Annotated in this window: 18 protein-coding genes and 1 pseudogene (1 of these 19 cut by a window edge); 11 read left to right on the top strand and 8 right to left on the bottom strand. The window is 71.5% G+C overall.

What is annotated here, in order from left to right:
• Nucleotides 1-827, bottom strand: partial view of an MFS transporter gene (locus B0293_RS23050; protein WP_005165568.1) — the 5' portion only. The gene continues 556 nt to the left of window position 1, outside the view; the window shows 827 of its 1,383 coding nt (coding positions 1-827); the start codon lies at nucleotides 825-827; the stop codon falls past the left edge of the window.
• A gap of 158 nt (nucleotides 828-985) precedes the next feature.
• Complete coding sequence (locus tag B0293_RS23055) at nucleotides 986-1,600, bottom strand: TetR/AcrR family transcriptional regulator (protein WP_005165569.1); 615 nt, start codon at nucleotides 1,598-1,600, stop codon at nucleotides 986-988.
• A gap of 89 nt (nucleotides 1,601-1,689) precedes the next feature.
• Between B0293_RS23055 and B0293_RS23060 the strand changes: the two genes are divergently transcribed.
• Both B0293_RS23060 and B0293_RS23065 read left to right on the top strand, forming a co-directional pair.
• Nucleotides 1,690-2,481 carry an SDR family oxidoreductase gene (locus B0293_RS23060; RefSeq protein WP_052014585.1) on the top strand — a complete coding sequence of 264 codons (792 nt, stop codon included), beginning with the start codon at nucleotides 1,690-1,692 and terminating at the stop codon, nucleotides 2,479-2,481.
• Entirely contained in the window at nucleotides 2,478-3,263 is a 786-nt protein-coding gene (locus B0293_RS23065; protein ID WP_005165571.1) for an SDR family oxidoreductase, read from the top strand. Before B0293_RS23060 ends, B0293_RS23065 begins: the two co-directional genes overlap by 4 nt.
• Here the strand turns inward: B0293_RS23065 and B0293_RS23070 are convergent.
• Entirely contained in the window at nucleotides 3,250-3,744 is a 495-nt protein-coding gene (locus B0293_RS23070) for a beta-class carbonic anhydrase (protein ID WP_005165572.1), read from the bottom strand. The two genes, B0293_RS23065 and B0293_RS23070, sit on opposite strands and share 14 nt — an antisense overlap.
• Before the next feature lie 653 nt (nucleotides 3,745-4,397).
• Between B0293_RS23070 and B0293_RS23075 the strand changes: the two genes are divergently transcribed.
• From B0293_RS23075 to B0293_RS23095, 5 genes are all read left to right on the top strand, one after another.
• The gene (locus tag B0293_RS23075) at nucleotides 4,398-4,733 is read left to right on the top strand and encodes a hypothetical protein (protein ID WP_005165573.1); all 336 of its coding nucleotides are present in this window, start codon (nucleotides 4,398-4,400) and stop codon (nucleotides 4,731-4,733) included.
• 520 nt (nucleotides 4,734-5,253) lie between these two features.
• Nucleotides 5,254-5,913, top strand: coding sequence for a LuxR C-terminal-related transcriptional regulator (locus B0293_RS23080; RefSeq protein WP_039919436.1), 660 nt, complete (start codon nucleotides 5,254-5,256; stop codon nucleotides 5,911-5,913).
• A gap of 484 nt (nucleotides 5,914-6,397) precedes the next feature.
• The gene (locus tag B0293_RS23085) at nucleotides 6,398-9,118 is read left to right on the top strand and encodes a helix-turn-helix transcriptional regulator (protein ID WP_005165578.1); all 2,721 of its coding nucleotides are present in this window, start codon (nucleotides 6,398-6,400) and stop codon (nucleotides 9,116-9,118) included.
• A complete protein-coding gene (locus B0293_RS23090) occupies nucleotides 9,115-11,868 on the top strand; it encodes an AAA family ATPase (RefSeq protein ID WP_005165580.1) in 2,754 nt (917 codons plus the stop codon). Before B0293_RS23085 ends, B0293_RS23090 begins: the two co-directional genes overlap by 4 nt.
• 9 nt (nucleotides 11,869-11,877) lie before the next feature.
• Nucleotides 11,878-14,604, top strand: coding sequence for an ATP-binding protein (locus tag B0293_RS23095; RefSeq protein WP_005165582.1), 2,727 nt, complete (start codon nucleotides 11,878-11,880; stop codon nucleotides 14,602-14,604).
• A 6-nt stretch (nucleotides 14,605-14,610) separates the two neighbouring features.
• On the opposite strand, the gene B0293_RS23100 is transcribed toward B0293_RS23095, so the two are convergent.
• The 5 genes from B0293_RS23100 to B0293_RS23120 form a co-directional block, all read right to left on the bottom strand.
• Nucleotides 14,611-17,394: a helix-turn-helix transcriptional regulator gene (locus tag B0293_RS23100; protein ID WP_005165584.1), complete on the bottom strand. Its 2,784-nt coding sequence runs from the start codon at nucleotides 17,392-17,394 to the stop codon at nucleotides 14,611-14,613.
• Nucleotides 17,395-17,843: 449 nt separating this feature from the next.
• Entirely contained in the window at nucleotides 17,844-19,397 is a 1,554-nt protein-coding gene (locus B0293_RS23105; RefSeq protein WP_005165586.1) for an MFS transporter, read from the bottom strand.
• Nucleotides 19,394-20,332 carry an ACP S-malonyltransferase gene (locus B0293_RS23110; RefSeq protein ID WP_245192086.1) on the bottom strand — a complete coding sequence of 313 codons (939 nt, stop codon included), beginning with the start codon at nucleotides 20,330-20,332 and terminating at the stop codon, nucleotides 19,394-19,396. Before B0293_RS23110 ends, B0293_RS23105 begins: the two co-directional genes overlap by 4 nt.
• A 27-nt stretch (nucleotides 20,333-20,359) precedes the next feature.
• Nucleotides 20,360-21,772 carry a class I adenylate-forming enzyme family protein gene (locus B0293_RS23115; protein WP_005165589.1) on the bottom strand — a complete coding sequence of 471 codons (1,413 nt, stop codon included), beginning with the start codon at nucleotides 21,770-21,772 and terminating at the stop codon, nucleotides 20,360-20,362.
• Between the two features lie 19 nt (nucleotides 21,773-21,791).
• Nucleotides 21,792-23,483 (bottom strand): flavin monoamine oxidase family protein, encoded by a 1,692-nt coding sequence (locus B0293_RS23120; protein ID WP_005165592.1) that lies wholly within the window; start codon nucleotides 23,481-23,483, stop codon nucleotides 21,792-21,794.
• A 313-nt stretch (nucleotides 23,484-23,796) separates the two neighbouring features.
• Here B0293_RS23120 and B0293_RS23125 point away from each other — a divergent pair, with 313 nt between their 5' ends.
• The 4 genes and pseudogenes from B0293_RS23125 to B0293_RS23140 all read left to right on the top strand — a co-directional run.
• The gene (locus tag B0293_RS23125) at nucleotides 23,797-30,186 is read left to right on the top strand and encodes a type I polyketide synthase (RefSeq protein ID WP_005165594.1); all 6,390 of its coding nucleotides are present in this window, start codon (nucleotides 23,797-23,799) and stop codon (nucleotides 30,184-30,186) included.
• On the top strand, nucleotides 30,186-30,407 hold the full coding sequence (locus B0293_RS23130) for a hypothetical protein (RefSeq protein WP_005165596.1): 222 nt from the start codon (nucleotides 30,186-30,188) through the stop codon (nucleotides 30,405-30,407). Before B0293_RS23125 ends, B0293_RS23130 begins: the two co-directional genes overlap by 1 nt.
• Nucleotides 30,408-30,421: 14 nt before the next feature.
• Nucleotides 30,422-40,237, top strand: coding sequence for a type I polyketide synthase (locus B0293_RS23135; RefSeq protein ID WP_039919437.1), 9,816 nt, complete (start codon nucleotides 30,422-30,424; stop codon nucleotides 40,235-40,237).
• Nucleotides 40,238-40,692: 455 nt separating this feature from the next.
• A pseudogene (locus tag B0293_RS23140) lies at nucleotides 40,693-41,005 on the top strand (HNH endonuclease); the annotation flags it as partial.

Genomic DNA, 41,005 nt, shown 5'->3' on the forward strand with positions numbered 1-41,005 from the left:
CCGTTGAGCAGGATGTAGAACGTGGCGGTGTTGACCATGAACGAGCCGCCTGCCAGCAGCACGGTGCCTTTGTGGTTGCGCAGGACGTCGCGCAGCGGCGACTTGGCTTGGCCGCGTTCCTCGGCGGCGAGTTTCGCCGCCGCCCGGCGGTATTCCGGCGTCTCGTCGATCTTGACGTGCATGTACCAGGCCAGCCCGAGCACGAGGATGCCGACCAGGAAAGGGATCCGCCAGGCCCAGGTGAGGAAGTCGGACGGCGGGGCGACCTGCGCCGCGACCAGGAACACGGTGTTCGCCAGCACCACGCCGATCGGCACGCCGAGCTGGACGAGGCTGCCGTAGAGCCCGCGTTTGCCGGGCGGCGCGTACTCGGTGGCGAGCAGCATCGCGCCGCCCCATTGGGCGCCGACCGCGACACCCTGCACGAGCCTCAGCAGGACCAGCAGGATCGGCGCGCCGATGCCGATCGTGTCGTAGGTGGGGAGCACGCCGATCAGCGTGGTCGCCGCGCCCATCAGCGCGATCGCCAGTACCAGCACGGGTTTCCGGCCGCGTTTGTCGCCGAGGCTGCCAGCGATGATCCCGCCGAGCGGCCGGGCGAGGAAGCCGACCGCGAAGGTCGCGAAAGAGGCGAGGACGCCGGCCGCCGCGTTGGTGGTGGGGAAGAAGGTCTTCCCGAACACCAGGGCGGCCGCGATCCCGAAGACGAAGTAGTCGTACCACTCGACCGAGGACGCGAGTGCCGCGGCGGTGGCGGCCCTCCGGCGCTGGGTCGGGGTGATCGTCGGCTCGGTGGCTTCGGGGACGTTCGGTGCGCTGTCGGCCATCGGTGTGCCCTTCGCTCGGCGCTGCCGCGGCGGTGCGGTCCGGGCAAGTTAACAACCGCTTAGTATGTGGTCAACGTCTCAACGGGTAATTCTCGATACCGACCGGTTGGTATGTCACTCTGGTGGCGGTATCGCCGACGGAGGTCGATCAGTACTGGTCAGGAGAGTTTCGTGCCGAGCATGCGCAGCACCAGCTCGCTGTACTCCTGGCCCAGCTTCTTGGGTGTCTGGCGGGCGCGGTCGCTGTACCAGCGGGAGACGTCGACGCCGAGCGAGAGCACGGCGCGGGCGGCGGTGTGCGGGTCGCCGACGGTGAAGACGCCCGTCCGCGAGCCTTCGGTGATGACCTCGCGCACGACCTGCTCGATGCGGCGGCGCAGTTTCGCGACGATCTCGAACTCCTCGTCCGGCAACGCCTGCAGTTCGTACTGCACCACGCGGGCCACGGTGTGCCGCCGCGCGTGCCAGGCCACGAAGTCCTCGACCAGCAGCCGGATCCGCTCGACCGGGTCGGTCTCGCGTGCCACGACGCTCTCGACGAGGGACAGTGTCTGCTCGTGGCCGTACTTCGAGATCGCGAACAGCAGCGCGGCCTTGGACGGGAAGTGCACGTACAGGGCCGCGGGGCTCATGCCCGCCGCCGAGGCGATGTCCCTGGTCGTGGTCGCGTGATAACCGCGTCGTGCGAAGGATTCGACCCCGGCCAGCATCAGTCGACGCGCCGTCTCCGGCTGGACGTCGGGCCACAGTTCGGCCGACAGCGACATGGTCATCCGCAGATCCTCCCAGACGCTCGTACCCCGTTGGTGGGCTTGACACCACCTTCGGACCTTCCCATTGTAAGTGAGCGCTCGCTTAGTGAATGCGCTCGCTAGTGAACACAGAGGAGATCGACAGAGTGAACCACTCCTTCAAGGATCGCGTCGCGATCGTCACCGGCGCCAGCCGGGGTATCGGCCTCGGGATCGCCAAGGACCTGGTCGAGCGCGGGGCGAAGGTGTGCATCACCGCGCGCAAGCCGGAGCCGCTGGCCGAGGCGGTGGCCGAACTGGGCGGCGAGGCGGTCGCGATCGCCGTCCCCGGCAAGGCCGACGACGCCGAGCACCAGGACGAGGCCGTCGCCAAGACGATCGAGACCTTCGGGCGGCTCGACATGCTGGTCAACAACACCGGCATCAACCCGGTGTTCGGGCCGACCCTGGACATCGACCCCGCCGCCGCCGCGAAGATCTTCGCCGTCAACGTGCTCGCGCCGCTGTCGTGGACCCGGCGGGCGCGCGACGCGTGGATGGGGGAGCACGGCGGCGCGGTGGTGAACGTCGCGTCCATCGCCGGGCTCGGCGCGTCGCCCGGGATCGGCATGTACGGCGTCAGCAAGGCCGCGCTGATCCGGCTCACCAAGGAACTCGGCTTCGAGCTCGGCCCGAAGATCCGGGTGAACGCCGTCGCGCCGGCAGTGGTCAAGACCAAGTTCGCGACCGCGCTGTACGAAGGGCGCGAAGAAGAGGTCTCGGAGTCGTACCCGATGAAGCGGCTCGGCGTCCCGGCGGACATCGCGGGCGCGGTGTCGTTCCTGCTTTCCGAAGAGGCGGGTTGGATCACCGGGCAGACGGTCGTCCTCGACGGCGGCGTGACGCTGGCGGGTGGCCTGTGACCGCGTCGTTTTCCGGAGCTGGTGTCGTCGTCACCGGCGGTGGAGGCGGCATCGGCGCCGTCCTCGCCCGCCGGTTCGCCGCCGAGGGCGCCAGGGTGGTCGTCGGCGACCTGAACGGGGACGCCGCGGCCGAAGTCGCGAAGGAGATCGGCGGGACCGCCGTCGCCGGAGACGCCGCGAGCGAAGCCGGTGTCGCGTCGATGATCGCGGCCGCGCGCGAGACCCTGGGCGAGATCGACGTCTTCTGCGCCAACGCCGGGATCGCGCCGATGGGCGGGGTGGACGCGCCCGAGGAGGACTGGGCGCGGATCTGGGACGTCAACGTGATGGCGCACGTCCGAGCGTCGCGGCTGCTGCTGCCGGCGTGGCTCGAACGCGGCCGCGGGCACTTCATCTCGACGGTGTCGGCGGCGGGCTTGCTGACCAGCCTCGGTTCGGCGTCGTACTCGGTGACCAAACACGGCGCGCTCGCCTTCGCCGAATGGCTGTCGGCGACCTACCGGCATCGCGGGATCACCGTGCAGGCGATCTGCCCGCAAGGCGTGCGGACGGCGATGCTGGAGAACACCGGCCCGGCGGGCGAACTGCTGATGGGCGCGTCGGCGATCCAGCCGGAGCAGGTCGCCGACGCGTTGTTCGAGGCCATCGCCGCCGAACGCTTCCTGGTGCTGCCGCATCCCGAGGTCGCGGAGTACTACGCGGCGAGGGCCACGCAGACCGACCGCTGGCTCGGCGGGATGAACAAACTCCAGCGCAAGGTGGAGCAGGTCATCGGGGAGTGACCTCGTTCAGCTTCCCGGTCGCCACGTCGAAGACGAAACCGCGGACGGAATCCTTCTCGGGGATGAACGGGCTGTTCCTGATGCGCTCGATCGACTGACGGACGTCCTCGTCGAGGTCGCCGAACGCTTCGGCGGCCCAGGACGGCTTGACGCCGACGTCCTCCTGGATGGATTTCTTGAAGCCGTCGTCGGTGAAGGTCAGCATTCCGCAGTCGGTGTGGTGGATGAGGATGATTTCGCGCGTTCCGAGCAGGCGCTGGCTGATCGCGAGAGAACGGATCTCGTCCTCGGTGACGACGCCGCCCGCATTGCGGATGACGTGCGCTTCACCTTCCTGGAGTCCGAGGACGCCGTAAACGTTGATACGGGCGTCCATACAGGCGAGCACGGCGACGTGTTTGGCGGGTGGCAAGGGGAGTGGTCCGGAAAAGCGCGCGGCGTAGTCGGCGTTGTTGGCCAGGAGTTCGTCGGTGACCGACATGGGTTTCCCTTCCGGTTGGCGTAACGATGAGTGGACCGTTGGGATGCAGGCATGCGCAACCGTGCCCATGAGCTGAGACCGGTGGCCTGGCTGGCTTCTTCAGGTGCCTGGTGGGTTCTGGCCGCGGTCGGTCGCAGGTCTGGTCCGTGAAGGCCTCCTTGAGGGACCCAGAGTCCCTCAAGGAGGCCTTCACGGAATCGGAGCTCGCCACGTTCGCCCCGCATGCACCAGCAGCCACGGCGGCTGCGCGTGAAGGACCCCTTTCCGCGGCTGAGCCGAGGAAACTCGGCCCTCACGCCTAGCCCGGCCATGCGCAGCCGTTGCTACCGCTGGGTTCAATCGCCAAGTCCGTGAAGGCCTCCTTGCCTACCCTGAAGGTAGTAAAGGAGGCCTTCACGGACTTGCCCCTCTCGGCCCAAGCGCACTGAGAGGAACCTGGCGCAAGTGCGGTGTGATCGGACCTTTCACGCCGGACTGTGTGGATTTCGGGTCGTCCAACGCCCCGAAATCCACACAGTGAGGCGTGAAAGGTCCGGTGACGCACGTAGTTCCTCGCCGACGGCCGCACTGCCCCAGGCGAACATCCAGGTTGATCTTCATCGGCAAGTCGGCCAAAGTAGTCGTGGGGTCTTGCTCGCGGTAAGGAAAAGTCAATGGACAAGCGCTTCGTGCTCCGTGGTGCCGTTCTCGCGGCGACTCTGGCGGGGTCCGTGCTCACCACCGGTTCGGCGATGGCGAGCACCGCGGAACCGTGCGCGGCCGGCGCGTCGGGTGACGTCGCGGCGGCTTCCTGCACGCCGTATCGCAAGGTGAGTGAAGGCTGGAGCAGCAAAACCTCCTGCAACCGCGCCGGCAACGAAGGCGCGCAGGCGGGGCGCTGGACCGGCTGGAACTGCAGCCAGGCGCTGGCGGGCTGGGAGCTGTGGGTGCGCACCTGCACCGCGCTGGCCGCCGAAAAGGACGCGGTGACCACGCGCGAAACCATCTGATTCCGAGCGGGGCCGCCTCGAGTGTGAAACACCCGGGGCGGCCCTGTCACTTCTCGGCGTCTACAATGGACGGTACGATTCCGGTCAAGCGATCGCTATGACCGTCGCGCACGATTCGGTCGATCGACAGGTCGTGACAGGTGTGTACCGATGACCGGTCACACGGTTCGCGTCGCGCGGCGAGATCTACCTTAAATCAATGTTAAGCATCGGCGGATTCGGTGCTATCTTGACTGAGCGAAAACGCGAGAAGTTCTTCACGCGGAATTCGCCTTTCGGCCCTCGTGGTGTGGGCTCGCGGTGGGGGTTCGGTCACCGAACCGGCCGCTGAGCTGAGGATTCTCCAGGCTGGAGCCCGATACCGAACCTTCGGTACGGCCTGTCCGCACGGTGGGTTCGGTGGCCACGAACTGCTCCGGAATTCGTTGACCCCGTCGTCGGCCGGTTCGTAGTGTTTGCCGAGTCTTGGGCAGGGACGGCTTTGGTGGACACATTTGGCTCAGGCAGAAGGGGGCTTTCCATGGCCGGCATCCGAACGATTTCCCCGACCGGCAAGCGTGCTTTCGACGCAGGTCGTACCGCGCGACCCGGAATCATCAGTGAATTCGTGGAAGTGGCCGACATGCCGCTCGCGGCGCTCAGCGCCGGATTGCGGCTCGGTGGTGGCAACGCCGCCTTCTACCGTCTTCTCGGTCGCCGTCCCGCCGACGTGCTCGGCGAATCGTTCCCCGAACTCGTCACCACCGGTGCCGATCACCTGCGCGACCGGCTGAACCGGGTCGCCGAAGGGTGGGAGCAGCGGTTCCGCGGCAGCGTCAACGGGCTCGCCTCCGGCGGTGCCGACCGGCTGACCATCGTCGCGGGCCGGATGCGGGCGCCGGGGACGGCGATCCTGCTGACCATGCTCCCCGAGACGGGCCCCGCGCGCGCCGAGCAGCTGAGCTCGGTCAGCGACATCGAGGCGAAGATCCTCCAGGGGATCGCCAGCGGCCTGTCCAGCCTGGAGATGGCCGACAAGTTCTACCTCAGCCGTCAGGGGATCGACTATCACGTCGCCCGGCTTCAGCGGAAGTTCAAGGCCCGCAACCGGGTCGAGCTGGTTTCCCGGGCCTTCGCCACCGGCCTGCTGGACTCGACGGCCTGGCCGCCGCGGGTGCCGGAGTCCCGGCGCGCGAGCTGACCGCCCGGACTTGACCTGTGGGTGACCGCGGCGTGACGTACTCGTGCGGTTACGGTGCGGTCCCAGTGAACGGCCACCTCGATTGCACGTATTTCGGCAGAATTCGTAATGTCCTTCGAGGCAGTTTCGCTCGTTTGAGCGCACCTGCCGAGTGTTGACGGCTCCGTTCGGCCGCCGGGGAGCAACCCTGCGGGCATCTCCGATTCACGCCCTGTTTCCTTTTGGCGCTACTTCTGCCATTCTTCGACTCGCCGGGGTCCGCGCGCGGTGGCGCGCCGGCCCGCGCCGCTCCATGCTTCGAAAACCCCCGCCGACGAGCGTTGCGCTCATCTGAGCGCCTGGTATCCCTGTAGTGAGGGATAACCCTTATCCAGGTTGCACGCTCTATTCGGTAAGACGATCACACGATGAGATGGAAGCACGTAAGCGATTGTTCGCTCTGTGTGACGGCAGTGACTCCGATGGGACGACAGGGAGGCGGGAGATGATGGACGCCAACAGACCCGGACGCGCGCTCGCCGGACGCGACGACGAGCTGCGCCGGCTCGCCGCTCGGCTGAGCGCCGGCGCGCCCGGTGAAGGCTCCGTCATCGAAGGCTCGGTCATCGTCGTGCGGGGGCAAGCGGGCATCGGCAAGTCCAGCCTGCTGGACGCCGCGCTGGCCGCGCTCACGGACACCGTGGTCTGCCGGGGCGCCGGAGTGCCCGGCGAGGCGGCGGCGGCCTCCCGTGAACTGCTCGCGGACCTGCGCCGGGCGGGTGCCCGGGTCCCGGACCCGGACGACTTCGCCGCCTGGTACGAGGATTTCGCGGACTGGGCGGGCGGGAAGTCCGCGATCGTGTTCGCCGTCGACGACGTGCAGTGGTGTGATGAACCGACGGTGCGGTGGCTGAGTCTCCTCGCCCGGCATTCGACCCGGCTGCCGGTGCGGATCATCCTGGTCCGGTCGGCCGCCGACGGCCCGGACGGCGCGGCGGAACGGTTGGCGGACCTCGAATCCTGGTACGGCACCGAGGTGCTCGACCTCGGCCCGCTGCCCGCGGAGGCGGTCGCCTCGCTCGCGCGTGAGGCGGTCGGATCCGATCCGGGGGAGGCCTTCGTCCGGCACTGCGTCGAACAGTCCGGCGGTAATCCTTTGCTGCTGCGGGAGATGCTCGACGAACTGGGCAAGGTCGCCTCCGGGATCGCGCCGGTGGCCGGATCCGCGGCGGGTGCCGCGCTGATCCACTCCTTGTTCGCCGGCGTCCCGGACTACGCCCGGTCGGTCGCCACCGCCATCGCGGTGCTCGGCGGACAGGACCTGTCCCTGGTCGCGCGGCTGGCCAAGGTGCCCGCGCGCACCGCCGGTACCGCCGTCGAACTGCTGCGGAGTCAGCACATCCTCGCCGCGGAAGGGTTTTCCTTCCGGCACGACCCGGTGCGCGACGGCCTCCTCGACGCGCTCGACCCCGCCGAGCTGGGCCGGTGGCGCCGGACCGCCGCGATCCTGCTGAGCGACGCGGCCGGGTCGCCGGAAGAGGTGGCGGAACACCTGCTCGAACTCGCCGAGCTGGACTCGTGGATGGTCGACCTGCTGCGGGACGCCGCGAGCGGCGCCTGCGACCGGGGCGCGCCGTGGGACGCGTTGCGCTATCTCCGTCCCGCCGCGGCGGCCAGGCCGTCGGACGCGGGCCTGGCGGTCCAGCTCGCCGAAACGGTCGCGCTGCTGGAACCGGACAGCGGATTCGACCTCCTGCGCCGCGCGCTCGAACTCCAGCAGGACCCCGTCGACCGGGCGAGGGCCGCGGTGAAACTGGGCCGTGCGGCACTCGTCGCCCGCCGGTGCGGGACCGCGGTCACCGTGCTGGACAGGGTGCTCACCGTGCTCGGCGGCGAGATGGACCAGCAGCTCCGCGGTCATCTCGAAGGCTTGCTGTGCCTGGTGGGCATCGAAGATCGCGACAGCCTGGCGAAGCTCGACACCCGGATCCAGCCCCGGAACTCCGACGGCACGGAGGCCGTCGTCGACGCCCGGCATCTGGCCGTCTGCGCAGTGGTCGCCGCGCTCGACGGGACCCGGCCGCGCGAAGCCGCCGAATGGGCGATGCGCGCGATCCGCGGGTACACCCCGACCACCGACGATTCGGCCGTCAGCTCCGCCGTGCTGGCCCTGTTGCTGACCGACGAGGTCGACGTCGCCAGGGACGAACTGACCAGGGCCATCGAGCTCGTCCCGGCCCAGCGCAGCGAGTATCTCGCCTTCCGCGGCCTGCTCGGGCATTGGTGCGGGGACCTCGCCACCGCGGCCGCCGACGCCGGACAGGCCTACGCGCTCAGCCGCCGGGCGGAGGGACGCACCGGCGGGGTCGTCCCGCGGATCGCGCTCGCGACCGTCGCGGCCCAGCAGGGCGAAACCTCGAAGGCGATGAAGTTGTTGCGGGAGGCGGATTCCCCGCAGTTGTGGGAGCACACGGTGATGCGCCCGTGGTTCCAGCTCGTCGACGCGCGGGTGCACTGGGCGGCGGGTGATCGCGAGGCGGCGCTGAAGCTCTTCCATCTCTGCGGGGAAAGCCTCGCCGACGTCGGCATCGCCAACCCGCTGCTGGCGCCGTGGTGGTTCGAAGCCGCCTGCCTGCTGGCGGACGAAGGACGTTTCGAGGCCGCCGCCGAACTCGCGGCCGAGGGGGCCGAACCGGCCCTGCGCTGGGGCACCCCGCGGGCGATCGGGATGGCCAGGCTCGCGACGGCGGTCTCCACCCGGGGGCCCGAGCGGATCGGGCTGATCGAAGAGGCGGCGGCCGTCCTGGCCGGATCGCCCGCCCGGCTGGAGGAGGCGCTGGCGGAGTTCCACCTCGGCCGCGCGCTCGTCGACACCGGGGAAACCGCCGCGGCGCGCACCCATCTGCGGCGCTGTGTCGAGCTGAGCCTGCGGACGGGAGACCGTTTCCTGCTGCGCCGCGCCCAGCGGACCGCCGCCGAGGCCGGCATCCCGAGCGAGGTGACCCCGCTGGCGTCGCTGAGCCCGGCCGAACGGCACATCGCCCGGCTCGCCGGACGCGGGGTCAGCAACCGGGTGATCGCGGAACGCCTCTTCGTCACCGTCCGGACCATCGAGACGCATCTGACGAGCGTGTACCGGAAGCTGCGGATCTCCGGACGCGCCGAACTGGCGGTGGTGCTGGGCCACACCGACGACCGTCCGGCCGTCCTCGAAGGCGTCCGGTGAGCGCGGTCCGGCGGCTCGAAGCCGAAGGCGCGGACGAACTCGTCGAGCGCGAGACCGAACTGCGCCTGCTCACTCGGCTCATCGGGGATCTCGAACACGGCCACGGGGGCTCCGCGCTCGTGCTCGGCCCGGCGGGCAGCGGCCGCACGGCGCTGCTGGACCAGGTCGCGTCCCTGGCCGCCGAGCGGGGCCTGCAGGTGTTCACCGCGCGGGGATCGGCCACCGAATCGGAGCTGCCGTACGGGCTCCTTTCCCAGTTGCTGGCGTCGATCCCGGAGCTCGCGGACGTCCCGTGGCTGCACGCCGCGCTTTCGGACGGCACGGACGTGCAGGTCCTGCACGAACTGCTCTGCCAGCGGCTGCTGGAGTCGGCCCGGCGCTGCCCGGTCCTGCTGGTCGTCGACGACCTGATCCTGGCCGACGAGCAGTCCGAGGCCTGGCTGGCCGCGCTCCAGCGACGCCGGGGCAACGATCCCGTGCTGCTCGTCGCCGCGCATTCCGGTTCACAGGACGCGGACGGCGACGACGCGCCCTTGTACCTCGGCGGTCTTCCCTGGGAGAACCGGCACGTCGTCCGGCTGCGGCCGCTGAGCGAGGCGGCGGTCCGGCGGCTGGTGCACGCGGTCCCGGCGCCGCGGCTGCCCGTGGCCGAGGTCTACGCGGCCACGGAGGGGAACCCGGCCCTGCTCGCGGAGGTGCTCGCCCGGTCGTCCGCCGGTCCCGGCCCCGGCGCCGAGATCACTGCCATCACCGCGGACGTCCGCCGTGACACCGTGCTCGACCTGCTCGCCCGGCTGCCGTCCGATCTCGCCTCGCTGGTGCGGACGATCGCCGCGATCGGCACCCTCGACGAGGCCTACCTGCGGCCGCTCGCCGCCCCGCTCGGCATGCCGCTGAGCCGGGCGCTGCGGGTGCTGGCGGATTCCGGCCTGATCGGGACCGATCCCGCCCAGCCGATGAACCCCCAGGTGGCCACGTGGGTGCTGGCCGCGACGGGCGCCGCCGAGCGGGCGGGAACACGCCGCCGGGCCGCGGAACTCGGGCATCGCCGCGCCGCGCCGGAGGAGGACGTCGCCGGGCTGCTGCTCGGTTCCCAGCCGGTCGGCGAGCCGTGGGCCCTGGAAACCCTGCACGCGGCCGCGCTGCGGCGTCGCGAAGCCGGGGATCACACCGAAGCGGCCCGGTACTACCGGCGGGCGCTCGCCGAACCGGCGCCGCCCGGCACCTCGGCGCGGCTGCGCCTGGAGCTGGAGACGGTCGAGGCGTCGTCGTGCCCGTTCACCGGGGGCCTGCGCTTGGCAAGGGCCACCAGGATTTCCGGCGACGACACCGTCCGAACGCGACTGTCCGCTGTGGACCTGATGATGCAGCGGGGGGCCAGGGACGACGCGTTGCGCGAGCTGGCCGTCTTGAGTGAGGCCGTGGTCGAAGACCGGGATCGCGCGGATCTGGTGGCCTTGCACTGGCTGGCCGAAGGGTCCGGCGCCGGTGCCGCTCTCCACGGCGTCCCCGCCCTGGCGGACGTCGATCCCGCCGCGCTGACCCCGGCACAGGCGGCCGCCGCGTCCTGGCTCGCGACGACGTCCTGCAGCGACGGGCGTCTGGCCCGCCGTCTGGCCCGTCGTGCCGCCGATCCGTCGCACGAACCCATGACCCTGTACTCGCCGAGGTTGGCGCTGGCCATCACTTTCACCCAGACCGACGACGTACTGGAAGCGCTTTCAGTCTACGAAGAGGTCATCGCGGACGCGAGCGCCGCGGGGGCGGGGGTGCCGGTCGCGCTCGGCCTCACCGGTCAGGCCTGGATCCACCTGCAACGCGGCCGGGTGCAGGCCGCCGAGGACGCGCTCGCCAAGGCCGCCGCGTCCGGTCCACCGGACGGCTGGCCGCTGACGGTTTCCGACGCGCTGAGCACGATCGCGATCGCGGCGGCGCTCACCAGGGGGGATCTCGACGCCGCCCAGCGCGCCGTCGACGTGGCTGTCGACGGCGGGCCGTTGTACTCCGCGCCGTATCTGCTGTTCATGCGCGGATTGCTGGAACTGGACCTGAAACGCCATCGGCGGGCACTGGGCCTGTTCCAGGAGTGCGGCAGGCGGATGAACGCGGCGGGCTGGCTGAACCCCGGTCTGGTGCCGTGGCGTTCGCACGTGGCCATCGCGGCGCAGGCGCTCGGGGACGAGCACACCGCGTCCGCGATGATCGGCGAGGAATGGCGGCTGGCTCAGAACTGGGGCACGCGCACCGCGATCGGGCGGACCCATCTGGGCGCGGGTGTCGCGGTGCGGTCCGAGGACGCGGTGTTCCGGCTGACCCAGGCGGTCAACGCGCTCCAGCAATCCCCGGCGAGGGTCCTCTACGTCGAGGCGGTGCTGTTGCTGGCGGGAGCCCAGCTCAACCGCGGCCAGACCAGTGGCGTGCCGCGTCTGCTGCGTGAGGCCGAACGGCTGGCCACCGCGTACCAGCTCGCCTGGGCGACGTCCCGGATCGCGGACCTCGGGAAGCGGCTGTCCGACCGGCCGCGGCGGTCCTATCGCACGGCGTCCCGGCGCTGGCGAGCGCTCTCGCCCGCCGCGACCGATCTCGTCCGCCGCGTGCTCTCGAACGCCTCCAACGCCGAACTGGCGGAGGAACTGGGCGTGAGCAAACGCGCCGTCGAACTCCGGCTCACCGCGATCTACCGGCAGCTCGAAGTGACCGGGCGGGCCGAACTGCGGGAGCTGTTCGACGCGCTGGACAAGGAGCTCTGAGCCGCCGTCATGATGATCGAGCGAGCGGATCAGCTGGCCGCGATCACCGGGGCGGTCGCCGAGGCCCGTACCGGGGCCGGGGAGTTCGTCGTCGTCCGCGGCGGGCTGGGCGCCGGCCGGTCCGCGCTGCTGCACGCGGCGGGGGAGGAGGCCGCCGCGCGGGGCGTGCGCGTGGTCCGGGCGGCGGCGACGCCACTGGAGCGAGGGGTCGTCCACGGCGTGGTCTGGCTGTTGCTGGAACCGTTGCTGGAGGCCGGGCGTCGCGGGGAACTGCTCACCGCGGTCCGGGCCGACAGCGAGTTCCCGGCCGATCCGGCCGACGCGCGCCGGACCCACCTCGTGTTGCACGAACTGCTGGGACTGTTCACCGAAATGGTGCGCGACACCGGCCCGGTGGCGCTGCTCGTGGACGATCTGCAATGGGCGGACGCGGCCTCGGCGCGCTGGCTCGCCTATCTGGCCAAGCGGATGAGCAGGCTGCGGGTCCTCGTCGTCGCGACCTTGCTGGACGGCGACGATTCCGCGGACGACATCGTGGTCAAGGACATCGCCCGCACCGCGGCGCGCACGGTGCACGCCGCCCCGCTCTCGGCCGCCGGTGTCCGGGCCTACCTGACCGCCCGGTGCGGAGCCGAGCCCGCTCCGGAATTCGCGGACGCCTGCTACGCGCGCACCGGCGGATCGCCGATGCTGCTGGACGCGCTCGTCAACACGATGCTCGGGCACGGCCTGCGTCCGGTCGCCTCGGCCGCGGCCGACCTCGCCGCGCTCCGGCCCTCACCCGCCGCGGCCCGGCTGACCCGGTGCCTGCGCGCCCAGCCGGACGACGTCCGCGCGGTGGCCAAGGCGATGGCCGCGCTCGGCGAGCCGACCGAGACCGGCGTCCTCGCCGAACTCGCCGGTCTCGACTCGCCGGACTTCGACGCGGCGCTGCGCGCGTTGCGCAGGCTGGGCGTCGTCGAGGCGCCCGCCGACGGACTGCTGCGGTTCGCCGGGGAGATGGCGGGCGATCTCGTCGCCGATCAGCTGAGCGCGGAGGAACAGGACCGGCTGCATCTGCGCGCCGCGAATGTCCTCTACCGCAACGGAAGGCCGGTCGAGCAGATCGGACGGCAGCTGCTGGCCACGGTCGCCGAACCCGAACCGTGGGCCGCGGACGTGCTGCGGACCGCGGCCAGCGCCGCGCTGGCGAACTCGTCGCCGCGGACGGCCGCCCAGTACCTGCAGCACGCGCTGGCGCATCCGGGGGCCGATCGCGCGGAGCTGCTCGTCGACCTCGCCGCCGTCGAACGCGGTTACGATCTGCCCGCCGCCCACCGGCACCTGCACCAGGCGCTGGGCCTGATGCGGGACCCGGTCGACCGCGCCTTCGCGCTGGGCCTGCTCCCCGTAGTGGCCGGAGTGCGCTTCGCCGCGGACGTCCGCCGTCTCCGGCAGGTGCTCGCGGAACTGCGCGAGGTCCCGGGTCCGGAAGCGGCCGAAGCGGCCCTGCGGATGGAGGCCCGGCTTCGCTACCACGAACGGGGCGTACCAGGTGTCGGGGACGCGGCGGCGGACCGGCTGGCCGAACTCGGACCCGCACCCGCCCAGGATTCTTCGGCCCAGCGGGAGCTGGTCGCCGTCCTGCTGTACCTGATGACCGTCGCGGGCACCGCGCCCCGGGAGTCCATTGTGGACCTCGCCAGGCAGGTGCTGGAGCGGGAACCCGGTTCGCCGGACCAGATGTACACCACGCTCCCGCTCACGGTGCTGGTGCTGGCCGCCGCGGACTCGCTCGACGGCGTCGACTCCTGGCTCGCCGCGGCGTGCGGTTCCGCCGAAGATCCGGACCTGCCGACACTGGTCGCGTGGGCGGGGCAGGCGCTGGTGGCCTCCGCCACGGGCCTGCTCGGCGTGGCGAGGGACCGGGCCCAGGCGGTGCTGACGTCGGCGGGGCCCAGCCGGGTCGGGATCACCATGACGGCGATGCGAGTGCTGGCCGAAATCGCGATGGAGCAACGAGATCCGGCGCTCGCGAGGCTGCTCGTCGACAACCTGGAGGTCGAACACGACCCCTGGCTGCGGTCGCTGGCCCATGGCACCCTGGCCCTGACCGAGGCCAATCACACCGCGGCCGCCGAGTATTTCCTCGACTGCGTGCACCAGCTTGAGCGCTTCGGGAACCGTGTCCTCCTGCCGCTGCGCGGCCAGATCGCGCTCCTGCTCGCGGCCACCGACGATCCGAAGCGGGCCGAAGCGGTCGCACAAGGCGAGGTCGAGCGGGCGTCGTCGTGGGGCGCGCCGTCTTCGGTGGGACGCGCCCTGCGCATCCGCGCGACGCTGCTCGACCGGGACGAGGACGCCGTCCCGGTGCTGCGCGAGGCCGCGGAAGTCCTGTCCCGCTCGGGAGACCGGCTCGAACTCGCCCGCACACTGGTCCTGCTCGGGGAACGCGGCACCGGACCCGACGCCCGTGAGCGGCTGCTGGAAGGCCGCAGCCTGGCGGCGGGCTGCGGGGCGAGCTGGCTGACCGGATCCGCCGAGCCGTCGGAGCAGCCGGACGGCGGGCTGCTGACCGCGACCGAACAGCGGGTGGTGGAGCTGGCCGTGTCCGGCCGACGCAACCGCGACATCGCGGAACTGCTGGAGGTCACCGTGCGCGCGGTGGAGAAGCACCTCACCAGTTCGTACCGCAAGCTCGGCATCACCGGCCGCGCCCAGCTGGCCGCGGCGATGCGCGGTCACCGGGCCGGGTGACCGCGGTCAGGAATCGGCGAGGACCGCCGCGGTGCCGAGGCGGCCTTGCAGCCACGCCGCGGCGAGCTCCACCCGGGAATGGCTGCCGGTGCGCTCGAACAACGACGTCAGCCGGGCTTCGATGCGTTTCTCGCTGACCTGCAACGCCGCCGCGATCTGCCGGTTCGTGTGGCCGTTCGCGATCAAGCCGACGATGTGCCGCTCCAAGGGATCCAGCGTCGCCCGGTCGGTCCGGTCCACGCGGTCGGTCGAGAAGGCGATCCGGTGCTGATCGAGCAGCGCCGCGACCGAGGTCAGCGACACGACGGCGTCGAGCCGCTGCAACGTCCGGTGCGCTTCGAGCAATGACGGCGCGGGGACCGGGCTCACCTCGCCGAACGCCGTGCACGCCTCGGCGATCCGGAACGCGTCACCGGACTGCCGGGCCAGTTTGACCCCCGCGCGCACCGATTCCATGTCGCCGCGCACGAGACCGCCGCACACCAGGGCCGCCTCCTGGACCGAAGCCGTCGGGCTGCGGGCGGCGAGACCCTCCAATTCGGACAGCAGGCGGGTGACGGTCTCGGTGTCCCCGTGGCGTCTCGCTCCTTGCAGGAGCCGGGCGAGCAGGCGTTCCATCCCCGCCCGCACCCCGCGTTCACGGCAGTCCGTGTAGTCCTGCCGGCCTCGCGCGATCGCCTCGTCGTACTGCCCCGAGGACAGCCGAAGCCGGCACCGCACCCACGCGACGTATGCGTCGGCGGAAGTGCGGAAAGGCAAGCGGCGTAACCAATCCGCCGCTCGGTCCGGCTGGTCGCGCTGAGCGCAGATCTCCGCGGCGAACACACTCGCGAACCGGTGACGACGGGGCGGGTCCCACCACAGCCTGCCGCCTTCGAGCCGCCGCGCCAGCGACAGCGCCGCGTCCCACTCGCCCTCGCGGTAAGCCTGCCGGACCGCGTGCCAGCCGACCGAAAAGCCGGTCGTCGGCGGCTGATAGCGGCCACGCAGCAGGACGTTCAGCACGCTGACCGTGTCGAGGACTTCGGCGGCTTCGGCGACGTCGTCGTGCGGCGGCATTTCCGGTGGTACCAGCCATTCCTCGGCCGGTCTGCCGCCGTCGCCGGGCAACGCGCCCAGCAGGATCCCGGCGCCCAGGGCGAACAGGTGATCTTCCTCGGCGCCGCAAGCGCGCGCGAGCGCCCGGACCGCTTCGGCGGCCAACGGCCGGTCGGTCCGGTTGACCGCGTCGAGCAGCCGACGGCATTCGCGAGCGGTGTCGAGGGCACGGGCGACCTCGACGGCCAGCGGTCGCACGACGTCGAGTTCGGCGAGCCGCTGTTCGTGGGCGAGCGCGCCGAGCCAGCACATCAGCACGGTGGCGGACAGCCGAGCGGACGGCCAGTTGCCGTCGAGCCGCGGCGCGACGAGGGTGGCGAGGTCGTCGGCCAGCGTGCCGTAGCCCCCGGCCGCGAGGCTGTCCGCGAGCAGCGCCCGGAGCACTTCGGGAAACCGGTCGTCGGACGGATCGAGCAGCCGGAGCGCGGCCAGCCGATAACGGCGGGCCGTCGGCAGGTCGGTGCTCGCGCCCGCGGCCGCGTCGAGCAGGAGCCCCGCCGCTTCGGGATCCGGCGGCGACGGCGGAAGCTCGGTCAGATGCGGGGCGACCTCGGCAGGGTCGACCGGACGCCGTCCGAGGAGGTCCCGCGTGATCCTCCGGTGCAGGACGGTGCGCCAGCGCGTGCCGTGCGCCAACCGGAGTCGGCCGGCCAGCGCGGGGACGGCGAATTCCACCGCGCCGTCCGTGCCGGAGCGAAGGATCCCCGCCCGGACCAGATCGTCGAGGGCCTGGCCCGTGGCCGACGGCGTCAGCGCCGCGGCGGATGCGAGCCAGTGCAGTCTTTCGAGGGTGGGGGCGCCTTGTTCGCTCAGCACGGCGATGACGGCGGCCAGCCGCCGGGCGGGGCGCCCGAGCCGCCGCAGCCGGAGCGTCTCGGGGTGACCGTCGGGCAGCACGATCGGCGGGCCCGCGCCGATCAGGCAGACGTGCTCGTCGACGACCGACAGCCTGCCGGTGGCGCGCAGCCCGGCGATCGTCGCGGCGACGGTGCCGGGATTGCCGAACAGCGGACCGAGCGCCGTGCGGACCGAGGCGACGAGCGCGGGGTCGCTCGCGATCCGCCCGGCGCGGGTCGTCCAGCCGGGCAGCAGCGCCGTCGTCTCCGCTGCGGTCAGCGGCCGGAGACCGATGGTGCCGTCGGCGACGGCGAGCAGCTTGCCGACCGGGCCGCCCGCCGGACCCCGGCCGTTCACTGTCGCGACGGTGACGGTTCCGGTGGCGCGGGCCCCCTCGGCGACCAGGGTGAGCACGGTGGCGAGCTCCGGCGGCAGCAGGTCGAAGTCGTCGAACTGCAGCACGATCCGGCTGCGCGGGGCGACGGTGGCGAGGACGGTGATCAGATCGTGGGCCGTCGTCTGCGGTCCAGCGCCGGAACCGGACTCCAGCCTGGCGCGGAGCCAGGCGACGGCGCTGAGCATGCTGACCAGCTCGGGCCGGTCGAGCGCGGTGATCAGTTCGACCAGCTGGGTCGTCAGCCGGAGCAGGACGGTCCCGGGATCGGGGCCGGCGGGCACGGGCAGCACCGTGGCGCCGGAGCGACGCCCGCGCTGGGCCAGGCCGGAGAGCACGGTGCTGCGGCCGCTGCCCGCGGGCCCGTGCACCACCCAGATCGCGCCGGACCCGGCGAGGACCCGGTCCCAAACCGCCTGCGCGTCATCCGGTCCGGCACTCGTGACGGCCGTCGCTCCCATTTCCCTCCTCGACCGGCGCGGGACCACGGCGCGGCCGGGCGACGATCGCTCCGAGCATGGCGCAAGGAGGACCGTTCGGTCGGGAGGTCAGGCGGCCGGGGCACCTTCGGCCAGCATAGTTGCCCCGGCGGACCACGGAGCGGCTTTCCGTCGCGTTTCGTCCTCTGAATGCGGTCCTTGCGCGTGCAACTACCGCATCCAGAGGACTAACCGCGGGTGCTCAGTGGTGACGAGTGAGGCGAAGGGGACTTTCCCCTCATCACACGCGCGGAAAGTCCCCTTCGCCCCGGGGCCTGCCGAACGGGCGAGTGACAGAACACGTGGCCTTTGGCTTACCTCGCACTAGAACGACACTCGCCACTCACGACCACCCCGGCCTGGCGCGGTCTGGTGGGCGGTGGCGTTGTGAAGCCGGCATGGCGGCGAGCGAGCATGACACCTACCCCTCACTAACCGCGGGTGCTCGGGGCCTCGGCCACCGGGTCGGGTTGAGGGGGGACGTCGGTTTCGATCACCTTCGGGACGCCGCGCAGGCTCCGCAGCGCCACCACCGCGAGGACGACCATCACCGCGGCGCTCCCGAGCATGCTGGTCCGGATGCCGCCGACGAACGACTCCTCCGCGGCCGTGCGGACCGCCGTCGCCACCGGTTCCGGCAGGCCGGTCGCGACCGCCGCGGTGGCGCTGAACGACTCCCGCACCTGGGCGGCCAGATCGGGCGGCACACCGGCGGGCAGGGTCAGGTTCGCGTGGTAGACGGCCGACAGCACGCTGCCGACCACCGCGATGCCGAGTGAGCCGCCGAGTTCGTAGGCGGTGGCGGAGATCGCCGACGCGGCACCGGCGCGGTCCCGGGGGACCGTGCCGAGGATGGTGTCTCCGGTGACGGTCAGGGTGAGCCCGGCGCCCGCGCCGAACGCCACCTGCGCGGCCAGGACCAGCAGATACGACGAGTCCGTGCTCACCGCGCCGAACAGCCCGAAGCCGACCGACGCCAGTGCCAGCCCGCCCGAGACCGTCGTCGCCCGGCCGAACCGGCGCACCGCCTTGGCCGCCACGACACCGCCCGCGACGAGCGCGGCGATCGCGCCCGGCACGAAAGCCAGTCCGGAGCGCAGCGGGCTCCAGCCGAGCACGAGCTGGAAGTACTGACTGGAGATCAGGGCGAACGCCGACATCGTGAACACCGACACCAGGTTCGAGCCGACCGACGCGGAGAACCCGCGCCGCCGGAACAGGTCCAGGTCGATCAGCGGCTGATCGAGACGGCGCTGGCGCCGGGCGAACCACAGCAGCGAAGCACCCCCGAGAGCGAAAGCGCCGAGCACCTCCGGGTACCAGAGGCCGACGTAGAACGCGCCCTTCAGCGCGTACACCACGGCGACCAGACCGACGATGGACAGCAGCACGCTGGGCAGATCGAGCCGCAACCGCCCGCTGGACCGCGATTCGGGGACGACGCGGGCGGCGCCGAGGATCAGCAGCGCCACCGGGATGTTGACCAGGAACACCGATCCCCACCAGAAATGCTCCAGCAGGACCCCGCCGACGATCGGGCCGATCGCGAAACCCGCGGCCGACACCCCGGCGGTGACGCCCACCGCGGCCGTCCGCGCCCGTTGAGTGGTGAAAACCGCGCGCAGCAAGGAAGTCGTCGAGGGCAGCACGGCGGCGCCCGCGACACCCAGCAGCGCGCGGGCGGCGATCAGCGTTTCGGCGCTCGGGGCGTAGGCGGCCACCAGCGAGCCCAGCGCGAACGCCGCCACGCCGATCAGGAGCACCCGCCGCCTGCCGAACCGGTCGCCGAGGTTGCCCATGGTGACCAGCAGGCCGCCCATGGCGAAGCCGTAGACGTCCGCGATCCACAGCAGTTCCTCGGCCGACGCGCCGAGCTGGGTGGTCAGCGCGGGTACCGCCAGATGCAGCACCGTCATGTCGATCGCGACCATCAGCTGCGCCAGGCAGGACACCGTGATCGTGGCGATGTCGCGGGCCTTGCTCATGCGGCCACCGCCTCGGGCAGGCGGGGCCGGGGTTTCGGTTTCAGGGTGTCCCGGAGGTCGGCGCGCAGCAGGGTGAACGCCGACGTCAGCCCGGGCAGCCGGTGCAGCAGGTGGTCCGGGCCGGCGACGAGGACCCGGCCGACGCCGAGCCTGGCGAACCGGTGGACCAGCCCGGGGAGCCGCACCGCGTTGACCGTCGACTCCAGGAGGAGCGACGCCGCCTCGTCACCGGTCCGGACCGGCTCTCCGTCCTGATCGGACACGATCGGCAGGGCCGGGTCGGCGAACCCGAACCCGCCGAAGACCTCTTCCGCCAGCTTGTCGCGCAGCCCGCCGAGCATTCGCGCGTGCGCAGCCGGACGCATGGTCGTGAGCGCGTACCCGCCCGCCGCCCGCACGCGCCGGACGAATTCGTCCAATTCGGACTCCCGCAGGGTCACCAGGTGGACCTCGTCGTCGAATCGGCCGGACAGTTCGTGGCCGATCCCGTCGAGGATCTCGCCGAGCGCCGGTTCCGGCGTCCGCACGATGAACTGGCTGACGAGATCCTGGTGCGCCGTCTCGAAATACTCCCGTTCCCGGATCGCGACGGCGTCGACGAGCCGGACGAGATCCGCCAAGGGCAGTGCGCCGGCGCGGACCACGGCGGCGCGTTCACCGAAACTGGCGCCGCCGACCGCGACCGGCACCAGTCCGTGCTCCCGCTCCGCCCGTTCGGCGAGCGCCAGCGACGCGAGCACGAACGCGATCTGGGTGTGCTCGTTGTACTCCTCGTCCGCTCTGGCGAGCGGATCCAGCAGGGAGCGCCCGAGCGCGTGCTCGGCCACGCCGAGCAGGCGCCGGGCCAGGGGATCGATGACGAGGAACCGGCCCAGTTCCGCAGCACGGGCCGGGCCCATGCCGGGGAAGAGGACGGCATCGGTGGAAAGGTCCACAGTGCACACCCAGTTTCGTGGTGGGGATCAGAGTTGTTCGGCGGCGGCGAACTGCTCCAGCCGCTTCCGGTCCGGTTTCCCGTTGCGGTTCAACGGGAACTGATCGGTGACGAGGACGCGGTTCGGCTGCTCCGCGGGCGGCAGTACGCCGCAGATCCGGTCACGCCAGTACCGCGAGTCCCGCCGCGCGTCGTCCTCGACGACGAACACCAGGCTCGACCCGCGACGCTGATCGGGCAGCGCGACGATCTTCGCGGAGCAGCCCTCACCGGCCAAGCGGTGCTCGATCACCTCCGGGTGCAGGGTGTGCCCGTTGCGGTGCACCGCCCGTTTGCGCCCGACGACGAACAGGTTCCCGTCCGAGTCGAGCCTGCCGAGGTCGCCGGTGGCGTACCAGCCGCGGTCGACCGGGAGTACCTGCCCGGTGGCGTCGAGGTAGCCCTCCATGAGATCAGGGTCGAGCACGAACAGCTCGCCGACCTCGTCGTGGGGCAGCACGGTGCCGTCGTCGGCGCGGACTTCGAGGGCCAGCCCCTCCACGATCTGCCCGCAGCCGCGCGGGTTCCCGACGTTGGCGAAGGCGACGTTGCCCATCTCGGTGCTGCCATAGCTGTCGAGCAGCGGCATGCCGAACAGCTCTTCCGACTGTCCCACAACCCCGGGTTCGAGCGGGGCGGCGCCGCTGCACAGCATGCGCACACGGGAGAATTCTTCTTTGAGGGCAGGACGTTTGCCGATGATGTTGAACAGGCTGCGGTAGGTGGACGGCGTCGCGTCGACGACCGTCGCGCCTGCCCGGCCGGCCAGGCGCAGCGCCCGGTCGGGGCGGCGGTAGGGCGCGATCACCAGCGAGCAGTCCCGCAGCCAGGCGATCATCACCATGGACAGGCCGTACTGGTGGTTGAACGGCAGCAGCGGCAGGAGGACGTCGTCGGCGACGTGGCCCACGAGATCGGCGTTGCGTTCCAGGTTCTTCAGGAACCGCGCGCCGTTCTTCGCGACGCCCTTGGGGACGCCGGTCGAGCCGGACGACCACATCACGAGGCTGTCGGGAAGCTTTTCCCAGACGTCGAAACGAAGTTGGACGTCGGTCGGGGTCCGGTCGGCGGCGGCCACCATGATCTCGTAGGTGTAGGCCGCGGGCGCGTCCACCGGCATCGGCGCGTCGTCGTCGACGACGGCCAGCACGACACCGGAACCGGCGATCGTCTCGGCGGTGCGGTCGGCGTGTTCCATGTGATCGACGAGTACCACGGACGCGCCGACGTGCATCAGCGCGACGAGGATCGTCAGGTAGGCCAGCGTGTTGTCGGCCTTGAGCAGGACACGGTCACCGGAGCCGACGCCCCGGTCCCGCAGTACTTCGGCGACGCGGAGGGCCTGCTGTTCGAAGGCCGCGCCGCCGGTGACCGCGTCGGGGGAATAGATCTTCGCGAACATGGGGAAGTCCTTTCCGCTGTCAATCCAGGCTCACCGGGGCGATCTCGTCGAACACGTCGCCGGGACCGGGGTTGTCCGGATGGGTGCCGCCGCCCAGGTGCTCGACGACGCCCCACACGGCGTTCAGCGCGGTGGTGACCGCGCTCTCGGAGAAACCGGCGATCCACGCGACGTCGTCGCCGGCCAGGAAGAAGCCGCGGTGGTGGTCGGCGGCGTCGCGCTGCATGAACTGGGTGAACAGCCGTCGCTGGTAGCGGTAGCTGCCGGGCAGGCACGATTTGAAGGCGCCCTTGAAATGCGGCTGGGTCTCCCAGGTGATCGCGATCGGCGGGCCGATCATGTGCGAGCGGATGTCGACGCCCGGGTAGATCTTGGCCAGCGCGTCCAGCATCACGTCGAGCCGCTCGTCCGGGCTCAGCGAGGCGACCTTCAGCGAGTCGTCGTTCCACGTGTAGGACAGCAGCATCGTGCCGGGTTCGTCGGGGCCGTTGTCGATCAGGTAGACCCCGCGCGGGATGCGGTCGGTGAGCGTCGTGCTCATCACGTCGCGGCCGGTCGCCGGGTCCTGGTCGAGCCAGAACGGGCGGTCGGTGATGACGAACAGCTTGGACGCGCCCATGTAGTGGGTGCGCTCCAGCGCGGTCCAGACCTGCTGCGGCAGGAGGGCGTCGTCGCTCTTCATGCCCGAGAGCAGATTCCAGTTCTGCGCGGCGAAAATCGCGGCAGGGTAGGTGCGCACGTCGCGGTTCGCGTCCTCGATGGTGAACCCGCGGCCGGTCCGGTCGATCCGCACGACCGCCGGGCGCGGTTCGCCGCCGTGCAGGCTCTCCAGCGACGTGCCGGACGGCCAGTACTCGATGTCGGCGGGCTGGTCCGACCACAGGCCGAGTGGCAGCTGCTGGCAGCCGCCGATGATCCGGTGGTGCTCGTCGCTGGTGTCGGTGCAGATCACCCGCAGGATCTCGAGCGCGGAGTTGGGGAAGTCGGTGTCCCAGCCGCCGCAGCCGAAACCGACCTGGCCGAAGATCTCGCGGTGCTCGAAGGACGAGAACAGCGGCGACGAGGTCAGGAATCCGTAGAACGACACGTTGTCGAACTTGGTGACCAGGTGGTTCCACAGCGCCTTGATGGTCGTGATGTCGCGGCGCCGAATGGCGTCCTCCATCAGCGACATGTCGGCCTGCTCCTGCAGCGTCTTGGTCCACGCGTCGTTGACCTCGCGGTACACCGGCGGCAGGTCGGCGGACGTCCGCGCCCAGTGGTTCTCGCCGTGCAGGTTGATCACCGTGCTCGGCGACGCGGGGGAGAGCGGGTTGGGGAACGGCGTCGTCTCCAGCCCGACCTTGTCCATGTAGTGGAAGAGCGCCCCCGCGGACGGTGGGAAGCGCATGGCGCCCAGTTCGGCGACGGCGTCCGGGTAGCCGGGCAGGCTCACCGAGCGCATCCGGCCGCCCAGCTGTTCGGCCTCGTAGATCACCGGCTTCAGGCCGAGCTTCATCAGCTCGTAGGCGGCCACCATCCCGGACAGCCCGCCGCCGATCACGGCGACCTCGGTGCCGTGCGCTTGGCGCGGCACCCGGCCGATGCCGGCGGGATGGCGGATCCAGTCGTCGTAGGCGAACGGGAAATCGGGGCACAGCATGCTCGTCGGCGGCGCCGCCTCGGCCCGCTGGCGGGGCAGGACGCGTTCTTCGACAGGAGACATGGTCATCGGCGTTACCTCCGGCACTAGTGGCGTCGCGCTGACGGTCCCGGGCCGGCACGAGGACGCCGGCGTCCTCGTGCGGCTCCGGGGCTGTGCGCTGAAATCGGGGCGCTGAAATCCGGTTCGCCGAAAGCCACGTTAACGATTCCGATCAGGCGCGCTGGATACCTTTTCCACCGCTTGCCCACGACCCGGAAACCCGGCAGGGAGCGAGCGGTTACCCGGCGGTGGAACAGTTCCGTCCCGCCCGCGACGGCCGCGATGGCTAACTGGACCGCGACTTCCCTGTGCCAGGCGACCCGAGGTGGCGAGTGCGCGCATGACCGAGCTGGATTCCCTGCGACGGCTGGAAAGCAGGCCGCGCGCCGAACGGCGCCGCACGCTGCTGGGCCTGGTGCGACGGGCGACGTCGGCGGTGCTGGACGGGCCGCTCCCGGCCGGTCGCACCTTCGCCGACCTCGGGTTCGACTCCCTGCTGGCGGTCAAGCTGCACGCGTGGCTGAGCGACGAGACCGGCCTCGACCTGCCGGTGACCCTCGCCTACGACCACCCGGGGCCGGAAGCGCTGGCGGACTTCCTCGACGAGTGCCTCTTCGGAGCCGAGGCCGCGGACGCCGCGGCGGGCGAGGCGGCCTCCGGCGAGCCGATCGTGATCGTCGGTATCGGCTGCCGCTTCCCCGGCGGCGCGGATTCGCCCGCCGCCCTGTGGTCCCTGGTGGACGAAGGCCGGGACGTCGTCACCGAGTTCCCCCGCGACCGCGGCTGGGACGTCGACGGCCTGTACGACCCCCGGCCGGGTACCCCGGGCCGGACCTACGTGCGCCACGGCGGGTTCCTGCCCGGCGCGGCCGAGTTCGACGCGGGATTCTTCGGCATCTCACCGCGCGAGGCGCTGGCGATGGACCCGCAGCAGCGCCTGGCGCTGGAGACGGCGTGGGAGGCCTTGGAACGCGCGGGGATCGACGCCGGGACCCTGAGCGGCAGCCGGACGGGCGTGTTCGTCGGCGTCGAGCCGCAGGAATACGGCACCCGCCTGGCCGACGCGCCCGAAGGCCTCGACGGGCTCCTGCTCACCGGCAGCGCGCCGAGCGTCGTCTCCGGCCGGATCGCGTACACCCTCGGGCTGCAAGGGCCCGCGCTGACCGTCGACACCGCCTGTTCGGGCTCGCTGGTCGCCCTCCATCTCGCGGTCCGCGCGCTGCGGAGCGGGGAATGCGGCCTCGCCCTCGCCGGCGGGGTCGCGGTGCTCGGCACGCCCGGTCCGTTCGTGGCGTTCTCGCATCAGCGCGGCCTGGCGCCGGACGGGCGCTGCAAGCCGTTCTCCGCCGACGCCGACGGGACCGCGTGGGCCGAGGGCGCGGGGATGTTCGTCCTGGAAAGGCTTTCCGACGCCGAGCGCAACGGTCATCCGGTCCTCGCCGTGATCCGTGGCAGCGCCGTCAACTCCGACGGCGCGTCGAACGGGCTCACCGCGCCGAACGGTCCGTCCCAGCAGCGTGTGATCCGTGCGGCGCTGGCCGACGCCGGGATCGCTTCGTCCACTGTGGACGCTGTCGAAGCGCACGGGACCGGGACCACCCTCGGCGACCCGATCGAGGCGCAGGCCTTGCTCTCGACCTACGGCCAGGACCGCGAAACCCCGCTGTGGCTGGGTTCGGTGAAGGCCAACATCGGGCACGCGCAGGCGGCCGCGGGCGCGGCCGGGGTGATCAAGATGATCATGGCGCTCCGGCACGACCGGCTGCCGCGCACCCTGCACGGTGACGCTCCGACCCCGGCGGTCGACTGGTCCTCCGGCGCGGTCTCCTTGCTGGCCGAGCCGGTGGACTGGCCTCGCGGCGAGGAACCGCGCCGGGCCGCCGTCTCGTCGTTCGGCATCTCGGGCACCAACGCCCACCTGATCCTCGAAGAACCGGCTTCTGTCCCACCCGAAGAGCCCACTCCCTCGGTGCCTTCGCCGATCGCCGTCGCGTTCTCCGCCGCGGACCCGGAAGCGTTGCGCGCCCGCGCGGCCCAGCTCGCGGACATCGACGCGAACCCGGTGGACCTAGCCTTCTCGCTCGCCAAGACCCGGGCGACGCTGGCCGAACGTGCCTTCGTCGTCGCATCGGACGCCGCGAGCCTGACGGAAGCCTTGACCGCTCTCGACGACCGCGTGCTGCGCGGCGGACCGCTCCAGGAATCCGCCGAACTCGCGTATCTGTTCACCGGACAGGGCGCCCAGCGGATCGCGATGGGCCGGGAGCTTTACGACGCTTACGACGTCTACGCCAGGACGTTCGACGAGGTCTGCGCCCATGTGGACCGGCAACTCGATCCGCCGCTGCGGGACGTGGTGTTCGGCCAAGCGGACGCGGCGCTGCTGGACCGCACCGACTACGCGCAGCCCGCGCTGTTCGCCGTCGAGGTCGCCCTGTTCCGGCTGCTGGAGTCCTGGGGTGTCGTTCCCGCCTACCTGTGCGGGCATTCGGTCGGGGAGTTCGCGGCCGCGCATGTCGCGGGCGTGCTGTCGCTGTCCGACGCCGCGATGCTGGTGACCGCGCGCGGCAGGCTCATGCGCGAACTGCCCGACGGCGGCGCGATGGTTTCCTTGCGCGCCAACGAGGAAACGGCCCGCGCGCTGCTGAGCGGGCACGAGCGTGAGGCGGGGATCGCCGCGGTCAACGCCGAGGAGGCCGTCGTGCTGTCCGGCGCGCGGACCGCGCTGGAGGCAGCGATCTCCGGCTTCGACGGCAAGGTCAAATGGCTCAACGTCAGCCACGCCTTCCACTCGCCGCTGATGCGGGACATGCTCGACGACTTCGCCCGGATCGCGCGGCTCGCCGACTACCACCCCGCGAACCTTCCGATCGTCTCGACCGTCACCGGCGAGATCGGCGGGCACGACTCGGCCGAGTACTGGATCGAGCACGTCGGGGCGGCCGTCCGGTTCGCCGACGCGCTGCACGTCCTGCGCGACGCCGGCTGCGGCACCTACCTGGAACTCGGCCCGGACGGCGTCCTGTCGGCGCTGGTCGACGACGGCGTCGCACGTCCGCTGCTCCGCCGCGACCGGCCCGAGGTCCCCGAACTCCTGACCGCGCTGGGCACCGCGTACGTGCGCGGGGTGGACGTCGACGTCGCGGCGCTCGCCCCGGGCGGCCGCCGGATCGACCTGCCGACCTACCCGTTCCAGCGGTCGCGATACTGGCTCACCCCCGGACCCGGTGGGGACGCGCGCGGGCTCGGCCTGCGCCGCGCCGAACATCCGCTCCTCGGCGCGGTGGTCGCGGTCCCCGGCGGCGACACCGTCTTCACCGCCCGGCTCTCGGTGACCGACCAGCCGTGGCTGAGCGGTCACCGCGTCGGCGACGACATTCTGTTCCCCGGCACCGGTTTCCTCGAACTGGCCTTGCACGCGGGCGCCGAGACCGGCTGCGGATGCGTCGAAGAACTGACCCTGGGCTCACCGCTCGTGCTTGCGACGCCGGTCGAGGTCCAGGTCGTGGTGGCCGCCGGGGATGACGACGGCCGCCGCGCGGTCACCGTGCATTCGCGACCGGAGCACGGCGAGGAGTGGACACGGCACGCGAGCGGCACGCTCGTTCCTGACGCTGATACCGCCACGCAGACCGTTACGTGGCCGCCGCCGGGAGAACCCCAGTCCCTGGAAGGCTTTTACGACGATCTGCCCGGCTTCGGCTACGAGGGCGTGTTCCGAGGCTTGCGAGCGGTGTGGGTCGACGGCGACGACGTCCACGCCGAGGTCGAACTTCCCGGCGACGGGGACGGAGGCTTCGGCATCCATCCGGCCCTGCTGGACGCCGGGCTGCACGCGATGTTCCTCCGCGAGTCGGCGGAGACCGCCGGCGGGCTCCCGTTCTCCTGGTCGGGAGTCCGGTTGCGGGCGAGCGGCGCCACCGCGTTGCGGCTGCGGATCACCTTCCACGCGGAGGACACCGTTTCGCTGACCGCCGTCGATCCGTCGGGCGCCGAGGTGCTGAGCGTCGGCTCGCTGGTCGTCCGCCGTCCTGTCGCACGCGGGCGGGAACTGCCCACGGGACTGTTCACTGTGGACTGGACGCCGGTCGCGGTCGCGGAACCGGTGGCGTGCACGGCGTATCCGGAGGTCGTCCCCGGCAAACCCGCCGTGCTGTCCGTGCTGCCGGAAGGCGACCCGATCGGCTCCGCGCACGAACTCGGCGCCCGGGTGCTGGAAGTGCTCCAGGACTGGGTGACCCGGAAAGAGTCCACTTTGGTCGTCCACACGCGACACTCGGCGGGGCCGGACGCCACCGACCCCGCGGCCGCGTCGATCTGGGGCCTGGTGCGCAGCGCGCAAGCCGAACACCAGGGCCGGTTCGTCCTCGTCGACGGCGAGGCCGAAGACGTGCCGATGGCCGTGGCGACCGGGGAACCGCAGGTCGCGGTGCGGGACGGCGTCCCGCTCGTCCCTCGCGTCGCCGAGGCGGGCGCGGGAGTCCTGCTGCCGCCCTCTTCGTCCTGGCGGCTGGACAAGTCCGGTGAGGGCACGGTCGAGAACCTCACGCTGACCCCGATCGACGAGCCGGACCTCGGCCCGGACGACGTCCGCATCGCCGTCCGGGCGGCCGGGCTGAACTTCCGTGACGTCCTGAACGTCCTGGGCATGTATCCCGGCGAGGCCGGGCCGCTGGGCTGCGAGGTCGCCGGGACGGTGCTGGCCGCCGGCGCCGCGGTGACCGATCTGGCGCCGGGCGACCGCGTGATGGGCATGGTGCACGGCGGGATCGGCCCGGTCGCCGTCGGCGAACGCCCGTTCCTGACCCGGGTGCCGGACGCCTGGACCGACGAGCAGGCCGCGACCGTGCCGCTGGTCTTCCTGACCGCCTACTACGCGCTGGTCGATCTCGCCGGGCTCAAGGCGGGCGAATCCATCCTGATCCATTCGGCCGCGGGCGGGGTCGGGATGGCCGCGACACAGCTCGCGCGCCATCTGGGCGCGGACGTGTTCGGCACCGCGAGCGAGGGCAAGCACCACGTCCTGCGCGCCGCCGGACTGCCAGCGGACCACATCGCCTCCTCGCGGACCCTCGACTTCGCCGAGGACTTCCGGGCGGCGACCGGCGGACGCGGTGTCGACGTCGTACTCAACTCCCTCGCGGGCGAGTTCGTCGACGCCTCCCTCGACGTGACCGCCTCCGGTGGCCGGTTCCTCGAAATGGGCAAGACCGACGTCCGCGCACCCGAGAACGTCGCCTACCGCGCCTTCGACCTGATCGAAGCGGGGGAGGCGCGCACCGCCGAGATCTGGGCCGAGCTCATCGCGCTGTTCGACAAGGGCGCGCTCACCCCGCTGCCGGTGCGGACCTGGGACGTCCGGCACGCGCCCGACGCGTTCCGGTTCGTCAGCCAGGCCCGGCACATCGGCAAGGTCGCGCTGACCGTGCCGCGGCCCCTCGACCCGGAGCGGCCGGTGCTCGTCACCGGCGGCACCGGCGGACTCGGGGCGCTCGTCGCGAAGCATCTCGTGACCACGCACGGAATCCGCAAGCTTCTGCTCACCAGCCGTCGCGGTCCGGACGCGCCGGGCGCGGGCGAACTCGCCGCCGAACTCACCGGCCTGGGTGCCGAAGTCCGGATCGAAGCCTGCGACGTCGCCGACCGCGACGCGCTCGCCGCCCTGCTGGACGGCGTCGAGCTGACCGGCGTCGTGCACACCGCGGGCGTCCTCGACGACGGCGTGCTGACCGGCCTGACCCCCGAAAGGCTCGCGAAAGTGTTGCGTCCCAAGGTGGACGCGGCCTGGCACCTGCACGAGCTGACCCTCGGGCACGATCTCGCGCTGTTCGCGCTCTACTCCTCGGTGTCCGGGATCGTCGGCTCCGCGGGCCAGGCCTCCTACGCGGCCGCGAACACGTTCCTGGACGCGCTGGCCGCCCGGCGTCGCGCGCACGGCCTGCCCGCCGTCTCACTCGCGTGGGGGCTCTGGCGGGAGGGAATGGGCAGCGGGCTGGCCGAGAACGACGTCGACCGCATGGCCCGCGAAGGCCTGCCGCCGCTGACCGCGGAGACCGGGCTCGGTCTGTTCGACGCCGCTCTCGATGGCGGGTTCACCGCCGTCCTGCCGATCGAGGTCGACCGGGCCGCGTTGCGCGCCCACGCCCGGACCACCGAGGTGGCGCCGGTTCTGCGCGGCCTCGCGAAGGTCGCCACCCGGCGCGCGGCGGGACCATCGACGACGGGCGGCGCCGGCCTCGCCGAGCGGCTCACGGCACTGCCCGACGAAGAACGCACGGCCCTGCTGATCGATCTGGTGCGGCACAACGCCGCCGCCGTCCTCGGGCACGAGGCGGGCGGCATGATCGACCCGGCGCGCGCGTTCAAGGACCTCGGCTTCGACTCGCTGACGTCGGTCGAACTGCGCAACCGGATCAACGGCGTCACCGGGCTGCGGCTGTCGGCCACCGCCGTGTTCGACCATCCGACCGTCGCCACGCTGGCCGCGTATCTGCTGGCCGAGCTGGCCCCGCCGTCACTCAACGCTGCCGACGCGGTGCTGGCTGAACTCGACGCGCTCGAAGCGCGCTTGGCCGGGGTCGACGACGACGGCCGTACGGCGGTCACCGGACGCCTACGGGCGCTGCTCGACGGCCTCACCACGACGGGGACCGACGTCGGCGGGCGGCTGGAGGACGCGACCGCGGACGAAGTCGTCGACTTCCTGGCCACTGAATTGGGGATTTCCTGATGGCGGAAAAGAAAGCCGTCGCCGAGGTGCTCGCCGACATCGAGCGGCTGAGCGAACGCCTGGGCGACCTGAAACCTGACGATCGCAAGAAGGTCGCGAAGCCGCTGAAGAAGCTGCTGCTGTCGTACGCGGCCGGAGACAAGGACGACGAGTTCGACGACCTGCTCTTCGACGCCGCTGTCGACAAGGTCTTCGGCTTCATCACCGACGAGATCTTCTGACCAGCGAGGGTGTGATGGCGGACCAAGAGAAGCTTCTCGACCTGCTGAAGCGTGTGACCGGGGACCTGCACCGGACTCGGGAGCGGCTGCGTGACGCCGAGGACGGACGGCACGAGCCGATCGCGATCGTCGGCATGGCCTGCCGGTTCCCCGGCGGGGCCGACACGCCCGCCGCGCTGTGGGACCTGGTCGAGTCCGGCCGCGACGGGATCGGCGAGTTCCCGGCCGACCGCGGCTGGGACACCTCCGGCCTGTTCGACGACGATCCCGACCGGCGCGGCACCACCTACGTGCGCACCGGCGGTTTCCTGCCCGGCGCGGCGGGGTTCGACGCCGAGTTCTTCGGGATCTCACCGCGTGAGGCGCTGGCCATGGAACCGCAGCAGCGGCTGCTGCTGGAGGTCGGCTGGGAGGCCGTCGAACGCGCCGGTCTCGACCCGGCCGCGCTGCGCGGCAGTCCGACCGGTGTCTACGTCGGCGTTTCGGCGCAGGAATACGGTCCGCGCCTGCACAACCCGGGTGACACGGTCGACGGCTACCTGCTCACCGGCACCACGTGCAGTGTCCACTCCGGACGGATCGCGTACCAGCTCGGCCTGGAAGGGCCGGCGGTCTCGATCGACACGGCGTGCTCGTCGTCCCTGGTCGCCGTGCACGCGGCGGTGCGCGGCCTGCGCGCGGGGGAGTGCACCCTGGCGCTGGCCGGCGGCGTCAACCTGATGGCGTCGCCAGGGATCTTTGTCGACTTCGCGCGCCAGCGGGGTCTGGCGCCGGACGGGCGCTGCAAGTCGTTCTCGGATGACGCCGACGGAACCGCCTGGGCCGAGGGCGTCGGGATGCTCGTCCTGGAGAAGCTGTCGGACGCACAGCGCAACGGACACCGGATCCTCGCCGTGGTGCGGGGAACCGCGGTGAACTCCGACGGCGCGTCCAACGGGCTCACCGCACCGAACGGTCCGTCGCAGCAGCGCGTGATCCGCGCCGCGCTCGCCGACGCGCGACTGTCCACTTCGGACGTAGATGCCATCGAGGCGCACGGCACGGGAACCCGGCTCGGCGACCCGATCGAGGCCGAGGCGCTGATGGCCACCTACGGCCGCGACCGTGATCGTCCGCTTTTCCTCGGTTCGGTCAAGTCGAACTTCGGGCACGCGCAGGCCGCCGCCGGGGTCGCCGGGATCATCAAGATGGTCGAGGCGATGCGGCACGGCGTCCTGCCGCCCACCCTGAACGTCGGCACGCCCAGCCGCGAGGTCGACTGGGCCGCCGGGCCGGTTTCGCTGCTGACCGAACGCACTTCCTGGCCCGAGACCGGCCGTCCTCGGTCGGCGGCGGTGTCGTCGTTCGGGATCAGCGGGACCAACGCGCATGTCGTGTTGGAGCAGGCACCTGAGGTGGAAGCCGCTCCTGTCCAGGACGCGCCCGCCGTCGTGCCGCTGCTGCTCTCCGCCGCCACGGAACCCGCGCTGGCCGCCCAGGCGTCCCGTCTGTTGTCGGTCGCCGGAACCGCTGCGCCGATCGACGTCGCCCACACGCTGACCACCCGGGCGGCACTGCCGTACCGGGCCGTGGTCACAGGCACGGACTGGGAAAGCCTTTCGGCCGGTCTGGCCGACGTGACCGCGACCCGGGTCACCGAAGGCGGGCTGGCCTTCCTGTTCACCGGTCAGGGTTCGCAGCGCCTCGGCATGGGTTCTGAGCTGTATCAGGTGTTCCCGGTGTTCGCTGCGGCGTATGACGAGGTCTGTGCGTTGTTGCCGGAGTTCGGGGATCTGTCGCGGACGGAGTTCGCGCAACCGGCGATTTTCGCGCTTGAGGTGGCGTTGTTCCGGCTGGTGGAGTCATGGGGTGTGCGGCCGGACTTCTTGGCGGGACATTCGATCGGTGAGATCGCGGCGGCCCATGTTGCCGGTGTTCTTTCGTTGGAGGACGCGGCGAAGCTGGTCACCGCGCGGGGCCGGTTGATGCAGGCGTTGCCCGAGGGCGGCGTGATGGTCGCGGTGCAGGCGTCCGAGGATGAACTCGGCGAGCTGCCGGACGGCGTCTCTCTCGCGGCGGTCAACGGGCCGACGTCGGTGGTGCTGTCGGGCGCCGAGGAGCCGACTCTCGCCTTCGTGGAACGGTTCAAGGACCGGAAGACCAAGCGTCTCGATGTCTCGCACGCGTTTCATTCGGTGCTGATGGAACCGATGCTGGACGACTTCGCCGCCGTGGTGCGGAGTTTGGAGTTCTCGGAGCCGCGTATCCCGATGCTGTCGCCTGTGACCGACCCGGCGTACTGGGTCGCGCATGTCCGCGACACCGTGCGGTTCTCCGACGCGGTCGAGCGCCTGACCGCCGCCGGGGTCACGAAGTTCTTCGAGCTCGGACCGGACGCCGTGCTCAGCGCGCTCGTCGACGGCGGGGTGCCCGCGCTGCGCCGCGGTCACGACGAAGCCAAGCAGCTGGTCACCGCGCTCGGCACGCTGCACACACGCGGTGTCTCCGTCGACTGGACCGCGTACTTCGGCGGCAGCGGCCGGTTCACCGAGCTGCCGACGTATGCTTTTCAGCACGAATACTTCTGGCTCGGCCAGGAAAGCGACGCCGACGTCACGGCGGCCGGGCTCGCCGCCGCCGACCATCCGCTGCTCGGTGCCGCGGTGTCCGTCGCCGCCGACGACGGTGTCCTGCTCACCGGACGGCTTTCGCTCGACCGGCACCCGTGGCTGGCCGACCACGTCGTCGCGGGCCGCGTGCTCGTCCCCGGCACCGCGTTCGCCGAACTCGCCGTCCGCGCGGGCGACGAAGTCGGCTGCGCGGGCGTGGAAGAACTGATCCTCCAGGAACCACTGGACCTCGAACCCGGTGCCGCCCCCGAGGTCCAGGTCGTCGCTGGCGCCGCCGACGAGCACGGCCGCCGCCCGGTGTCGATCCACTCGCGGCTCCCGGAGCGTCCGTGGACCACGCACGCCACCGGCTTCCTCGGCAACCCCGTAGCGTCCACTATGGACATTCCGTGGCCGCCGGAGGACGCCGAAGCCTTGGGCCTCGAAGACGCCTACGACCGGCTCGCCGCCGCCGGACTGGCCTACGGGCCGATGTTCCAGGGCCTGCGCAAGGTCTGGCGCCGTGGCACCGAGATCTTCGCCGAGGTCGCCTTGCCGGATCCCGATCAGGCGGCGAAGTTCGGTCTGCATCCGGCCTTGCTGGACGCCGCGCTCCAGGCCACCGCCGTTCCTGGCGAGGACCAGGGCTCGGTTCCGTTCGCTTGGCGCGACGTCGTCCTGCACGCGCGGGGCGCGACCGAACTACGGGTCCACGCCCGGCCGGTCGCCGACGGCTTCGCGTTCGACCTCGCCGACGGGACGGGCGCACCTGTCGCCTCTGTCGGCGGGCTCAGCGTCCGGGCCGTCACGGCCACGACTTCGGTACAGGACGGGCTCTATCGGGTCGAGGACGTTCCGCTTCCCGCCGGTTCCTCGGACGTCACGCCCGCCGCGATCGTCGAAGCCGATTCGCTCGACGCCACTCTCGCCGCAGTGCAGGACTTCCTGGCCACGGACGAACCCGACCCGCTGGTAGTGCTGACCGGCCGGGAAGGCGCGGTCGAAGGCCTGGTCCGGGCCGCGCAGGCCGAGCATCCGGACCGGATCGTCCTGGTCCGCGGTACCCACGCCGACGTCGACGCCGCTCTGGCCACCGGTGAACCCGAAGTCCACGCTCTCGACGGATCGCTGTCCGCGCCACGCCTCGCCAGGGCGGGATCCGGTGAGTCCACACTGGACACTTCCGGCACCGTGCTGATCACCGGCGGTACCGGCGGGCTCGGCGCCCGTCTCGCGCGGCATCTCGTGAGCAACCACGGCGTCCGGCATCTGCTGCTGGTCAGCCGCCGTGGTGAGGACGCGCCCGGTGCCAAGGAACTCGCCGAAGAACTCGGGGCCAAGATCGAAGCCTGCGACGTCGCCGACCGCGACCAGGTGCGCGACCTCCTGGCCCGGGCCGAGCCGCCGGTCACCGGCGTCATCCACGCGGCGGGTGTCCTCGACGACGGCGTCGTCACGTCGCTGACTCCGGAGCGGCTCGACGGGGTCTTCCGGGCGAAGGCGACCGCCGCGCACGTACTCGACGAACTCACCGGCGACCTCGACTTCTTCGTGCTGTTCTCCTCGATCGCCGGGGTGTTCGGCTCGCCGGGTCAGGCGGCGTACTCGGCCGCCAATGCCGCGCTCGACGCCCTCGCGCGTAGGCGTCGCGCCGACGGGAAGCCTGCCCAGTCGCTGGCCTGGGGCCTGTGGCGGGACGGCATGGGCGCCGCGCTCAGCGGCACCGACCGGGACCGGATCGGCAAGGACGGCTTCGGCGCCCTCGAACCGGAGGAGGGACTCGCGCTGTTCGACGCGGCGGTGGCCGAAGGCGGTGACGTCCTCGTGCCGGTGCGGCTCGACCTCGCGGCCGTGCGGAACGCCGGGGTCCCGCCGCTGCTGCGCGGTCTGGTCCGCGTCCGGACCCGTCGCGAAGCCGCCCGGCGCACCGATACCGGCTTGGCGGGACGGCTCGCGGGGCTGTCCGAGGCCGACCGGGAAGCCCTGCTGATCGAGCTGGTCCGGTCCCGCGTCGCGGCCGTCCTGGGCCGGGCGGGCGCCGGCACCGTGGAGCCGTCGCGACCGTTCACCGAACTGGGCTTCGACTCGCTGACGTCGGTCGAACTGCGTAACGAACTCACCGCCGAGACCGGCCTGCGGCTGCCCGCGACCCTCGTCTTCGACCACCCGAGCCCGGCGGCGGTGGCCGCGTTCCTCGGCACCGAGCTGCTCGGCGCCCCGGAGCCGGCCCGTCCGGTGGTGACTCGCCGCGGTGCCGCCGACGAGCCGATCGCGATCGTCGCGATGAGCTGCCGCTATCCCGGCGGAGTCCGGTCGCCCGAGGACCTGTGGGATCTCGTGAACGCGGGCACCGACGCGATCTCGCCGTTCCCCGGCGGGCGCGGCTGGGACGTCGACGGCATCTACGACCCCGAACCCGGCCTGCCCGGCAAGACCTACACCCGGCACGGCGGATTCCTGCACGACGCGGGCGAGTTCGATCCCGAGTTCTTCGGGATTTCGCCCCGTGAGGCACTCGCGATGGATCCGCAGCAGCGCCTCCTGCTCGAAATCAGCTGGGAGGCCCTCGAACGCGCCCGGCTCGACCCGGCGTCGCTGAAGGGCAGCGCCACCGGCGTGTTCGCCGGGATCATGTACTACGACTACGCCGCGAAACTGGCGAGCGTCCCCGACAGCGTCGCCGGGTTCCTGGGCACCGGCACCTCGGCCAGCGTGCTGTCCGGCCGGGTCGCGTACACCCTCGGGCTGGAGGGCCCGGCGGTGTCGGTCGACACGGCGTGTTCGTCTTCGCTGGTCGCCCTGCATCTGGCTGCCCGGTCGCTGCGGGCGGGGGAGTGCGACATGGCGCTCGCCGGCGGGGTCACCGTGATGGCGACGCCGGAGACGTTCCTCGACTTCTCCCGCCAGCGCGGGCTTTCCCCGGACGGGCGGTGCAAGTCGTTCTCCGCCGACGCCGACGGAACCGGCTGGTCGGAGGGCGCCGGGGTACTCGTGCTGGAGCGGCTTTCCGACGCCCGCCGCAACGGGCATCCGGTGCTGGCCGTGGTCCGCGGGTCCGCGGTCAACCAGGACGGCGCGTCCAACGGCCTCACCGCACCGAACGGCCCGTCGCAGCAGCGCGTGATCCGCGCGGCCCTCGCCGACGCGCGACTGTCCACTTCGGACATCGATGCGGTCGAGGCGCACGGCACGGGCACGCGGCTGGGCGACCCGATCGAGGCGCAGGCGCTCATCGCGACCTACGGCGCCGAGCGGGACGAGCCGCTGTGGTTCGGTTCGGTCAAGTCGAACCTCGGTCACACGCAGGCCGCCGCCGGGGTCGCCGGGATCATCAAGATGGTCGAGGCGATGCGGCGGGGCACCCTGCCCCGGACCCTGCACGCGGCGGAACCGTCGGCCGAGGTCGAATGGGACGCGGGCGCGATCGAACTGCTTCGCGAATCGCGGCCGTGGCCCGAGGCCGGGCGCCCGCGTCGCGCCGCGGTGTCGTCGTTCGGGATCAGCGGGACCAACGCGCACGTCGTCCTGGAACAGGTCCCGGCCGAAACGCATGCCGAGCCTGCCTCGCACGGTGTCGTGCCCTGGGTTCTTTCCGCGAAGACCGATCAGGCGCTGGCCGAACGCGCTCGGGCTCTTCTGTCTCTTGTGGACACTGCGGATTCACTTGATGTCGCGTACTCGTTGGCCACGACACGGACCGCGCACGAGCGCCGGGCCGCCGTCGTCGGCGCGGACGCGGCAGAGTTGCGTGCCGGGCTCGAAGCCATCGCCGAAGGGGGCGGGATCACCGGCAAGGCGCAGCCGGGCAAGCTGGCCTTCCTGTTCACCGGTCAGGGTTCGCAGCGTCTCGGGATGGGTGCCGAGCTGTATCAGGTGTTCCCGGTTTTCGCTTCGGCGTACGACGAGGTCTGTGCGTTGTTGCCGGAGTTCGGGGATCTGTCGCGGACGGAGTTCGCGCAGCCCGCGATTTTCGCGCTTGAAGTAGCGTTGTTCCGTCTGGTGGAGTCGTGGGGTGTGCGGCCGGATTACTTGGCCGGGCATTCGATCGGTGAGATCGCGGCGGCGCATATCGCGGGTGTGTTGTCGTTGGAGGACGCGGCGAAGCTGGTCACCGCGCGGGGCCGGTTGATGCAGGCGTTGCCCGAGGGCGGCGTCATGGTCGCGGTGCAGGCGTCCGAGGATGAACTCGGCGAGCTGCCGGACGGCGTTTCTCTCGCGGCGGTCAACGGGCCGACCTCGTTGGTGTTGTCCGGTGTCGAGGAGCTGACGCTCGCGGTCGTCGAACGGTTCAGTGGCCGCAAAACCAAGCGCTTGGACGTCTCGCATGCGTTCCATTCGGTGCTGATGGAGCCGATGCTGGGCGACTTCGCCGCCGTGGTGCGGAGTTTGGAGTTCTCGGAGCCGCGCATTCCGATGTTGTCGCCCGTGACCGACCCGGCCTACTGGGTCACACACGTGCGCGACACCGTCCGGTTCGCCGACGCTGTCGAGACACTGCGCGCCGAGGGAGTCACGAAGTTCCTCGAGATCGGCCCGGACGCGGTGCTTTCCCCGCTCGTCGACGGAATTCCTTTGCTGCGCAAGGGACGCGACGAAGCCGTGACGGCGATGACCGCGCTCGCCACCCTGCACGTCCAGGGCGTCCGCGTCGGCTGGGACGACGTCCTGCCCGGCGCGCGTGCTCTCGACCTACCGACCTATCCCTTCCAGTACAAGCACTTCTGGCTGGACCCGGCCCCGGTCGCGGATCTCTCGTCGGCCGGGCTGGACTCACCCGGGCATCCGCTGCTCGCCGCCGGGCTCTCGCTCGCCGAGGGCGACGGCACCGTCCTCACCGGACGGCTGTCGCTCGCGACGCATCCGTGGCTCGCCGGGCACACCGTGCACGACACCGTCCTGCTCCCGGGGGCGGCGCTCGCCGAACTCGCCGTCCGGGCCGGTGACGAGGCCGGGCGGCCGCGGCTGGTCGAACTGACCCTGCACGCGCCCGTGGTGATCCCCGAGAGCGGTCCGATCGAGTTGCAGGTCGCGGTCAGCGGCGCGGCGGCGGTGACCATCCACTCGCGGATCCCCGGCGAGGACTGGGAACTCAACGCGCTCGGCCTGCTGGCCGAGGCGAACCCGCCGGTCAAGGGATTCGCGTGGCCGGACGGCCTGGAGCCCATCGACGTCGGCTCCTTCTACGACGACCTCGCCGACCGCGGGTTCGCCTACGGCCCGCTGTTCCAGGGCCTACAGGCGGCATGGCGGCACGGCGAGGACCGCTACGCCGAGATCTCGCTGCCGGAGGAGGCACGCGACGACGCGGCCCGCTTCGGCATCCATCCGGCGCTGTTCGACGCCGCCCTGCACGGCATGTTCCTCGGCGAAGGCGAGGAATCGGGTGCGCTGCCCTTCAGTTGGAGCGACGTCAGCCTGCACGCGACCGGCGCCACGACGGTCCGCGCCCGGTTGCGGTTCCTCGCGCCCGGTGAGGTCGCGGTCGACCTGACCGATCTCGCCGGAGCGCCGGTGCTGTCGGTCGGTTCGCTGGTCGTCCGCGCGGTCAGCGGCGAGCAGTTGCGGGCGGGTGAGGACCGGTCGCTGTTCCGTGTCGAGCACATCGCGGCCGAGCCCGCGACCACCACGCCGGTGCCATGGGTACGCTGGGACGAGGTGACCGAACCGGTGCCGCCGGTGGTCGTCCTGCCGGTTCCCCCGGCAGGGATCCACGCCGTCCTCGTTGTCCTGCAACGCTTCCTGACTGAATCCCGGTTCTCCGGCTCCCGTCTGGTCGTCGTCACCGGCGACAGCCTCGACGACGCGGCCGCCGCCGGGCTGGTGCGGTCCGCCCAGGCGGAGAACCCCGGCCGGTTCGTCATCCTCGACGGTGAGGTGTCCGATGTGGACATCGCGCTGGCCACCGGTGAACCCCGCGTCCGGGTTCGGGACGGCCGGGCCGAAGTGCCGCGGCTGGTCCGGGCCGAGCCCGGTCCGAAGCCGGACTGGGAGTCCGCGGGCACGGTGCTGATCACCGGCGGGACCGGTGGCGTCGGGGCCCAGCTGGCCGAACGGCTCGTCACCGAACACGGTGTCGAAAACCTGGTCCTCACCAGCCGTCGCGGCCTCGCCGCCCCAGGTGCGGAAGAACTGGTCGCCCGCCTGGGCGAGCAGGGCGCCGAGGTGCGGGTCGAAGCGTGCGACGTCGCCGACCGCGACGCCGTGGCAGCCCTGCTCGACGGCATCCCCGACCTGTCGGGCGTCGTGCACGCGGCCGGTGTCCTCGATGACGGCGTCGTCACCGCGCTGACGCCGGAACGCCTGGACCGGGTCCTCGGTCCGAAGGCCGACGGGGCCCGTCACCTGCACGAACTGACCCTCGACCGGCCTCTGACAGAGTTCGTGCTGATCTCGTCGGTGTCCGGCGTGCTCGGCGGACCGGGGCAGGGCAACTACGCCGCGGCCAACGCCTACCTCGACGCGCTGGCCGAGCGACGGCACGCCGACGGCCTGCCCGCGCGGTCGCTCGCCTACGGGATGTGGGCCGCCGAGGGGATGGGCGGCGTTCTCGACCAGGCGCTGATCGACAGGATGCGGCGCGACGGTTTCGGCGCCCTGAGCCCGGAGGAGGGCGCGGTGCTGTTCGACGTCGCTCCCGGCCCGGTGGCGGTGCCCGTCAAACTCGACCTGGCCGGGCTGCGGGACCAGGCCCGGGCGGGGGTGCTGCCCGCGCTGCTCACCGGGCTCGTCCGGCTGCCCGTGCGGCGGACGGCTTCCCCGGTCGCTTCCCCCGATTCCGCCGCGCTCACGCCGGACGGGCTGGAAGACCTGGTCCTGACGCACACCGCGCAAGTGCTCGGCTTCGCGACCGCGGGCGAGGTGGACCCGGAGCACGCGTTCACCGACCTCGGTTTCGACTCCCTGACGTCGGTCGACCTGCGCAACCGGCTCGCCGCTGCGGCGGGGCAGCAGCTGGGGGCGACGGTGGTGTTCGACCACCCGACACCGTCGGCCCTCGCGGCGCACCTGCGCACGCTGCTGTTCCCCGAAGTGGTGGTGCCGGACGAGGCGCGGCTGCGGCGGGCTCTGGCCGGCGCGTCGCTCGACCGGTTCCGGGAACTGGGGGTGCTGGACGCCCTGGTGAAGCTGGCCGAAGAACTGCCTGCTTCGGCGTCGTCCGTGGAACCCGCTGTCGAGTCGATCGACGATCTGGACGTGGGGGACCTGATCAGCCGCGCGATGTCGACCTCCGACCCGGGCTGAAGGGGACTTTCCCCGCGTTAGACGCTGTGAAGGGCGCTTTCCTCGCATGGGATGCGGGGAAAGCGCCCTTCGGCCTTCACTGGACTGGTGCGCCGCTTCGGTCGGGTCGCGTGAGTGGTAAGTCGCGTATTGAGGGGTCGGGGCGTGACGCGAAGGGATCTTTCCCTTTATCCAGCACGAAACGCCACCCATGCCTTACCCTCGATAATCGTACTCATTGAGCCTTTTTCATCCGTGTTCGAGCAAAGGTGTCGCCGTTACGCAGATACGACCCGATCCGGCGCCGGTGATCACGTGCCACCCGGCGACATACTCGACAGGCGGGAAAGCACGGCTTTGCCACATTCGGCGCATCAACTCGGATGAAAGGCTCATTGAATGCGAAATACTTTCGCTCCGTTTCCGGAAACTCCTTCATATTCGCACATTTGTTCGATTATCGGTATTCTTGTGGGGTGTCCAGTCGACGGATCCTCGAACCGCCGCAGGAGTTGTGGCGTGCCGGTGCGCGGGAGCTCGCGCACGGCGTGGTCGAGCGCATGTCGTTGGCGCGGCAGGCGTTGGCGGAGGTCGGGCAGTTCCTGGTGGAGATCGAGTCGCGGGGCCCGATGGAACTGTATGGGCACGGTTCCACGGCGGGCTGGTTCGCCGAGACCGCCCGGATCAACTCCAAGGAAGCCCGCGACACTGTGACGCGGGCCTTGGCGGTGAACGAGGGCCGGAATCTGGACGGCACCCCGGCGCCTGCTTTCGCGCCGATCGCGGGGG

Source organism: Amycolatopsis azurea DSM 43854 (assembly GCF_001995215.1).
In the GTDB taxonomy this organism is placed as follows: Bacteria; Actinomycetota; Actinomycetes; order Mycobacteriales; family Pseudonocardiaceae; genus Amycolatopsis; species Amycolatopsis azurea.

What these genes read in the sequence shown, in the direction of transcription:
- B0293_RS23130 (WP_005165596.1), top strand. Translation starts at nt 30,186, where the DNA reads ATGGCGGAAAAGAAAGCCGTCGCCGAGGTGCTCGCCGACATCGAGCGG.
- B0293_RS23105 (WP_005165586.1), bottom strand. Translation starts at nt 19,397, where the DNA reads ATGAGCAAGGCCCGCGACATCGCCACGATCACGGTGTCCTGCCTGGCG.
- B0293_RS23120 (WP_005165592.1), bottom strand. Translation starts at nt 23,483, where the DNA reads ATGACCATGTCTCCTGTCGAAGAACGCGTCCTGCCCCGCCAGCGGGCC.
- B0293_RS23100 (WP_005165584.1), bottom strand. Translation starts at nt 17,394, where the DNA reads ATGGGAGCGACGGCCGTCACGAGTGCCGGACCGGATGACGCGCAGGCG.
- B0293_RS23055 (WP_005165569.1), bottom strand. Translation starts at nt 1,600, where the DNA reads ATGACCATGTCGCTGTCGGCCGAACTGTGGCCCGACGTCCAGCCGGAG.
- B0293_RS23135 (WP_039919437.1), top strand. Translation starts at nt 30,422, where the DNA reads ATGGCGGACCAAGAGAAGCTTCTCGACCTGCTGAAGCGTGTGACCGGG.
- B0293_RS23080 (WP_039919436.1), top strand. Translation starts at nt 5,254, where the DNA reads ATGGCCGGCATCCGAACGATTTCCCCGACCGGCAAGCGTGCTTTCGAC.
- B0293_RS23060 (WP_052014585.1), top strand. Translation starts at nt 1,690, where the DNA reads ATGCGCTCGCTAGTGAACACAGAGGAGATCGACAGAGTGAACCACTCC.
- B0293_RS23070 (WP_005165572.1), bottom strand. Translation starts at nt 3,744, where the DNA reads ATGTCGGTCACCGACGAACTCCTGGCCAACAACGCCGACTACGCCGCG.
- B0293_RS23075 (WP_005165573.1), top strand. Translation starts at nt 4,398, where the DNA reads ATGGACAAGCGCTTCGTGCTCCGTGGTGCCGTTCTCGCGGCGACTCTG.
- B0293_RS23115 (WP_005165589.1), bottom strand. Translation starts at nt 21,772, where the DNA reads ATGTTCGCGAAGATCTATTCCCCCGACGCGGTCACCGGCGGCGCGGCC.
- B0293_RS23095 (WP_005165582.1), top strand. Translation starts at nt 11,878, where the DNA reads ATGATGATCGAGCGAGCGGATCAGCTGGCCGCGATCACCGGGGCGGTC.
- B0293_RS23085 (WP_005165578.1), top strand. Translation starts at nt 6,398, where the DNA reads ATGATGGACGCCAACAGACCCGGACGCGCGCTCGCCGGACGCGACGAC.
- B0293_RS23125 (WP_005165594.1), top strand. Translation starts at nt 23,797, where the DNA reads ATGACCGAGCTGGATTCCCTGCGACGGCTGGAAAGCAGGCCGCGCGCC.